Source organism: uncultured Campylobacter sp., from assembly GCF_947255105.1.
GTDB lineage: Bacteria > Campylobacterota > Campylobacteria > Campylobacterales > Campylobacteraceae > Campylobacter_B.
Map to the genome: position 1 here is coordinate 57,672 of NZ_CAMYFP010000001.1, position 57,671 is coordinate 115,342.

59 protein-coding genes and 2 tRNA genes (2 of these 61 cut by a window edge) are annotated in these 57,671 nt (G+C 34.7%); 27 read left to right on the top strand and 34 right to left on the bottom strand.

The window, feature by feature from the left end; translation table 11 throughout:
- From Q0X52_RS00305 to Q0X52_RS00315, 3 genes are all read left to right on the top strand, one after another.
- Positions 1–967, top strand: partial view of a cation-translocating P-type ATPase gene (locus tag Q0X52_RS00305; protein ID WP_297573323.1) — the final stretch only. The gene continues 1,310 nt to the left of window position 1, outside the view; 967 of the gene's 2,277 nt are visible here — the last part of the coding sequence; the start codon falls outside the window, past its left edge; its stop codon occupies positions 965–967.
- A gap of 80 nt (positions 968–1,047) precedes the next feature.
- Entirely contained in the window at positions 1,048–1,611 is a 564-nt protein-coding gene (locus Q0X52_RS00310) for a PAS domain-containing protein (RefSeq protein WP_297573325.1), read from the top strand.
- 302 nt (positions 1,612–1,913) lie between these two features.
- Complete coding sequence (locus tag Q0X52_RS00315) at positions 1,914–2,051, top strand: hypothetical protein (RefSeq protein ID WP_297573327.1); 138 nt, start codon at positions 1,914–1,916, stop codon at positions 2,049–2,051.
- Positions 2,052–2,068: 17 nt separating this feature from the next.
- Here the strand turns inward: Q0X52_RS00315 and Q0X52_RS00320 are convergent, their stop codons facing one another.
- The 3 genes from Q0X52_RS00320 to purB form a co-directional block, all read right to left on the bottom strand.
- Positions 2,069–3,442, bottom strand: a complete 1,374-nt coding sequence (locus Q0X52_RS00320; protein ID WP_297573329.1) for a hypothetical protein — start codon at positions 3,440–3,442, stop codon at positions 2,069–2,071.
- A 40-nt stretch (positions 3,443–3,482) separates the two neighbouring features.
- On the bottom strand, positions 3,483–5,864 hold the full coding sequence (locus tag Q0X52_RS00325) for a ribonucleoside-diphosphate reductase subunit alpha (protein ID WP_297573330.1): 2,382 nt from the start codon (positions 5,862–5,864) through the stop codon (positions 3,483–3,485).
- A gap of 74 nt (positions 5,865–5,938) precedes the next feature.
- Positions 5,939–7,270, bottom strand: coding sequence for an adenylosuccinate lyase (gene purB / locus Q0X52_RS00330; RefSeq protein WP_297573332.1), 1,332 nt, complete (start codon positions 7,268–7,270; stop codon positions 5,939–5,941).
- A gap of 68 nt (positions 7,271–7,338) precedes the next feature.
- On the opposite strand from purB, the gene Q0X52_RS00335 reads away from it, so the two are divergent.
- Positions 7,339–8,244 carry an RluA family pseudouridine synthase gene (locus tag Q0X52_RS00335; protein ID WP_297573334.1) on the top strand — a complete coding sequence of 302 codons (906 nt, stop codon included), beginning with the start codon at positions 7,339–7,341 and terminating at the stop codon, positions 8,242–8,244.
- 211 nt (positions 8,245–8,455) lie between these two features.
- Here the strand turns inward: Q0X52_RS00335 and rlmN are convergent, their stop codons facing one another.
- Genes rlmN through hisF form a run of 3 tightly spaced genes read right to left on the bottom strand, consistent with a single transcriptional unit; the run spans position 8,456 to position 10,801 of the window.
- Positions 8,456–9,523: a 23S rRNA (adenine(2503)-C(2))-methyltransferase RlmN gene (rlmN, locus tag Q0X52_RS00340; RefSeq protein ID WP_297573336.1), complete on the bottom strand. Its 1,068-nt coding sequence runs from the start codon at positions 9,521–9,523 to the stop codon at positions 8,456–8,458.
- Complete coding sequence (locus tag Q0X52_RS00345; protein WP_297573338.1) at positions 9,507–10,046, bottom strand: purine-nucleoside phosphorylase; 540 nt, start codon at positions 10,044–10,046, stop codon at positions 9,507–9,509. Before Q0X52_RS00345 ends, rlmN begins: the two co-directional genes overlap by 17 nt.
- Positions 10,043–10,801 (bottom strand): imidazole glycerol phosphate synthase subunit HisF, encoded by a 759-nt coding sequence (gene hisF / locus Q0X52_RS00350; RefSeq protein ID WP_297573340.1) that lies wholly within the window; start codon positions 10,799–10,801, stop codon positions 10,043–10,045. Before hisF ends, Q0X52_RS00345 begins: the two co-directional genes overlap by 4 nt.
- A gap of 149 nt (positions 10,802–10,950) precedes the next feature.
- Between hisF and rsmA the strand changes: the two genes are divergently transcribed.
- The 5 genes from rsmA to Q0X52_RS00375 all read left to right on the top strand — a co-directional run bounded on the left by rsmA (position 10,951) and on the right by Q0X52_RS00375 (position 16,552).
- Positions 10,951–11,766: a 16S rRNA (adenine(1518)-N(6)/adenine(1519)-N(6))-dimethyltransferase RsmA gene (gene rsmA / locus Q0X52_RS00355; protein ID WP_297573342.1), complete on the top strand. Its 816-nt coding sequence runs from the start codon at positions 10,951–10,953 to the stop codon at positions 11,764–11,766.
- On the top strand, positions 11,763–13,739 hold the full coding sequence (locus tag Q0X52_RS00360; RefSeq protein WP_297573344.1) for a ribonuclease J: 1,977 nt from the start codon (positions 11,763–11,765) through the stop codon (positions 13,737–13,739). The genes rsmA and Q0X52_RS00360 overlap by 4 nt, the downstream gene beginning before the upstream one ends.
- Before the next feature lie 8 nt (positions 13,740–13,747).
- Entirely contained in the window at positions 13,748–14,710 is a 963-nt protein-coding gene (locus tag Q0X52_RS00365; protein ID WP_269498826.1) for a KpsF/GutQ family sugar-phosphate isomerase, read from the top strand.
- A 9-nt stretch (positions 14,711–14,719) separates the two neighbouring features.
- Positions 14,720–15,481 (top strand): pseudouridine synthase, encoded by a 762-nt coding sequence (locus Q0X52_RS00370; RefSeq protein WP_297573984.1) that lies wholly within the window; start codon positions 14,720–14,722, stop codon positions 15,479–15,481.
- A 255-nt stretch (positions 15,482–15,736) separates the two neighbouring features.
- Positions 15,737–16,552, top strand: coding sequence for a transporter substrate-binding domain-containing protein (locus Q0X52_RS00375; protein ID WP_297573347.1), 816 nt, complete (start codon positions 15,737–15,739; stop codon positions 16,550–16,552).
- 38 nt (positions 16,553–16,590) lie between these two features.
- On the opposite strand, the gene Q0X52_RS00380 is transcribed toward Q0X52_RS00375, so the two are convergent.
- The 5 genes from Q0X52_RS00380 to purM all read right to left on the bottom strand — a co-directional run bounded on the left by Q0X52_RS00380 (position 16,591) and on the right by purM (position 19,192).
- Positions 16,591–16,806, bottom strand: coding sequence for a hypothetical protein (locus tag Q0X52_RS00380; protein ID WP_297573350.1), 216 nt, complete (start codon positions 16,804–16,806; stop codon positions 16,591–16,593).
- Positions 16,803–16,961, bottom strand: coding sequence for a hypothetical protein (locus Q0X52_RS00385; RefSeq protein ID WP_297573351.1), 159 nt, complete (start codon positions 16,959–16,961; stop codon positions 16,803–16,805). Before Q0X52_RS00385 ends, Q0X52_RS00380 begins: the two co-directional genes overlap by 4 nt.
- Positions 16,962–17,070: 109 nt before the next feature.
- Positions 17,071–17,607, bottom strand: coding sequence for an alkylphosphonate utilization protein (locus tag Q0X52_RS00390; RefSeq protein ID WP_297573353.1), 537 nt, complete (start codon positions 17,605–17,607; stop codon positions 17,071–17,073).
- 12 nt (positions 17,608–17,619) lie between these two features.
- Entirely contained in the window at positions 17,620–18,165 is a 546-nt protein-coding gene (locus tag Q0X52_RS00395; RefSeq protein WP_297573355.1) for a DUF2179 domain-containing protein, read from the bottom strand.
- A gap of 43 nt (positions 18,166–18,208) precedes the next feature.
- Complete coding sequence (gene purM / locus Q0X52_RS00400) at positions 18,209–19,192, bottom strand: phosphoribosylformylglycinamidine cyclo-ligase (RefSeq protein WP_297573357.1); 984 nt, start codon at positions 19,190–19,192, stop codon at positions 18,209–18,211.
- Between the two features lie 60 nt (positions 19,193–19,252).
- Here purM and coaE point away from each other — a divergent pair, with 60 nt between their 5' ends.
- The gene (coaE, locus tag Q0X52_RS00405) at positions 19,253–19,861 is read left to right on the top strand and encodes a dephospho-CoA kinase (protein ID WP_297573359.1); all 609 of its coding nucleotides are present in this window, start codon (positions 19,253–19,255) and stop codon (positions 19,859–19,861) included.
- A 60-nt stretch (positions 19,862–19,921) separates the two neighbouring features.
- Here coaE and rplT read toward each other — a convergent pair whose 3' ends face one another.
- From rplT to thrS, 4 genes are all read right to left on the bottom strand, one after another.
- Positions 19,922–20,275 (bottom strand): 50S ribosomal protein L20, encoded by a 354-nt coding sequence (gene rplT / locus Q0X52_RS00410; RefSeq protein WP_297573361.1) that lies wholly within the window; start codon positions 20,273–20,275, stop codon positions 19,922–19,924.
- 79 nt (positions 20,276–20,354) lie between these two features.
- A complete protein-coding gene (gene rpmI, locus Q0X52_RS00415; RefSeq protein WP_297573363.1) occupies positions 20,355–20,549 on the bottom strand; it encodes a 50S ribosomal protein L35 in 195 nt (64 codons plus the stop codon).
- Positions 20,550–20,630: 81 nt separating this feature from the next.
- Positions 20,631–21,146 carry a translation initiation factor IF-3 gene (gene infC, locus Q0X52_RS00420; protein ID WP_297573365.1) on the bottom strand — a complete coding sequence of 172 codons (516 nt, stop codon included), beginning with the start codon at positions 21,144–21,146 and terminating at the stop codon, positions 20,631–20,633.
- A complete protein-coding gene (thrS, locus tag Q0X52_RS00425) occupies positions 21,143–22,966 on the bottom strand; it encodes a threonine--tRNA ligase (protein WP_297573367.1) in 1,824 nt (607 codons plus the stop codon). Before thrS ends, infC begins: the two co-directional genes overlap by 4 nt.
- Before the next feature lie 176 nt (positions 22,967–23,142).
- On the opposite strand from thrS, the gene Q0X52_RS00430 reads away from it, so the two are divergent.
- Both Q0X52_RS00430 and Q0X52_RS00435 read left to right on the top strand, forming a co-directional pair.
- On the top strand, positions 23,143–24,123 hold the full coding sequence (locus tag Q0X52_RS00430; protein ID WP_297573369.1) for an iron ABC transporter permease: 981 nt from the start codon (positions 23,143–23,145) through the stop codon (positions 24,121–24,123).
- Positions 24,113–24,871, top strand: coding sequence for an ABC transporter ATP-binding protein (locus Q0X52_RS00435; protein ID WP_297573371.1), 759 nt, complete (start codon positions 24,113–24,115; stop codon positions 24,869–24,871). The genes Q0X52_RS00430 and Q0X52_RS00435 overlap by 11 nt, the downstream gene beginning before the upstream one ends.
- A 5-nt stretch (positions 24,872–24,876) precedes the next feature.
- On the opposite strand, the gene Q0X52_RS00440 is transcribed toward Q0X52_RS00435, so the two are convergent.
- The 5 genes from Q0X52_RS00440 to glmM all read right to left on the bottom strand — a co-directional run bounded on the left by Q0X52_RS00440 (position 24,877) and on the right by glmM (position 28,687).
- Positions 24,877–24,952, bottom strand: a tRNA-Val gene (locus Q0X52_RS00440).
- Positions 24,953–25,010: 58 nt separating this feature from the next.
- Positions 25,011–26,201, bottom strand: a complete 1,191-nt coding sequence (gene nhaA, locus Q0X52_RS00445; RefSeq protein WP_297573373.1) for a Na+/H+ antiporter NhaA — start codon at positions 26,199–26,201, stop codon at positions 25,011–25,013.
- A gap of 88 nt (positions 26,202–26,289) precedes the next feature.
- Positions 26,290–26,757: a CopD family protein gene (locus Q0X52_RS00450; protein WP_297573375.1), complete on the bottom strand. Its 468-nt coding sequence runs from the start codon at positions 26,755–26,757 to the stop codon at positions 26,290–26,292.
- Positions 26,758–26,904: 147 nt separating this feature from the next.
- On the bottom strand, positions 26,905–27,351 hold the full coding sequence (gene lspA, locus Q0X52_RS00455) for a signal peptidase II (RefSeq protein ID WP_297573377.1): 447 nt from the start codon (positions 27,349–27,351) through the stop codon (positions 26,905–26,907).
- On the bottom strand, positions 27,344–28,687 hold the full coding sequence (gene glmM / locus Q0X52_RS00460) for a phosphoglucosamine mutase (protein WP_297573379.1): 1,344 nt from the start codon (positions 28,685–28,687) through the stop codon (positions 27,344–27,346). The genes lspA and glmM overlap by 8 nt, the downstream gene beginning before the upstream one ends.
- A gap of 155 nt (positions 28,688–28,842) precedes the next feature.
- On the opposite strand from glmM, the gene rpsT reads away from it, so the two are divergent.
- The 3 genes from rpsT to Q0X52_RS00475 are packed head-to-tail and all read left to right on the top strand — an operon-like array spanning position 28,843 to position 30,421.
- A complete protein-coding gene (gene rpsT / locus Q0X52_RS00465) occupies positions 28,843–29,109 on the top strand; it encodes a 30S ribosomal protein S20 (protein ID WP_297573381.1) in 267 nt (88 codons plus the stop codon).
- Between the two features lie 3 nt (positions 29,110–29,112).
- Positions 29,113–30,192 carry a peptide chain release factor 1 gene (gene prfA / locus Q0X52_RS00470; protein ID WP_297573383.1) on the top strand — a complete coding sequence of 360 codons (1,080 nt, stop codon included), beginning with the start codon at positions 29,113–29,115 and terminating at the stop codon, positions 30,190–30,192.
- On the top strand, positions 30,179–30,421 hold the full coding sequence (locus Q0X52_RS00475) for a replication/maintenance protein RepL (protein ID WP_297573385.1): 243 nt from the start codon (positions 30,179–30,181) through the stop codon (positions 30,419–30,421). Before prfA ends, Q0X52_RS00475 begins: the two co-directional genes overlap by 14 nt.
- A gap of 6 nt (positions 30,422–30,427) precedes the next feature.
- Here Q0X52_RS00475 and Q0X52_RS00480 read toward each other — a convergent pair whose 3' ends face one another.
- Genes Q0X52_RS00480 through Q0X52_RS00495 form a run of 4 tightly spaced genes read right to left on the bottom strand, consistent with a single transcriptional unit; the run spans position 30,428 to position 34,194 of the window.
- Positions 30,428–31,234, bottom strand: coding sequence for a metal ABC transporter permease (locus Q0X52_RS00480; protein WP_297573392.1), 807 nt, complete (start codon positions 31,232–31,234; stop codon positions 30,428–30,430).
- Entirely contained in the window at positions 31,222–31,950 is a 729-nt protein-coding gene (locus Q0X52_RS00485) for an ABC transporter ATP-binding protein (RefSeq protein WP_297573394.1), read from the bottom strand. The genes Q0X52_RS00480 and Q0X52_RS00485 overlap by 13 nt, the downstream gene beginning before the upstream one ends.
- A 1-nt stretch (position 31,951) precedes the next feature.
- Positions 31,952–33,316, bottom strand: a complete 1,365-nt coding sequence (locus tag Q0X52_RS00490) for a DUF1007 family protein (protein ID WP_297573395.1) — start codon at positions 33,314–33,316, stop codon at positions 31,952–31,954.
- Positions 33,313–34,194 carry a zinc ABC transporter substrate-binding protein gene (locus tag Q0X52_RS00495; RefSeq protein ID WP_297573397.1) on the bottom strand — a complete coding sequence of 294 codons (882 nt, stop codon included), beginning with the start codon at positions 34,192–34,194 and terminating at the stop codon, positions 33,313–33,315. Before Q0X52_RS00495 ends, Q0X52_RS00490 begins: the two co-directional genes overlap by 4 nt.
- 133 nt (positions 34,195–34,327) lie before the next feature.
- On the opposite strand from Q0X52_RS00495, the gene Q0X52_RS00500 reads away from it, so the two are divergent.
- The 4 genes from Q0X52_RS00500 to Q0X52_RS00515 are packed head-to-tail and all read left to right on the top strand — an operon-like array spanning position 34,328 to position 38,589.
- Complete coding sequence (locus Q0X52_RS00500; RefSeq protein WP_297573399.1) at positions 34,328–34,693, top strand: Fur family transcriptional regulator; 366 nt, start codon at positions 34,328–34,330, stop codon at positions 34,691–34,693.
- Positions 34,677–35,396: a class I SAM-dependent methyltransferase gene (locus tag Q0X52_RS00505; protein ID WP_297573400.1), complete on the top strand. Its 720-nt coding sequence runs from the start codon at positions 34,677–34,679 to the stop codon at positions 35,394–35,396. The genes Q0X52_RS00500 and Q0X52_RS00505 overlap by 17 nt, the downstream gene beginning before the upstream one ends.
- Positions 35,397–36,206: a cytochrome-c peroxidase gene (locus Q0X52_RS00510; protein WP_297573402.1), complete on the top strand. Its 810-nt coding sequence runs from the start codon at positions 35,397–35,399 to the stop codon at positions 36,204–36,206.
- Positions 36,196–38,589 carry an EAL domain-containing protein gene (locus Q0X52_RS00515; RefSeq protein WP_297573403.1) on the top strand — a complete coding sequence of 798 codons (2,394 nt, stop codon included), beginning with the start codon at positions 36,196–36,198 and terminating at the stop codon, positions 38,587–38,589. The genes Q0X52_RS00510 and Q0X52_RS00515 overlap by 11 nt, the downstream gene beginning before the upstream one ends.
- 23 nt (positions 38,590–38,612) lie before the next feature.
- Here the strand turns inward: Q0X52_RS00515 and Q0X52_RS00520 are convergent.
- Positions 38,613–38,687 (bottom strand) — tRNA-Glu (locus tag Q0X52_RS00520).
- Positions 38,688–38,744: 57 nt separating this feature from the next.
- Here Q0X52_RS00520 and Q0X52_RS00525 point away from each other — a divergent pair.
- The 3 genes from Q0X52_RS00525 to Q0X52_RS00535 are packed head-to-tail and all read left to right on the top strand — an operon-like array spanning position 38,745 to position 41,786.
- Positions 38,745–39,212: a hypothetical protein gene (locus Q0X52_RS00525; RefSeq protein ID WP_297573405.1), complete on the top strand. Its 468-nt coding sequence runs from the start codon at positions 38,745–38,747 to the stop codon at positions 39,210–39,212.
- Positions 39,209–40,048, top strand: a complete 840-nt coding sequence (nfo, locus tag Q0X52_RS00530) for a deoxyribonuclease IV (protein ID WP_297573407.1) — start codon at positions 39,209–39,211, stop codon at positions 40,046–40,048. The genes Q0X52_RS00525 and nfo overlap by 4 nt, the downstream gene beginning before the upstream one ends.
- A gap of 10 nt (positions 40,049–40,058) precedes the next feature.
- Positions 40,059–41,786: an ATP-binding protein gene (locus Q0X52_RS00535; RefSeq protein WP_297573409.1), complete on the top strand. Its 1,728-nt coding sequence runs from the start codon at positions 40,059–40,061 to the stop codon at positions 41,784–41,786.
- A gap of 7 nt (positions 41,787–41,793) precedes the next feature.
- Here Q0X52_RS00535 and Q0X52_RS00540 read toward each other — a convergent pair whose 3' ends face one another.
- The 5 genes from Q0X52_RS00540 to rpsU all read right to left on the bottom strand — a co-directional run bounded on the left by Q0X52_RS00540 (position 41,794) and on the right by rpsU (position 45,298).
- Entirely contained in the window at positions 41,794–43,122 is a 1,329-nt protein-coding gene (locus Q0X52_RS00540) for a coproporphyrinogen III oxidase family protein (protein ID WP_297573411.1), read from the bottom strand.
- Between the two features lie 88 nt (positions 43,123–43,210).
- On the bottom strand, positions 43,211–44,137 hold the full coding sequence (locus Q0X52_RS00545) for a D-2-hydroxyacid dehydrogenase (protein ID WP_297573985.1): 927 nt from the start codon (positions 44,135–44,137) through the stop codon (positions 43,211–43,213).
- Positions 44,137–44,358, bottom strand: a complete 222-nt coding sequence (locus Q0X52_RS00550) for a hypothetical protein (RefSeq protein WP_297573416.1) — start codon at positions 44,356–44,358, stop codon at positions 44,137–44,139. Before Q0X52_RS00550 ends, Q0X52_RS00545 begins: the two co-directional genes overlap by 1 nt.
- 8 nt (positions 44,359–44,366) lie before the next feature.
- On the bottom strand, positions 44,367–44,987 hold the full coding sequence (locus Q0X52_RS00555) for a hypothetical protein (RefSeq protein ID WP_297573418.1): 621 nt from the start codon (positions 44,985–44,987) through the stop codon (positions 44,367–44,369).
- Between the two features lie 98 nt (positions 44,988–45,085).
- Positions 45,086–45,298 carry a 30S ribosomal protein S21 gene (gene rpsU, locus Q0X52_RS00560; protein ID WP_297573421.1) on the bottom strand — a complete coding sequence of 71 codons (213 nt, stop codon included), beginning with the start codon at positions 45,296–45,298 and terminating at the stop codon, positions 45,086–45,088.
- Between the two features lie 162 nt (positions 45,299–45,460).
- Between rpsU and ccoG the strand changes: the two genes are divergently transcribed.
- From ccoG to Q0X52_RS00585, 5 genes are all read left to right on the top strand, one after another.
- Positions 45,461–46,858, top strand: coding sequence for a cytochrome c oxidase accessory protein CcoG (gene ccoG / locus Q0X52_RS00565; RefSeq protein ID WP_297573423.1), 1,398 nt, complete (start codon positions 45,461–45,463; stop codon positions 46,856–46,858).
- Positions 46,859–47,093: 235 nt separating this feature from the next.
- Positions 47,094–48,188: an efflux RND transporter periplasmic adaptor subunit gene (locus Q0X52_RS00570; protein ID WP_297573426.1), complete on the top strand. Its 1,095-nt coding sequence runs from the start codon at positions 47,094–47,096 to the stop codon at positions 48,186–48,188.
- A 3-nt stretch (positions 48,189–48,191) separates the two neighbouring features.
- Positions 48,192–51,314 (top strand): efflux RND transporter permease subunit, encoded by a 3,123-nt coding sequence (locus Q0X52_RS00575; RefSeq protein WP_297573427.1) that lies wholly within the window; start codon positions 48,192–48,194, stop codon positions 51,312–51,314.
- Positions 51,311–52,756: an efflux transporter outer membrane subunit gene (locus Q0X52_RS00580; RefSeq protein WP_297573430.1), complete on the top strand. Its 1,446-nt coding sequence runs from the start codon at positions 51,311–51,313 to the stop codon at positions 52,754–52,756. Before Q0X52_RS00575 ends, Q0X52_RS00580 begins: the two co-directional genes overlap by 4 nt.
- A gap of 260 nt (positions 52,757–53,016) precedes the next feature.
- Positions 53,017–53,829: a transporter substrate-binding domain-containing protein gene (locus tag Q0X52_RS00585; protein WP_297573433.1), complete on the top strand. Its 813-nt coding sequence runs from the start codon at positions 53,017–53,019 to the stop codon at positions 53,827–53,829.
- Between the two features lie 106 nt (positions 53,830–53,935).
- Here Q0X52_RS00585 and Q0X52_RS00590 read toward each other — a convergent pair whose 3' ends face one another.
- The 4 genes from Q0X52_RS00590 to folE form a co-directional block, all read right to left on the bottom strand.
- Complete coding sequence (locus Q0X52_RS00590; RefSeq protein WP_367173571.1) at positions 53,936–55,144, bottom strand: ankyrin repeat domain-containing protein; 1,209 nt, start codon at positions 55,142–55,144, stop codon at positions 53,936–53,938.
- An 83-nt stretch (positions 55,145–55,227) separates the two neighbouring features.
- Positions 55,228–56,211 carry an iron-sulfur cluster assembly scaffold protein gene (locus tag Q0X52_RS00595; RefSeq protein WP_297573436.1) on the bottom strand — a complete coding sequence of 328 codons (984 nt, stop codon included), beginning with the start codon at positions 56,209–56,211 and terminating at the stop codon, positions 55,228–55,230.
- A gap of 12 nt (positions 56,212–56,223) precedes the next feature.
- A complete protein-coding gene (locus Q0X52_RS00600; RefSeq protein WP_297573438.1) occupies positions 56,224–57,417 on the bottom strand; it encodes a NifS family cysteine desulfurase in 1,194 nt (397 codons plus the stop codon).
- A 75-nt stretch (positions 57,418–57,492) separates the two neighbouring features.
- On the bottom strand, positions 57,493–57,671 hold the 3' end of the coding sequence (folE, locus tag Q0X52_RS00605; protein ID WP_297573441.1) for a GTP cyclohydrolase I FolE. 403 nt of this gene lie beyond the right edge of the window; the window shows 179 of its 582 coding nt (coding positions 404–582); its start codon lies beyond the right edge, outside the window; its stop codon occupies positions 57,493–57,495.

Below are 57,671 nucleotides of genomic sequence, written 5' to 3' on the forward strand. Positions count from 1 at the left end.
AAGTGGAGTTGTGGTTAAAGGCGGTCTTTTTCTTGAGATAGCAAAAAAGATAAAGATAGTGGCGCTAGACAAAACTGGCACCATAACAAAGGCAAAGCCAACTATTGTAAATTCCTATTATTTTGATAAAGACAAAGAGCAGATAAATGCCATTTCTTGCGCTCTTGCCTCTCTTTCGCACCATCCTGTTTCAAAAGCCATTGCAAGTGAGCTAGGCTGCAAGACAAAACTAGAGGTTAGTGAGTTTAAGGAACATCTTGGTATGGGAAGCAGCGCGGTTATAGATGGCAAAAAATATGCTCTTGGAAATATCAAAATGATGAGTAAAATCGGAGTTGCTGATATCTCTAAAATGCAATCCATCGCTGATAGTGGCTCTATCGTGGCTATTGCCAAAGAGAGCGCCATAATGGCAATTTTTGTCATAAGTGACGAGATAAAAGAAAATAGCGCAAACTCCATAGAGAGCTTAAAAAAACTAGGTATTACTCCAGTAATGCTAACAGGCGATAGAAAGGCTGTAGCAGAGCAAATTGCCAAAGAGGTTGGTATAGAAAGGGTAGAGGCAGAACTTTTGCCAGAAGATAAGTTGAGGATGATAGCTAGGCTCAAAGAGGAGGGCGGCATAGTTGCTATGGTGGGGGATGGTATCAACGACACACCAGCTCTTGCAAGGGCGGATATAAGTTTTGCAATGGGAAAACTTGGAAGCGATAGCGCTATTGAGAGTGCTGATGTTACTTTGATGGATGATGATCTTGATAAAATTGTCGGTTTTGTAAAACTTTCACAAAAAACTATCAAAGTGCTATGGCAAAATATCATCTTTGCGCTTGGTGTTAAACTTGTCTTTGTGTTTATCACTCTTGCTGGTTTTGGTGCTATGTGGATGGCAGTAATTGCGGACGTTGGAACAACTCTTATTGTCATTGCAAACAGTGCCAAAATGTTAAAAAGCAAACTTTAATGATGATTTGTATTATAAATTTATGAAAAAACTGATAAAATAAAGCAAATAGTTTCAAATCAACATTAAAAGGACTGACAATGAGAAAAGCTACACCTATAAATGAAGAGATAGAGCTAGATCCAAAGAGATATATAGTCTCAAGAACCAACGAAAAAGGTATCATAACCTTTGCAAATCCATATTTCTGTAAGATTAGTGGATATACTGAAAGCGAGCTTTTGGGACAGCCGCACAACATCGTAAGACATCCCGATATGCCACGCATTATCTTTAAAATAATGTGGGAGAGGATAAAAGAGGGCAAAAACTTCATCGCTGTTGTGAAAAATATGGCTAAAGATGGAAGATATTATTGGATTATGACTGACTTTGAGCCAAAGATAAGCCCACTTACCAACTCCATCACTGGCTATACTGCCTACAGAAAAGCTGCTCCTAGAAAGGCTATCGAAATCATCACTCCTATTTACGATAAACTTCTAAATATCGAAGCTAACGATGGTATGAAAGGTAGCGAAGAGGCACTTTTGGATATTTTGGCAAAAAAGAAAATGAATTATGATGAGTTTGTTGATGATATCACAGAAAACAGAGGCGTTATCAAATCTTTCTTTGCTGCTATGAAAAAGGCTTTTGAGTAGCAAATTATTTACCACTTCTTCCAAGAAGTGGTAAATTTCTTTAATTCTATCGCTTATTGGATAGTGGATAGTTGTGATTTTACGATAGATAAAAGTTCTATTTATCTATTGCTTGGAGTTTTGTCTATATTTATCTTTAAAATGCAAAAGAGCCTATAAAAGTTATGTAAAAGTGCCAAATTTAAGCATCAAATTTAAATACCAAATTTAAGCGCTAAATTTATACAATCCAATAAATTTAAAAATATCTTTTGCAACAGAGTATAAATTTAAAGTCCAATAAAAAGGCTAGGGCGTTAAGGTTGTTATGTGAAAAACAGACTCCAAAATATATGAAAGCATTTGACTTGGCTGTAAGTGCAAGTTTAGAAAGAACAAATATCTATAAATTTGAAATAATCTCTATGAGTGCAAAAGCAAAAATTTTAAAGAAAATTTAAAAAATAGGGCAGTAAATTTAGTCCTTTTTTAATTTTGTATTAAATAAAATTTCGTTTAAATTTTCATCGTTTATTAGATTTGCAAAATTTGTGATTATATTTACAAATCTTTCATTAAAGCTATTTAATTCTCTTTTTTCTAAGATGAGTTTTAAATAAAAAAGTTCTTGTTTTAAAATTTCTTGATATTTTTTGCTTTTTAAAATCTCTTTATCATGGTCGCCAAGTTTTCCAGCTTTTAAAAAATGAACTTCCCCATCTCTATCAAAAGGCGAAGCTAATTTGCGAATAACACTAAAAAGCAAAACATCATCTATATTTGCATCATTTTCTATTAAAAATTTAAAACTTTGTTTTTTATCAAAATCTTTTGCCTGTCTTAAAAGAATAGGTGAGTTTAAATCAATCTTTGGAAGTATATTTTTAAGAATTTCTACTAAAATTTCATCTTTCGTGTAGTAAATTGTAAATTCCATCACATTTATAGTGTCAATTTTTTTGTTAAAATCAAAGCCATTTTTTGCAAGAAGTCCATAATATTTTGGTAAATCACTGTCTTTTATAAGATTGTATTCTTCATTTGTACCAAATAAAGCTAAAAAAATATCTAAATTTTCATTTAAAAACTTTACAAATTCTTCGTTACGAAGTGCTTTTTCAAACAAATTCTCACCTAAGTTTATGCCACTATTTTCGTATAAATCTAAAAGCCTGTTTTGAGCAAGTATCGCATAAGGGATTTGATACGTTTCTTCAAAAGCCGGAAGCAGTAAAACACAAGCTTTAATGCTTCCTTTATCACAAAAAGCAGAAAACATATCTAAAATTCCAGTATCATATTTGCTACAAAAGAAACCAGCTTCATCCTTGCAGACTTTTTCTTTTAAGATTTTAGCTTTTTCTTCATCTTTTTTAACAAAAATTCCATATTTTTGCATTATGCTTAGATATTCACAGCTTTTGTAGCCATTTTGGCAAGAATTTATGATATTTTCAAAATTTTGATTATCTAGCAAGTCTATTAAATGTATATTCTCGCTTTTTAAAGCAAATTCTTTTGCATCATCTAAACTTTTGTCACTATAAAATGCCATTCCAAGTGATAAAAATATACATATACCTTTGTCGCCATTTTCGCAAAGCTTAATAGTATCTTTATTTATAAGAAATTCTGCTATTTTTTGCGGACTTATATTAGCTTCATCTACATCTTCACTATCGTTATTGTTTGTCATTATAGCTATTAAATCACAAATTTCATCATCGCCATTTTTGCATTTTTCTAAATTTGTATTTGTTATTTTTTTAATAGCTTCTTCACCAAACTCTTCAAAGATACTTGAAAAAGCCAAATTTATGGCTAAAATCAAAAATATAAAAATTTTTTTCAAAATAAATTCCTTAAATTTAAGCTTTTAAAAACGCATATTTTTACTGACAACCTTCACACTCTATGCTTCTATCCATCGTATCTGGCTTGGTGTTTAGATATTCGCTTGCAGGACTTTCACTTCGTAGATAGTAGGTGGATTTAAGCCCAAGTTTCCAAGCAAGAGAGTAAATTTCATTTAGATAGCCGCCACTTGCTCTATCTAGGCTCATAAAAATATTTAGGCTCTGCCCTTGATCTATCCATTTTTGGCGAATTGCCGCAGCCTTTACAAGAACTCTTTGGTCTAGCTCATAAGCTGGCGTGTAGTAGTTCCACGTATCTGGGCTTAGATTTGGTACAACAACTGGAATCATTCCGCTTAAGTTTTGTTCAAACCATTTTCTTTTATAGACCGGCTCGATAGTCTGAGTGGTGCCTACCAAAATACTTATACTTGAAGTTGGCGCTATTGCCATAAGATAGCCATTTCTCATGCCATCTTTTTTGACCTTTTCTCTCAAACTCTCCCAGTCGCAAGCATCTTCATCAAAAAGTCCGCCGCGATTTGTAAGCTTCTTTGTCTCATCTTTTGCTAGATCTATTGGAAAAATTCCTTTACTCCACTTTGAACCCTCAAATTTAGGATACTTTCCCTTTTCAACGGCTAAGTTGCTTGATGCATAGATGGCGTTGTAGCTGATGTTTTCCATGATGGCATCTATCTTGTCAAAATGCTCATAACTTCCCCATTTTATGCCATGTTCAGCAAGCATTTGTGACTCGCCCATAACTCCAAGGCCTATGGCTCTAGTTGATAGGTTGGTGTGTTTGACCTTGATGTGCGGATAGAAATTTAGCTCAATTACATTATCAAGCATTCTTATTGCAAGTGGAACTACTCTTTGAATATCTTCTTTGGTGTTTATTTTGCTTAAATTTATACTTGCAAGGTTGCAAACTGCGGTTTTTCCCTCTTTGAGACCCTTTTCAACTATGAGGATTTTTTTATCTTTTATCGTATCTAGAGCGGTAATTTTTTTGGCTTTTTTTCTGTATCCGCCATCTACAACAACATCGTCTTCTTCTTCAAAATAGCTAATCTTTCCATCTTCAAAAACTACCTTTATAGTGTAGTGGTTTGGCTCTGTATTTTGAAAGATCTCAGTGCATAAATTTGAACTTCTGATGATACCGTCATGGTCATTTGGGTTTATGCGGTTGGCATTGTCCTTAAAGCACAAAAATGGCATTCCCGACTCAAAGTAACTTGTCAAAATCTTTTTCCAAAGCTCTTTGGCTTGGACTATATACTTTGGTTTTTTGGGATCGTTTTCATACTCTATATACTTTTTTTCAAACTCATCACCATAAAGATCACAAAGATCTGGCGTATCATAAGGGTCAAAAAGTGTCCATCTCTCATCTTTTGCTATTCGCTTCATAAAAAGATCATTTATCCAAAGTGCAGGAAAAAGCTCATGTGTTCGGCGTCTCTCTTCGCCTGAGTTTTTGCGAAGATCCAAAAAGTCATTTATATCCATATGCCAAGGCTCGATATAAGGGGCAATCGCTCCCTTTCTTGTGCCTAGCTGATCAACTGCAACGGCGATATCATTTGTAACTTTTAAAAATGGTATTATTCCGCCAGCTGCGTTTTTGTGTCCGTCGATACTGCCACCCATAGCTCTTACTTTGCTCCAGTCCCAGCCAATCCCGCCGCCAAATTTAGAAAGTAGCGCCATCTCTTTATAGCTATCAAAAATTCCTTCGATATTGTCAGGTGTTGAGCCAATGTAGCAGCTTGAGAGTTGGTGGCGAGTAGTGCGCGCATTAGACAAAGTAGGAGTTGCAAGCATAACTTCAAATTTGGAGATAAGATCATAAAACTTTTTTGCCCAACTCTGTCTATCTAACTCATGTTGTGCTAAAAACATAGCTATTGCCATAAACATATGTTGTGGAAGTTCGATTGGATTGGCATTTTTATCTTTTAACAGATATCTATCATAAAGTGTTTTTATGCCAAGATAGGTAAATTGTAGGTCGCGTTTTGGATCAATATAGCTATTTAAGTCATCTAAATCATATTTTTCTTTGAGTCCAAGTAAAATTCGCCCAACCTCTTCGCCTCTTTCAAAATATTCACGTAAATGTGGATATCCAGTATATCCTGTAACTTTGTGATAAAGGTCATATAAAAATAGTCTCGCCGCTACAAAAGTCCAATTTGGGCGATCAATATCTATCTTATCAACAGCTGTTTTTATAAGAGTTTGTTGAATTTCTTCTGTTGTTATCATATCTCTAAATTGAATTTTTGCATCAACTTCAAGCTCGCTTAAATTTACATTTTCAAGCCCCTCAACAGACTCTTTTGTATATTTTTTGATTTTGCTTATATCAAGTTCTTCGGTTCTGCCGTTTCTTTTTATTACTTTCATCTGCTCTATTTTACCTTTCGCGTTTTCACTTTTAATTTAACAATTTAATTTTAAATATATTTTAAAAATATTATTTACTCACCAAAGACTCTTTTAAAAATTCTATCTACATTTTTTGTGTAATATGAATAGTCAAAACACTGTTTTATCTCTTCATCGCTTAAATTTGCTTTTAGGTCTTCATCTTTTAATAAGTTTTGTAAAAATAGACTGTGATTGTTTTCATCGATTGCTTTTTTGCCATTTTGCAAGTCAGCCCAAACTTTCATTGCATTTCTTTGAACTATCTTATAAGCATCTTCTCTTGAAATTCCTTTTTTTGGAAGTTCAAGTAAAATTCTTTGTGAAAAGACAAGTCCGCCTGTTAAATTTAGGTTTTTCATCATATTTTCAGGATAAACAACTAAATTTTTAATTAAATTTGTAAGGCGGTTTAGCATAAAATCAGCTGTTATAAAGGCATCTGGAAGTATAAATCTCTCAACTGAACTATGGCTTATATCTCTTTCGTGCCACAAAGCGACATTTTCCATTGCAGGAATTGTATAGCTTCGTAAAACTCTGCAAAGCCCTGTTACATTTTCACTCAAAACAGGGTTTCTTTTATGAGGCATTGCAGAACTTCCTTTTTGCCCAGGACTAAAATATTCCTCGCACTCATAAACCTCTGTTCTTTGGTAGTGGCGAACAGCAACGGCTATTTTTTCACAACTTGAAGCCAGAATAGCAATAGCTGAAATAACTTGTGCGTAGCGATCTCTTTGTATTACTTGGTTGCTAGCTGGCGCTGGACTTAAGCCTAAATGCTCACAAACTAACTCCTCAAGCTCAAGTGGGGCGTGAGCAAAGTTTCCCATAGCGCCACTTATTTTTCCAACGCTAATTACTTTTTTAGCGTGATTTAAAAGCTCTAAGCTTCTATTTATCTCATCATACCAAATCGCCAAAACAAGTCCAAAAGTTATTGGCTCGCCATGAATTCCATGACTTCTGCCAACCATTAGTGTATTTTTATGCTCAAATGCACGGGTTTTTATAGCTTCTTTTAAGTTTTTAACATCTTCTATGATTAGTTCTAAACTTTCTTTTATCTGAAGTGCAACAGCTGTATCTATGCAGTCACTTGAAGTCATGCCATAGTGTAAAAATCTACTCTCACTTCCTAAATTTTCACTAACGCTTGTTAAAAATGCTATAACATCATGCTTTGTGACTTTTTCTATTTCATTTATTCTATCTATGTCAAATTTTGCATTTTCGCAAATCTTTTTGCATGACTCATCATCTATAAGCCCAAGTTTGTTCCAAGCCTTCACAGCTGCTAACTCAACCTTTAACCAAGCATCGTATTTTGCTTTTATCGTCCATTTGTCGCTCATCTGTTTTCTAGCATATCTTTCTACCATTTTGCCATCCTTTTATGATATAATTAAGCTTTTTAAAAACTATGATTTTATCCAAAAATGAGTAAAAGTTGCCTTATATAAAGAGATTTTTAAAAACTGCCAACAATGAAAAAGCCGCTATTTTCTTGCAAAATTTAGGTATGAGCTCTGCCAAAGCACAAAGAGCTATTGATAAGATGAGAATTTATGAAGAGGATAGCGTTGTTAGGCAAAAAAATCAGCTCTTAAATGGCAAAATTTATATGGTTGATTATGAGTGTCATCCAAAGGGGTTAAGACCACTTTTTGAAGATGAAAATATTGCTATATTTGACAAACCAAGTGGAGTTTTGGCTCATCCAAATGGACGTGATTGTCTTTATAGTCTGTATGATGAAATTTGGCATCTTTATGGAAAAGAGGCTGCTGTTGCTCATAGGCTAGATAGAGAAACTAGCGGTTTGATAGCTGTTGCTAAAAATAAAAAATATCAAAATATCTTAAAGAGTCTATTTGAGAGTAGGGCGGTTTGTAAATCTTATCTAGCTCTTGTTTTTGGCAGAGTTAAAGAGGACTTTGTTATAAATTGTCCTATAACAAAGGGTGATCAAAATAGTTTCATATCGATAAAGATGTCGGTTTCTAGTGATGGCAAAGAGGCGATAACCAAAATAGAACCTATTGGCTACTTTAACAACAACGATATGACGCTTATTAGAGCTACCCCACTAACTGGAAGACAGCACCAAATAAGAGTCCATTTGTTTCACGTGAAACATCCAATAGTTGGAGATCCGCTTTATGGAGTGAGTGACGAGCTGGCAGATAGATATCTACTTGGTAGTTTGGATATGGATGAGAGGTTAAAAGCAACTGGTGCAACTAGACTCTGTCTTCATGCTAACTGGCTTAAATTTGAATGCAACAATAAAATATATGAGATTGAAAGTAAGATTGACGCAAGTGATGAGTTCATAAGAGCTTTGCCTATCTAAAGCTCTGTAAATAGCTTCATTGCACTCAATTTTGCTAAAGCCAGAAACAGTAGCACAACTAGCTCAAATGTAGACTGAATTTAGTTTTAAAGTAGGGCGAAAAACTACCTAAATTTAGAGATCTTTGTTTTTTCTATCTTCTAAAATAACATAGATAAAAAGACCGATAGTCAAAAAAAAGACAATTGCAATGATGATATATTCTATCAGGTCAAGTGTTTGCATTTTTGCTCCTTTCTCGTAGTTGTCCACAAGCTGCACTTATGTCAATTCCTTTCGATTCTCTTATAGTACAAGTTACACTTTTACTTTGTAAAAAATCACGGAATTTTTCCATATTTTCTTTTAACGGACGTTTATAAATGCTGCCTTCGTGCGGGTTAAAATAGATTAAATTTACCTTTGCCTTTATACCATGAAGCAGTTTTACTAAAGTTTTTGCATCTTTTAGGCTATCATTTACGCCGTGCATCATTAGATATTCAAACATTACTCTTTTTCTCATGTCAATAGGAAACTCTCTCACGGCATCCATTATAGAAGCTATATTATAAGCTTTGTTTATTGGCATAAGTTCTTGTCTTAACTCATCATTTACTGCATGAAGTGATATTGCCAATAAAACTCCCAAATTCATCTCTCCAAGCTTTTTTATTTGTGAGCTAAGTCCACTTGTGCTTACTGTCTGTCTTCTTGGTGAAATGGCAAGTCCGTCATTGTCGGTAAAAATTTTAATAGCTTTTGCAACATTTTCAAGATTATTAAGAGGTTCGCCCATTCCCATATAGACAACATTTACTCGTCTTTCATATGGAATGTTATTTATCTTTTTAAGAAGCCAAACTTGCGCAATAATTTCTCCAGCGCTTAAATTTCTAACAAACCCACCTTTGGCTGTTAGGCAAAAACTACAACCCATTTTACATCCGACTTGTGAGCTAACACAGACAGTGTATCTAGCATGACTTACAATTTTGCCATCATCAGCTCTTTTCTCATCTTTCATTGGAAGCAAAACGCTTTCTATAGTTTTTCCATCTTTCAGTGCAAAAAGATATTTAATACTTCCATCTCTGCTCTCTTCGCTTTTTACTATCTTTAGAGGATCTAGATAAAAATTTTCAGCGAGATTTGCACGTAACTCTTTTGGCAGATTGTTCATAGAGTTAAAATCATCTAAATGCTTTTTATAAACCCACTCATAAAGCTGCTTAGCTCTAAATTTAGGCTCTATAAATTGCTCTAACTCTAACTTTGTATAATTAAAGAAATTTTTCATCATACAACCTCTCTTTAACATAGAGCTCAATCTTTTCTTTAGCTGCTTTGTGATTTTTTATAAATGTTTTATGAGCCTCTTTGTTGCAAAAGTTGGTAGCACAAAATAGTCCAAATGCTGGTATAGAAAATGAGTTTGCTACTTTCAATACAGAATAAAACTCCATATTTTCCATAAAGTAGCCTAAATTTGAGAATTTGTTGGCTGCTCTTTCATCTGTTGTGATGTAGTTTGATGAATTTACTTTCATTGTTTCACGTGAAACAATAGAGCTCTCAACCATTGAAATAGGGCTGTAAGAGAGCCCCAAAATTTCTGATATTTCATGATTGTAGGCTTTGGAGCTTTCATAAATTTCTAAAATCTCTCCATCTTTATAAAGTCCAGCAGTTCCTACAAAAAGTAGATTTTCTACTCTTTTAGTCAACAAAAGCTTAGTTAAATTCATCGCACTTTCAACAAGTCCGACACCGATTGGAGTTGCAAAGCTAAAAAACTCATTTCTACCAGCACAAACTATCAAAGCATAACCTTAATTCCATTTTCTTTTAGATATTTTTTGAGCTCTGGTATCTTTATCTCACCAAAGTGAAAGACAGAAGCACCAAGTGCAGCACTCGCGCCAAGTTCTAAGGCGGCTCTCATATCTTCCATGGTTCCAGCGCCACCACTTGCAATAACAGGGATTTTTACACTATCCAAAACTAATTTAAGGCTCTCCAAATCATATCCCTCTTTGGTTCCGTCCCTATCCAAAGATGTCAAAAGTATAGAGCCAGCACCTCTTTTTTCCACCTCTTTAGCCCAAGCGCTAAGCTCAACTTTGCTATCAGTTTTGCCACCATTTATAAGAACGTGAAATTTATCGCCGACCTTTGTAATGTCTATTGCGACAACTACTCGCTCTTTGCCCAAATTTGATGAGAGCTCATCTATAAGAGATGGATTTTTTACAGCTGCTGAGTTTATACTAACCTTTGCAACTCCGGCATTTATGAGTTTTTTTGCATCTTGAAGAGTTGCAATTCCGCCGCCAACAGTAAGAGGTATATTTACCGCTTTTGCTACTTTTGCGGCAAGCTCTAGCATGGTTTTTCTACCCTCAGTTGTCGCTGCGATATCCAAAAAGCAGAGCTCATCGGCTCCGTTTTTTTCATAAGCCTTTGCTATCTCTACAGGATCGCCCGCATCTTTTAAATCTGTAAATTTGATTCCCTTTACAACTCTTGCATTAAACATATCCAAACAAGGAATTATTTTTTTGTAATTGTTCTTCATTTTCAAACCTTTTTTGTAAGATAGATATAATTTTATATCAGTTTTTTGAAAAATAGGTAAATTTCATATAAATTTATCAAAGCTTCTTAAATTTCATGTTATCAATGGCTAAAAGCCAACTATAAGTAAAATTAAGATAAAATCCAAAAATGATAGTTGCAAAAAAAGAGTTCGGACAAAATTTTTTAAAAGATGAGGTTGTATTAAATAAGATCATCCAAGCGATTCCCAAAGATGACAAAGCTATAGTTGAGATTGGGGCTGGCTTAGGTGATTTGACGCAAAAATTACTCGACTTTTCTAAAAATAGGGTCATAAGCTATGAGATAGATAGCGACCTTATACCAAATTTGGAATCCAAATTTAAAAAGTATCAAATGTCGGGTAAATTTGAGCTCATAAATTGTGATGTAGCAAAAGTTTGGCAAAATAGCTCGCTTTATAGCCAGGATTACTATTTAGTTGCCAATCTTCCCTACTACATAGCGACAAATTTGATTTTAAAAGCTATAGATGACCCAAATTGCAGGGTTATTATCGTGATGGTTCAAAAGGAAGTTGCCAAAAAGTTTGTAGCCAAAAGCAGAGATAAAGAGTTTGGATCGCTCTCCATACTTGCAAACATAGCAGCCAAAAGTAGCTTGCTTTTTGATGTACCCAAAGAGTCATTTGTGCCAGAGCCAAAGGTAACTTCATCGGTCATAAAGATAGTAAAGAGCAGCGATTATAGAGGTGCTATTGATCTTTTTAAAGATGATAGAGAGTATCTTGATTTTAAGAATTTTTTGGCTCTTGCATTTGTTGCACCAAGAAAGAGAGTTTTAAAAAACTTAGCTACTAGATTTGATAAAAAGTTGCTAGAAGAGCTGTTTGTGGAGCTAAATTTAAAAGATAATTTACGAGCTCATGAGTTAGAAATCACCTCGTTTTTAGAAATTTATAGAAGAATAAAGGTGAAGAGATGAGTAAAGAAAACAACATAGATGAAAAAAAGATAAATGAAGAAGAAAAAGTTGCTCCAAGAGCAAAAAAGTTAAATAGACATAAAGCTAGAAGAAGCAATCTTAAAAAACAGTCATCTATCGGCACTGATAGCTCAAAAGATGACGCTGTTAATGCCACTCAAAACCAAACTAAAGCCAAAAAAAGACGAAAACGAAACAATATGCCAAAAGATTTAGTTGGTAATGAGCCGTGGCAAAAGGCGATGACAGCCGTCATTGAGGCAAATAAACTTATGCACGAAAAAAGACTAAATCCACTTAAATTTCAAAAACAAAGCAGCGGTAAGATCCGCATAACCCCACTTGGTGGTCTTGGTGAAATAGGTGGAAATATAACTGTTTTTGAGACAAATACAAGTGCGATTATAGTTGATGTCGGTATGAGTTTTCCAAATGAAAGCATGCTTGGAGTTGATATTTTAATACCTGATTTTGACTACATAAGAAAGATAAAAGACAAAATTAAGGCTGTAATTATAACTCACGCACATGAGGATCATATCGGTGCGATGCCATATTTTTATAAAGAGTTTGATTATCCAATTTATGCTACGCCACTTTGTCTTGGAATGATATCAAATAAATTTGAAGAGCATGGCTTAAAGGCAAAAAGAGCACTTTTCAGACCAGTAGAAAAAAGAAAAGTCTATAAAATAGGTGATTTTGATGTCGAATGGATACATATAACTCACTCCATAATTGATGCTTCAGCCCTTGCTATAAAAACAGAAGCTGGCACAATTATTCACACGGGTGATTTTAAGATAGATCACACGCCAATAGATGGCTATCCGACTGATTTAGGACGCTTAGCAGAATATGGAGAAAAAGGGGTGCTCCTTTTAATGAGCGATAGCACAAATTCTCATAGAGAAGGCATTACAAAAAGTGAAAAAACGGTTGGAAAGACCTTTGATGAAATATTTTCCAAATCAAAAGGAAGAGTTATTATGAGTACATTTAGCTCAAATGTTCATAGAATTTATCAAGCTATTGAACATGGATTAAAACACAATAGAAAAATTTGTGTTATCGGAAGATCAATGGAGAGAAATTTATTTACTGCTATGGAGCTTGGATATATTGATCTTTCAAAGGAAATTTTTATAGATGCTAACGAGGTTGGAAAATACCCTGATAACGAAGTTTTGATAGTAACAACAGGAAGTCAGGGTGAGACAATGAGTGCACTATATAGAATGGCAACGGATGAGCATAAATATATCAAGATAAAGCCAAGCGATCAAATTATTATCTCAGCTAAAGCAATCCCTGGAAATGAGGCGAGTGTTTCAAATATCTTAAACTATCTTTTAAAAAGTGGTGCAAGTGTTGCGTATCAAGACTTTAGTGAGATTCATGTCTCTGGTCACGCTGCACAAGAAGAGCAAAAGCTCATGCTTCGTCTTACAAAACCTAAGTTTTTCTTGCCTGTTCATGGGGAGTATAACCATATAGAAAAGCACTCTAAAACAGCCATTGATTGTGGTGTCGATCCAAGAAATATCTATTTGATGAGTGATGGTGATCAAGTTGAAGTTACAAGTGGATATATAAAAAGAGTAAAAACTGTAAAAACTGGCAAAATCTTTGTCGATAATCAGATAAACAAAGAAATCTCAGATGATATGGTAAAACATCGTCAAAATTTAGCGGATGCTGGTGTTGTAATGGTTATTGCTCAAGTTGATCAGGCAAATAAAAAACTTGTAAAAACAAGAGTTATAACTTATGGAGTTGTTAATGCAAAAGAGCAAAGAGCCTTTGCAAAAGATATGGAGCTTGTTTTAACACAGTTTCTAAGTAATTTAAAAAATGAGCTTTTAGGAGATCAAAGGGCTTTAGAAAATCAAATAAGACAAGCCATAAGAAAGCATATCTTTAGACGTCTTAAAAAGTATCCTACAATTGTTCCTGTAATTTACCTAGTGTGAGGCATAAAATGAGTGAAATTTTAGAAATTGGAAAAAGAGTTTTAGAGCTTGAGGGAAATGAGCTTTTAAGACACTCAAATTTACTTGATGATAAATTTGAAAATGCTTTAAATTTGCTCTATTCTTGTAAAGGAAAAGTTATCGTAACAGGAGTTGGAAAAAGTGGCCATATAGGCGCAAAAATAGCAGCTACAATGGCTAGTACTGGCACTCCTAGTTTTTTTTTACATCCAACTGAAGCTTTGCACGGAGATCTTGGAATGGTGCAAAAAAGCGATGTGATACTAGCTATAAGTTTTAGTGGCGAAAGTGATGAGCTTATAAAAATAATGCCTCACCTTAAAAGATTTGGTGTTCAAATTATATCAATGACTGCTAAATTCAGCAGTTCCTTAGCTAAATTTAGCGATGAAATAATAAGTCTTGATATAATAAAAGAGGCTTGTCCATTAGGTGCTGCGCCAACAGTTTCTACTACGTTAACTTTAGCTTTGGGCGATGCCTTGGCAATTTGTCTTATGAAGATGAGAAATTTCAAAGTTGAAGATTTTGCAAATTTTCATCCAGGTGGCAGTCTTGGAAAAAGACTGTTTTTAAAAGTAAAAGACGTTATGAAAACTAATGAATTGCCAGTTGTTAGTTATGATGTTAGTCTTAAAGTCGCTATAGATACGATGACCCATGGAAAACTTGGAGCCGTTTTACTAACAGATAAAAATGGTAAGTTAGTGGCCATCTTAAGTGATGGGGATTTAAGAAGAGCACTACAAAGAGACGATTTTGATATAAATGATAAAGCCTTAAACTATGCAACAAAAGAGCCAAAAATTATAGATGATGATGAAATTTTAGCATCAACTGCCCTCAAAATAATAGAAAAATATAAAATTCAATTGCTTGTAATTGTCAATGATAAAAAAATTCCAATTGGAATTTTACACATTCATGATTTGACAAATTTAGGATTGTAAATGGAAAAAATGAGAATTAATAAATTTATTTCACATAACACTAACTATTCACGTCGTGAAGCAGATGAACTTATAAAAAGTGGAAAAGTTAGTGTAAATGGAAGAGTTGTTAGCGATTTTGTAGAAGTTAGTTATGATGATAAAATCAAGATAAATGGGCGTTTAGTTAAGAAAAAAACTGAGTTTTCAGTTATTGTTTATAACAAACAAAAAGGTGAGTTAGTTACAAAGCGTGATGATAGGGGTAGAAAAACAATATTCGATACCTTGCCGAAAGGTTTTAGTAAGTTTATAAGTGTTGGAAGACTTGATTTTGCTAGTGAAGGACTTTTACTGCTTACTGATGCACCTGCTATAGCTGAGGCTTTAATGAGAAGCGATATTGAAAGAATGTATTATTTAAAGGTAAAAGGTGAGATAACTGATGATGTTATAGCAGCGATGAGAGAAGGATTTTTCGCTAAAGACGCCACAAAGGGAGCACATGAAAAAACGCAGATTAAATCCATGGAATTTAAGCCTTTCTTAGCCTATTCAGTACTTGGATCAAGTGGTGGTTATACAAAACTTAAAGTTATCATAAATGAGGGCCAAAATAGAGAGCTAAGACGCTTTTTTGGGTGCTTTGATCTAGAAGTTATGGAACTAAAAAGAGTTAGTTTTGGAAGGGTTGATTTGGGAATGTTAAAGCCTGGGAAATGGAGATATCTAACAAGTTCAGAATATGATGATTTAAGAGATTTTCTAAAACAAAATGGTGTTAGATATTGAGCTTAAATTTAAGATTTTTTATATAAATTTATAAAAAATCATATAGCTATTAAGAGCAAAATTTATAAATCTTTGATAGTTATTTTATGATAATGTGTAACTTTAATATTTCTAGTTGGCAAATTTTAATATTGTAAATTTCTTATAAAATGAGTATAATTCCGCCAAAACAGGTTCATGTTAGTTTTAGTTGGATTAGTAAATAATCTATTTATAATTAGTGTCTATTTAATATTGACATAAGGAAGAGAAGTTATGAGAAAGCTGGTATTTTTATTTTTGGTTATGGCGGTGTCTATTTTTGCTAATAGTTTGAGTGAAATTAATAAAAACGGTGAGATAAAAATTGGTGTTTGGACCAATCAGCCGCCTTATTCAAGTCTAGATAATGGCGAGTTTGAGGGCTTTGAGGTCGATATGGCAAAGGCTATTGGTTCGCACATTGTTGGAAATAGCGGAAAGGTTACTTTAGTTGGTATTGAGAGCGGTAGTCAAAGAATTGAGTTTTTACAAAACAATCAAGTTGATGTCATCATAGCAAGTTTTACAGAGACTGATGAGAGAAGAAAAAAGGTTGATTTTTCGCTTCCATATTTTGCTGTTGCAATGGGAGCGATAAGTAGTAAAGAAAAGCCTTTAAATTTTGAAAAAGATTTGGATTATAAAACCATCGTCATTCAAGAGGGAACTACAATGGAGGACTATGTTAAGACAATTCCAGGTGCAAAAGTGATAAAAACAAAGGGTTCCATTGAGGCATTTAGGGCGTTAAAAGAGAAAAAAGCGGATGTTTATATAGATGATAATTTGGTTGTTATGGCCTATGGTATAGTTGATAGAAGTTATATTGTCCCAAAAAATATGAGAAATTTAGGATTTAATAGCTTTTTGGGTGTTGGTGTTAAAAAGGGCAATCAAGCTCTTTTAAATGCAATTAACGAAGAGATGGTACAGCTTAGCAAACAGGGCTTTTTTAGAAAGGTATTTAACGATACTTTTGTGCCATTTTACAAAAATGAGGTTCAAGCGAAGTACTTTCTACTAGAGGATATTTATAGAGTTTTTGGATAGATTTAGTTGCCACCATTAAAGGCGAAGAAATTTCGCCTTTAGCTTCCAGCGACGATAGAGTAAAGTCCTATGCAAAATATTATAATGCCAATCGCACCTAAAATTCTTTCGCCACCATTTTTAGCAAGAGCTTCATCACTTTCTTTATCAAGTGTTTTTGCAAATTTTAAGATGATATTGTGTTTTATAGCACTTGCAAGATATAAATTTATAAATGTAACAAATGAGGCCAATATCCCAGCAGTTGCAGTCATATAGCACTTTCTATATGCATAAAATATAGGTCAAATCCAGCCCAAGACCAAGTAAGGCAAAATTTAATATCCTCTCCATCAAAAAACTTCTTAGCAGCTTTTGCATATATTTCTATACTATCATCACTAACATCATCGCAATTAAGAAAAATCACAAGTTTTTCTCTAAACTTGGTTGGGTTTGAATATCTCTTTAGAATACTGTGTCATTTAATAAAATAAGTGATATTTTTATCCCTCATAAAAATTGGCTTAAATTTAAAGCTATATCTTTTTTAGAAATTTACTAACTAACACAATCCTAACACCATTAACTCTGCCCTCAATCTGTGTATTATCAGAATTTAGTGTTATGTTTTTTACAACTGTTCCTCTTTTGGCAGTAAAGCCAGCGCCCTTTACTTCAAGATCTTTGATGATAGTTACGCTATCGCCATATTTAAGCTCTGTTAGGTTGCTATCAAGTGTTGGCTCTTTTTTTATCGGCGACTTTTTGGCGTAGGACTTTAATTCATCTTCAATATACAAAATCTCAAGCAGCTCTTTTGCAAAACTCTCATTTTTAAGTGCAGTTAGAATTTGATATGAGAGTATCTTTATTGCTGGAATTTCACTCCACATTGCAGTTTCTAGGCAGTGAAAATGGCTAGAATCTTCTATCTTAAATGAAGCGCCATCACGGCAAACTTTACATAAATTTGCTCCCATTTTGGAGTTTTCTATAAAGTAGGGCTTGACATCATCGCTACTGCCACACATTTCACATAGATTATTTGATCTTTTTGCTATCTCTTCTATCATTTTGACTCCTTTTTATCTTCTGATTGGAATGTTTTCCATTGAGTAATTTACATATCTAATATCTTCTATAGAGTAGAGTGCCCATGGATTGTGCTTTTTGATAATTGGGATTATCTTTGAGGCTTCATCTCTTTTTATAGCAGTAAAGACTACATTCACAGGACCGTTATTACCAGTCGCATCGATAATGGTCACGCTATATCCAAGCTCTTTTAACTCATTTGCTAGTTTATGAGCATCGATTTTTGTAATGATACGAACAATTACATTGCCTAGAGCCAATTTATCTTCGATATAGATACCGATATAATTGCCAATGGCAAAACCAAGCGCATAAGCTATGTAGTTTTGCCAATGATCTAGATGTTGCATGATTTGAGTTATTGCAACAAGCCAGACCATTATCTCTACAAAGCCAAGAATTGGAGCGATAAGGCGCTGTCCTTTGGCAACAAAGATGATTCTAATAGTTCCAATTGTAACATCCAAAACTCTTGCTAGGCAGATTAGCAAAGGAATTCCAAAGGTCGCAAAAAAAGAACTCTCAACTATTGCCAATATCATCTCCTTTTTAAATTTGAGGTTAGCAGTTTGTTAGTTACTAAACTAGCAAAACACCAGCTCTATTCGTAACTTCACCTATAACATAACCACCTGTTAGCTCCATAACTTTGTTAGCATTTTCTTTACTAGCAACAGCTATCATTCCAACGCCGCAGTTAAAGGTCCTATCCATCTCAGCTACTGAGACTTTTTTGGCGATGATATCAAAAATAACGGCTCTTTTTATAGCAGCTCTTTCTATCTTCGCACCAAGTCCATTTGGAAAGACTCTAGGCAAGTTTTCTACGATACCGCCACCTGTTATGTGAGATAGGGCATTGATGTAGTTTTTTGCTCTCAAAAACTCATCTACATAAATTTTTGTAGGCTCTAAAAGAAGCTCTATGATTTTTTTGCCATCTATTTTTTCATCTAAATTTATATTTAGCTCTTTTATAACAGCTCTAGCCAAAGAGTAGCCATTGCTATGCAGACCGCTACTTTGTAGTCCGATAAGAATATCACCCTTTTTTACAAATTTAGTCCTATCAATCTCCTCTTCTTCTGCAATACCTACAGCAAAGCCAGCAAGGTCAAAATCTCCCTTTTCATACATGCTTGGCATCTCAGCAGTTTCACCACCAATAAGTGCGCATTTTGCCATTTTGCAGCCATTTGCTATGCTACGAACCACCTCTTTTGCAACGCTAAGTTCAAGTTTGGCAGTAGCGTAATAGTCCAGAAAAAAGAGCGGTTTTGCAAAGTTGCATATAAGGTCGTTAACGCACATAGCAACCAAATCCTGTCCTATGCCATCATACATTTTGTGATCGATTGCAAGTCTAAGTTTGGTTCCAACTCCGTCAGTTGATGCCAAAAGCACAGGGTGATTGTAGCCTGTGGGAAGTTTGAAAGCACCACTAAAAGAGCCAATACCACCTAAGACATTTGGTGTTTTGGTAGATTTTACAAAAGGCTTTATAGCCTCTACAAACTCATTGCCCGCATCGATATCAACTCCAGCATCTTTATAACTAATCAAATTTATATCCTTAATTGAAATTTATTTGATTTTAGCAAAGTTTGGATAAAATCGCATTAAATGGAAGAGATAAAAACAAAATTTAAAAATGCAGTTGTGCTTACCGGCTCTATTGCTACAGGCAAAAGTAGTGTGGCAAAGATAGTAAAGTCGCTTGGATATGAGATTGTAGATGCTGATATGATATCACACGGCGTGCTAGATGGAAAAATTAGAGCGATAATAGATCTTTTTGGAGAAAGGTTCGTAAAAGAGAATAAAGTGGATAGAAAGGCGCTTGGAGAGCTTGTATTTAATGACAAAGATAAGTTGTCGCTTTTAGAAGAGCTTTTACATCCAGCCATAAAAGAGCAAATTTATAAAAAAGCAGAAGAGTTAGACAAAAAGGGAGAGCTTTTTTTTGTAGAGATACCACTATTTTTTGAAAGTGGGGATTATTTTGATTTGGGCATGGTTGCTGTAGTTTATGTGTCAGAAGAGATTCAACTACAAAGGCTTATGAAGCGCAATAATTTAGACTTAGAAACAGCAAAAAAAAGAGCAAATTTACAACTTAGTATAGAGAAAAAAAAGTCTCTTGCAGACTACATCATTGACAATAGTGGCAGTTTAGAGGCCCTAAAAGATGAGGTTTTGGGTTTGATAGAGAGGTTAAATTTCAAATGCTAAATTTACGAGTTGTTTTTGTTGTAGTTAGGTGAATTTATGGCCCAAATTTGAGCCATAAGTTTATAAAGCTTTTTTTGCCAAATTTACTATATCAGCAAATGCTTTTGCATCATTCATAGCCATATCGGCAAGTATTTTTCTATCAAGTTTAATTCCAGCTTTGTCAAGTCCGTGAATAAATCTTGAGTAGCTTATGTCATTTAGTCTGCAAGCTGCGTTGATTCTTATAATCCAAAGTTTTCTAAACTCTCTTTTCTTAGCTCTTCTATCTCTATATGCATAACATAAACTTCTTTCAACTTGCTCTTTTGCTTTTCTAAAGTGCTTTCTTCTACCGCTATAAAAGCCTTTAGCTAAATTTAAAATCTTTTTGTGTCGTCTTCTTCTTACAACACCTGTTTTTACTCTTGCCATGTTTATTTCCTTTCACAAAATGGCGCCCAAAGGGTCTTGCCCACGCAAGTGGGGAGTTTAAATGACTTTTGTCAAAAACTTATCTTATGCAAAGCATTTTTCTAACAGATTTTACATCTGACTCGTGGATAAAATGCTCTTGTCTAGCGTTTCTTTTTCTTTTGCTAGATTTTTTAGTAAGAATGTGGCTTCTAAAAGCAGAACCTCTTTTTATCTTACTTTTACCAGCTTTAAAACGCTTAGCAGCACCACGAATACTCTTCATTTTTGGCATACTAATCCTTTTAAATTGAGTTAAATAAGCTATCATTTTAGCTTATTAAAACTTTATGCAATATTAAACAAGGTCTCTTTTTTATTTTTTTGGAGTTACTAGCATATTAACATAGCGACCTTCAAAGTTAGGAGTCTTCTCTCTTTCGCAAATATCTTGCATTTCTTCCCAAATTCTCTCCAATAGTTCGACGCCAACTTCAGGATTGTTCATCTCGCGACCTCTTAAAAAGACTCTAAATCTAACATGCTTTCCATCTTCAATAAAAGCTCTAGCCTGTCTTAGTTTAAATTTAATATCATTTGGAGCGATTTTAGCAGAAAATTTAACCTCTTTTATGTCTATTACTTTCTGCTTTTTTCTAGCCTCTTTTTGTCTTCTTTCTTGTTGATAGCGATATTTACCATAATCCATAACCTTGCAAACTGGTGGTTTTGCATCTGGTGCAATTAATACAAGATCAACTCCTTGGCTTTGCGCTATTTTTAAAGCCTCATCTCTTGAGATGATACCATATACTTCGCCATCATCTCCAACGCATCGAACCTCTTTTGCTTTGATATCTTCGTTTAGATAAACATCTTTTTCTTTATTCAAAAAAATACCTCATTTAGTTTTTCCTTTAAAAAAGTCAAATACTCATCCAAAGTCATTTGGGACTGAGCTCTAGCTCTTCTATCTCTAAGAGCAACATTTTTGTTACTTACCTCTTCATCTCCGACTACTAAAATCATTGGTACATGAGCTTTTTCAGCTACTCTTATGCGCTTGTTTAAAGTTTCTGTTGGTTTTAAAATCTCCACATCAACTTCAAGCTCTTTTATTTTAGACTCAATCTCTTTGGCATATTCCATATGCTCGTCTCTAATAGGGATAATACTAACACCAACAGGAGCGATAAATAGTGGCAATTCGCCTGCAGTATGCTCTATAAGTATTCCTATAAATCTCTCAAAGCTTCCAAGAATTGCTCTATGTAGCATAACAGGTCGTTGTTTTTGGTTGTGTTCATCAATGTAGCTAAGATCAAATCTCTCAGGCAAGTTAAAATCAACTTGCACAGTTCCGCACTGCCATTTTCTACCTATTGCATCGGTTATTTTTATATCTATCTTTGGTCCATAAAAAGCTCCGCCACCTTCATCTATGCCATATTTTAGGTGATTTTCATCAAGAGCTTCTTTTAGAGCAGCTGTAGCAGTCTGCCAAATAGCGTCATCACCCATTGCTTTTTTTGGTTTAGTTGAAATCTCTAGCTCATACTTGAAGTCAAACATATTCATAAGCTCTTTTACAAAATCAAGTATCTCTATGATATTTTCTTTAATTTGTGATGGCATGCAAAATAGATGAGCATCATCTTGAGTAAATTCGCGCACTCTAAAAAGTCCATGCATAACACCGCTTTTTTCATGCCTATGAACTACTCCATACTCAAAAAATTTAAGCGGTAAATCGCGGTAGCTACGAACATCACTTTGATAGACTTTGATATGTCCAATACAGTTCATAGGCTTTATACCATACTCTTGCTCATCAATATGTGTAAAATACATATTTTCTTTGTAGTTTGCATAGTGGCCACTTTTTTTCCAAGTATCTGACTTGAGAATCTCTGGCCCTCTAACTGGCTCATAGCCTCTTTTTCTATGTATTTTAAACAAAACTTTTTCAAGCTTGCTTCTAAGTCTTGCGCCATTTGGAAGCCATATAGGAAGTCCAGCGCCTAGCTCATCATCAAAGGTAAAAAGCTTCATCTCATTGCCAAGTTTTCTATGATCTCTTTTTTTTGCCTCTTCTATCATTCTAACGTAGCTATCTAAGCTCTTTTTATCTGCAAAAACAACACCATAGATACGTGTTAGCATCTCTTTTGTCTCATCTCCACCAAGATATGCACCAGCAACTCTAATGAGTTTAAAGTATTTTAAAAAGCTAGTATCAGGAAGATGAGGTCCGCGACAAATATCTTCAAAATCATCTTGTGAATAGGTTGAGATGGTATTGTCTTCTATGTGACTTAAAACCTCTTGTTTTAGGTCATCATCTTTGTAAATTTGAGCTATTTTTGCTTTGTCAAAGTAGCTTTTTACTAGTGAGATTTTTTTGGCAGCAATCTCTTTCATCCTATCTTCTATTTTGATAAGATCTTCATCATTTAGCTTTGTTCCATCTTCTTTAGTAACTCTAAAATCATAGTAAAAGCCATCTTCGATAGCAGGTCCTACAAAAAATTTAGCTTTGGGATAGAGCTGTTTTATAGCGTGAGCCATTAGGTGGGCACAGGAGTGTCTAAGAATGAAAAGCGCCTCTTTTGAGTTGCTAAAATAAATTGGAGAAGCTTCATTTTTCCTATCACCAATACTTTGTGTATCGATGATCTCATCATTAAATTTATATGCGATAATATCGCTCATTTTTTCTCTGTTTTCCTTACTTTATTAAAGATATATTTACAAGAATGTAACTCAATATTTTATCTTCTTAAACTTTAATATAAACTTAATACCAAATTTAGGAGTTTGGACTATAAATTTAAAGAAAGTTATTAATTTATAATCTATATTTAATATAATAGACAAAAAGGTAGTAGGTGGGCGATTTTAAACTTTCAATAATTTTTCTTTGCTGGTTGCTATTTGCCATATTTTCTCTAGGTGCTGGACAGTATCATCTAAATATAGTTGGTGTTTTAGAGGTAATGATGGGTGGCGGAGACAATGTGGCGCGAGATATTGTCTATAGGATACGACTTCCAAGAGTCTTAATGTCAAGTTTATGTGGCGGTATTTTGGCACTTTGCGGAGTTAGCTTGCAAGGACTTTTTAAAAACCCACTTGTTGATTCTAAGATAATTGGAGTAAGCACAGGAGCCTCTTTTGGCGGGGCTTTGGCGATACTTCTTGGCTTTGGTGGTTTCCATTTGGTTGGTTTTGCCTTTATTTTTGGCGTAGTTGCGCTTTTGTTTTTATACTACATAGCTAGCTTCGTAAAGGGTTTTAGTATCTTTACGCTTATACTTTCTGGTATCGTTGTAAATGGTTTTTTTGCGGCACTTATTAGCCTTATTCAATATATCGCTGACTCTGAAGAGGTACTTCCGACCATTGTTTTTTGGCTACTTGGAAGTTTTGTAAACGCAAACTATCATAAATTAATGCTTTTAGCTCTGGTTGCTCTTCCTTGTATAGTGGCGCTTTTTTTGATGAGGTGGCGATTTGATCTTTTGAGTCTTGATGATGTTGATGCTAGAATTTTAGGGCTAAATTTATTTTATTTAAGAATTTTTATACTTGGAGTTTCTACACTTTTGATAGCCACTCAAGTAAGTATTAGTGGAAGTATTGGTTGGATTGGTCTTATAGTTCCTCACATTGCAAGAGCGATATGCGGCAACTCTCACATCAAAAGCCTGCCTTATAGTTTTGCCATCGGAATGATTTTTATGCTTCTTATAGACAATCTTTCTCGCACATTGACTGTGGCTGAAATCCCACTTGGAGTGCTTTGTGCCCTTGTTGGAACGCCTATTTTTGCCTATCTTTTGAAAAAGAGCAGTAAAAATGTTGCTTAGTGCGAAAAATTTAAGCTTTTGGTATAACAAAGAGAGCTGTTGCTTTAAAAATGTTAGTTTTGACTTAAAAGATAGAGAGAGTATTGCAATACTTGGGCTAAATGGACAGGGAAAAAGCACACTTTTATACTGTCTTATGGGTATTTTAGAGCCAAAAGAGGGAAGTGTGATAGTAAATGAAGAGTTTGCATATCTTCCTCAGCTTTTTGTATTGCCATTTAGTTATAACGTTCTTGAGGTTATTTTGATGGGGCGAGCCTCTAAGATTGGCACCTTTAAAAGACCATCGAAAAAAGATATAGATATCGCCAAAAATGCAGCTTCTTTGCTTAAGTGTGAAGCCCTTTTAGATAGAGATTTTAACAGCTTATCAGGCGGACAAAAACAGCTTGTGCTTTTTGCAAGAGCACTTTGTAAAGAGAGTAAGGTTTTGATACTTGATGAGCCAGCAAGTGCGCTAGATTTAAAAAATCAAGATAGAGTTTTGCTACTTATTGATAGGCTTAAAAAGGAGTTTGGGCTTAGCATAATCTTTACAACTCATCAACCAAACCACGCTTTGGCAGTAGCAGATAGGGCTTTGATTTTGCACAGTGATCTTAGCTTTAAATTTGGCGCAACTAGAGAGATTGTTACTGAAAAAGAGCAAGAGAAACTTTATGATATAAAGATAAAAAATATCCCACTTGAGTTAGAAAAAAAGCAGATAATAACAAGTGTTCCCATTTATACTGTAGAGCTTAAGTAGTAAAATGGTGGCTCCGATTGGACTTGAACCAACGACCCCCACCATGTCAAGGTGGTGCTCTACCAGCTGAGCTACGGAACCTAAAGTTCGGATTATATCTTAAATAAAATGAAAAATAGATTAAATCAAAGGTCTAGAGTTAGACCTTTGAAATTTTAAGCTCATCGTCTTTTTTTCTACTTGCAAATTTAGCGACAAAGTAACCAACAAAACCTGATATAAGTGAACCAATCAATATGGCAAGTTTGTCTGTGTGATGGAAAACATCACTGTTATTGTAGGCTAGTGCATTTACAAAAAGACTCATAGTAAAGCCGATACCGCAAATTATAGCCACAGCATAGAGTTGAAGCCATGTTGCTTTTTCTGGCATATAGGCAAACTTAAATTTAATGGCAATGTAACTAAACAAAAATATACCTATCTGTTTTCCAAAAAATAGTGCACAGATAATTCCTAGCGGAACTGGTCCAAAAAGATACTCTAAGTTCATTCCTTTAAGGCTAACTCCTGCGTTTACAAAGGCAAAAAGTGGCAATATGATATAACTTACAAAGTTGCCAAGTAAGTTTTCAAATTCCCTTGTCATAGAGCCACCACTTTTTGTGTGAAGTGGAATGGTAAAGGCAGTTGCAACTCCTGCGATACTTGCATGGATGCCAGAGTGTAGCACAAATATCCAGACTAATATTATGATGATGACAAAAAAGAGCTTCTTTTCAACTCCAAATTTATTCATCATAGATAGCACAAATAGCCCCAAAGCAGCAAGCCCTAAAAAGACAAAATTAAGTGTTGTTGAGTAGAAAAGTGCAATTATAACTATTGCTGCTAAATCATCCATAATGGCAAGAGTTAGGATAAAGAGCTTCAAGCTTATAGGTATTCTTCTTCCAAGTAGTGCCAATACTCCAACAGCAAAAGCGATATCTGTAGCAGTAGGGATAGCCCAGCCTCTAATTGCAAATGGGTCGTTATGGTTAAATAGATAAAAAATAATAGCCGGTAGCACTACTCCACCCAAAGCAGCAAATGTTGGAAGCAAAACTTGAGAGATATGCCTTAGTTGTCCTTCAATCATCTCTCTTTTTAGCTCCAAGCCAACGCTAAAGAAAAATATAGCCATCAAAGCATCATTTACCCAAAAGTGAAGCGGCTCATCAAGTTTTAGACTACCAACGCCTATTGTTATCTGTAGATGAATAAAATTATCATATAGATGAGTTAAAAAACCTAAATTTTCAAAAATAAGTGCAAGCAAGGCAGCTAACAAAAGAAGTATTCCAGAGCCACTCTCTCCACTAAATAGCATTTTAAATTTTCTTAACAAAATTCCTCCTTTTTTAGCAAGTCGTTTATTTTATTGAAATATTGTATAAAATTCAATAAAACCACGAAGCCAACTAGCAATAAATCCATTAAGCAAATGGCATGATAAGCATAGCATAGAGTATAATAAACATCAGTATTGTAGGCACTTCGTTAAGCGCTCTGAAATATTTGCCAGACCTAAAACAGGAATTTTTCTCAAATTTGATGAGATAGTACCAAAGCCAAAAATGATATGCCACCATCAATGCCCCTGCAAGAAGCTTTAGATGAAAATAGCCTAAACGCATTAAGTCGGGCTTGCTACCGATGATTATGACAACAGCACTTAAAATAGTAAGAACCATAGCTATCCAGCCAATTGCATGAAATAACATTTTTTCCATATATTTTAGTTGCTCTGAGATAACTTTGTTATCTCTGTTTTCAGCATGATAGACATAGAGTCGTGGTAGATAAAACAAAACTGCCATCCAAGAGATAAAGGCTGCAAAGTGTAAAAACTTCATCCATAGATAGGCGTTGTGGCTTATTTGCGGGAGGTTAGAAAAATCCATGTAAAGACTCCTTAAATTTAAATAGAGTTATTCTACATTAAATTTATTAATTGATACTAAAAAATTTAAGATTACATTTAGCTTATTTTTTAAAGTATAACCGCAAGTTAAACTAGGAAAATGTAGTTATGGGCGGTTCGGATATGGTTAAGATGATTTTTTAAAAAATAGCTCATTTAAAATAATAAGTGCCACTCCGATATTTATAATTACATCAGCTAGGTTAAAGATAGGGAAGCTAAACCACCTATGCCAATAGAGATAATCAACCACTCCACCATGCACAAATCTATCAAGCAAGTTTGAAATACCTGCTCCAAATATCAATCCAAGTGCTATAAAGTGGTGCTGCAAAAATTTTTTCTCATATGCCAAATAGAGAGCTATTAAGATTATTAGTCCAAGTTGTATAAACTTGAGCGTCCAGCCAAGCTTTGCAAAAAGGGAGAAGGCAACTCCATCGTTATAGGCCAAAACCAAAGAAAAGTAGTCGCCTCTCCATCTAAAACCATCTATAAAAAGTTGTTTAACGAGTTGATCTGCTATCAGCACAGCAACTAAAATAAGTCCAAATTTAACTAAAATTCTAGCCATTTAACGCTTTTTGAAAAAAGCTCTCCACTTCATCCATTGCACCTTCTATCTTGTTGCTATCTTTGCCCTCTAAAAGTAGTCTAATGACATTTTCTGTGCCTGAATATCTAAAAAGAGAGCGATAACCTTGCAAATTTAACTTCTCTTCAAGCTCTTTAAAACCTGCTAACTCTTCGATAGGTGGCTTATTTTTTATCTTTATGTTGCGTAGCAGCTGAGGATAGGGCTTAAATACCTGGCCAAGCTCGCTTGAAGTTTTTTTGCTTTTTAGTATGCAGGCACTAAACTGCAATGCACTTGCTATACCATCGCCTGTTTTTGCATAGTCACTAAAGATAAGGTGACCGCTCTGCTCGCCACCAAAGCTAAGATCATGCTCTCTTAAAAGCTCCAAAACAAACTTATCTCCAACATTGCCTCTTAGGGTTTTTATACCGAATTTGTTTAAAAAATCATCTAGTGCTTTGTTACTCATGATGGTAGTTGCAATTTTGTTGTTTTTGAGCTTTCCTTCGTTTTTTAGGAAGAGTGCAAGGACACCCATAAGCACATCGCCATCTATCACATCGCCAAAATTATCAACAACTACAAGTCTATCGGCATCTCCATCAAATGCAAAACCAACATCAGCTCTTAAATTTCTAACCTCTTGCCCAAGCGCTTGAGGATGAAGAGCACCACAATTATCGTTGATATTTTTTCCATTTGGTTCGTTGTTTAAGATAAAAACTTCAGCACCAAGCTCACTAAATATAGTAGGTGCCACTTTGTAACTAGCGCCATTTGCAACATCAAGCACAACTCTTAATCCGTGAAGTGTCATTGATTTGGGAAATGAATTTTTTATATGAACTATATATCTTCCTATGACATCATCAACTCTTTTTGCTGCACCTATCTCCATATTTATGCACTTTGCGCTATTTATCAACTCATCGTTGTAAAAAATCTTCTCTATCTTTTCCTCTTCGCTCTCATCAAGCTTAAAGCCAAATTTATCAAAAAATTTAACTCCATTATCATAATATGGATTGTGTGAAGCGCTTATCATAATGCCTCCATCGCACCGCATATCTTCAGTCAAAAATGCAATAGCAGGAGTTGGCATAGGACCAATCTGTCTTACATTAAAGCCAATAGAAGTAAGACCTGATACAATCGCTGTTTCTATCATATAGCCACTTCTTCTTGTATCTTTTCCAACCAAGATGAGGTTGGTAACTGAGCTTTTTCTAAAGTAAATCCCAGCAGCCATGGCAAGTCTCATAGTAAGTTCTGCGCTAAGCAGCTCCCCAGCCTTGCCTCTAACTCCATCTGTTCCAAAGAGTTTTTTCATGACCTTTCCTTAAAGTGATTTTTGTGATTTTATCTAAATTTGATAAATACGAAGCTATTTGATACTCTCTTTTAAAGAGTGCTTAAATTAAGCAATAATTAAAAATTACTTTTGTATAATCAATCCCTTAATATTATATTTTTAAAAGGTGAAAAATGGCAAATCACAAATCTGCTGAAAAGAGAGCAAGACAGACCATAAAAAGGACTGAGAGAAATAGATTTTATAGAACTAGACTTAAAAATCTAACTAAAGGTGTAAGAGAGGCTGTAGAGGCAAATGAGCTTGAAAAAGCACAAGATGCACTTAAGAAAGCTAACAAAGAGATTCATAGTTTTGTTAGTAAAAATTTCTTAAAAAAACAGACCGCAGCAAGAAAAGTTGGCCGCTTGGCAAAACTTGTAAATACAATCACAAAATAACAGATGTTAGCTTCAAAACTTCAACCTTTTTTGGATCGCTATGAGGAGCTAACAAAAGAACTTAGCGATCCAACCATTGCAAATGATATTGCCTATATGACAAAGCTAACAAAGGAGCAAAGTTCGCTCTTGCCGATAAAAGAGAAAGCAACTCTCTATCTAAAGACCTTAGAACAAATAGACGAAAACAAAGAGTTGCTTCTTGATGATGAGTTTGGCGAGCTTGCAAAAGAGGAGCTAAAGGAGCTTGAAGCAAAAGAGCTTAAGCTTGAAGAGGAAATTAAAATTCTTCTTCTTCCAAAAGATCCAAATGATGAGCGAAATATCTTTTTGGAGCTTAGAGCTGGCACTGGCGGCGATGAAGCGGCACTTTTTGTTGGTGATCTTTTTAATGCCTATGTAAGATATGCAGAGTTAAGAGGCTATAAGGTTGAGATAGTCTCACAAAGTATAGGTGCAGTTGGTGGATTTAAAGAGATAATTCTTCTTGTTAAAGGAGCTGGAGCCTATTCAAGGCTCAAATTTGAGGGCGGGACTCATAGGGTTCAAAGGGTGCCTGAAACAGAATCCCAAGGAAGAGTGCATACAAGTGCTATAACAGTTGCTGTTATGCCTGAGGTTGAAGATGAGGATATAGAGCTAAATCCAAACGATCTAAAGATAGATGTTATGAGAAGCTCTGGACATGGCGGACAGTCGGTAAATACTACAGATAGCGCTGTAAGAGTTACTCATATACCAACAGGAATAGTTGTAACCAATCAAGATGGAAAAAGTCAGCACAAAAACAAAGAGGCAGCTTTGAAAGTCCTAAAAGCAAGACTTTATGAGATGAAAGAAAAAGAGCGTCTTGAAAAAGAGAGAGCAACAAGACAAGATCAAGTTGGCACAGGCGATAGAAGTGGGCGTATAAGAACATACAACTTTCCTCAAAATCGCATAAGTGACCATAGGATAAATTTAACTCTCTACAGACTTGATGCCATACTTGAGGGTGGGCTTTTTGATGAGATAATTGACCCACTAATAACACACTACCAATCTGTTGCAATGAGCAATGCAGGGCTTAATGAAGATCAATAAAGAGCTTGAAGATAGAGTATTAGAAAAGATAATTGGTCACAAAAAACTTCAAATCATCTACCACCTTTGTAGCGTGGCAAACAAAGATGGATTTATCTTTATAACTATAGATCAAATTTGTGAGATGTTGGATGTTAGTAAGCCAACTGTTATAAAAACTCTCTCCCTTCTTTCAAAAAGAGGTGCGATAAAGCGCGTCAAAAACGGGCTTTATCAAATATCTCTTTAATTTATACTATCGCTTTTGAAATTTAAATGGTAGCATTGTTGCAAAAAAGACAAATGATGCAACAAGTATAATGCTAGCGCCACTGGTTAGATTTAGATAATAGCTAAGAATTAGCCCGCTAAAACAAAAAAAGATAGAAAGTATCACTGAGCAAATCATCATAGAAAAGAGTGAGTTTGTAAATCTCTGCGCTATAAATGGCGGTATGGTGATAAGTGCGATTACTAACAAAAGTCCAACTACCTGTATAGTTGCAACTACACAAAATGCCATCATCATGATGATAAGATAGTAAAAAAAGGTTGTATTTACGCCCTTGATTTTTGCAAACTCCATATCAAAACTAACAGCGCAAATTTTATAGTAAAAAAGGGCAACTATGCCTATAAAAAGCAGATCGCTAACGGCGATAAACCAAAGAGTTTGGCTACTTATAGTAAGGATTGATCCAAAAAGATAGCTCATAAGATCGCCCCTATATCCTGGCGTTAGATCTATAAGTACTATTCCAACTGCCATTCCAAAGGCCCAAATAGCGCCTATTATCGCATCAAAGCCCTCTTTGTCTTTTAGTGTGATGTAGCCTATGAGAAGTGCTAAAAATACCGAAAACAGAGTAACTCCGACAAGCGGTGCAAATCCAAAAAATAGTGCCACCCCAATACCGCCATATGCACCATGTGCCACGCCACCTGCTATAAAACTCATGCGATTGATGACGATTAGGGTTCCAACGATACCACAAGCAATGCTTACAAAAAAGGCGCCTAAAAAGGCATTTTGCATAAAAGATAGTGCCATTATTTCTTGCATGAGCAGCTCCTTAAGGCGAGTTCAACATCGCAAAAATGCCCTTTGTGAGTGGCAAGATGATCTAAAAAATCATCTCTCTTTTCTATGCTGATGTTGTGCATTGTGATTGTTTTGTTGATGTAGGCTATCTTTGTGGCATAACTTAGGGCTATGTTTATGTCGTGGCTTATGATGATAACGCCCATACCTTTGAAATTTAACTCCTTTAAAAGTGAGTAAATTTCATTTTGACCTCTTAAGTCTATACTTGAAGTTGGCTCATCAAGTAGCAATATATCGGGCTTTCCAAGCAAAGCTCTTGCTATATAGACTCTCTGTCTCTGTCCGCCACTTAACTCTGAAATCTTTTTTTTGGCAAAATCTTTCATCCCAACTATTTCTAAAAGCTCTAAAGCCCTTTGTCTTATCTCTTTGTCGTATCTTAAAAAAGAGCTCTTTGTTAAAGCGCCCATCAAGACAACATCTTTTACACTTATTGGGAAATTTTTATTAATAGGGATAAATTGTGGAACATAGCTTAAATTTAGCCCCTTTTCTACTTCTATTTTGCCATTTGTGGGTAGGAGTAGTCCTAATATTAGTTTTAACAAAGTGCTTTTTCCACCGCCATTTGGGCCGACAATTGCCAAAAAATCTTCTCTTTTGTAGGTTAAATTTATCCCACTTAGAACAGGGCTGCCATCATAATCAAAGCAGAGATTTTCTATCTTTATCACTCTACAAAACTCCAATCCTATCTGATATGAGATATAAAAAGAAGCCTATGGCAAACATAAGTGTTGCACCAAAAAGCTCAACATATATTTTATAATTTTGAAGCCACTTTAGTCCATTTATCTTTGAGCCAAACAGAGCGCTAACAAAGATAACCACGCTCATTCCAAGGCTCATAAAAAGAGCACTAACAATAGCTATAACATAGTTAGTCATACCAAAAGCAAAGACAAAGACCAATATTGTGCCAGGGCATGGGATGATAGCCGAACTAACTGCCACTAACCAGTCACTTTTGTTATGGTTAGCTTCACAACAGTGGCAGCTGCAGCTATCTTCTTTTTTAAGCCCACTAAGCTTTTTAAATATGATAAAAAGAGCTATAAAGATGATAGTAAGACTTGAGATTTTTGTTATTAAAACAGCTCTATCCATCTTAAGTGATTCTGAGATTGAGGCTAGGGCAAAATAACTAACACTAACCATAAAAAAGGCTGCAATTGTATGTATAAAACCAACTTTAAGTGCGAAAAATAGAGCTTTTTTATATCCTGCTGCGTTAGTTAGAAAGTAAGAACTTGTTAGTACTTTGGCATGTCCTGGTCCTGCTGCGTGGAAAAAGCCATAACCAAATGAAACAGCGATGACTAAAATGATATTTAGAAAAGTTGGTGAGTTATCGCTATCAAGTAGTGTTGATTTTAGCTTTTCAACCCAGATAAAAGTATCAAAAAGTGACTCTTTTTCATTTGTGATCTGATCTAGCTGCTCACTTATTGGCTTTACAATTTTGTTATGTGGGGCTTTGTTAAATGAAATAAAATTTGTGCTTAAATTTGGATTTTGTATAATAAATAGTCCATCTTTTATCTTTTTATCTAGGCTACTAAGATAGAAAAAATTAAAAAACTCTCCAGGGTCATAAGAGGAGCTAACAATAACTAACGACTCATCAACTTTTAGCTCTTTTTCTAACACTTTTTTGAAGCTAAATACCAGCCTATCATCCACTATATAACTTTTAAAATCGCTATATTTGCCAACTAACTTCTTTTCGTTTTCTATGTTGTTAGTATAGAAGTAGTCAAAACTCATAAGCATATCCAAGCTAGTAGCATACTCTTCTATCGCTAAAGTAACCTCTTCTAGCTCCTCTTTGCTAAATTTGCCATCAGCATTAATATCATAGCTACTAAGAACGGTGTTGGTAAATTTAGTTGAAAAATACCACTCAATATCAATCTCTTTTAACTGTTCATCTTTTATGTCAAAGTTAAGATTGATGTGTGCAGTTGGCACCATAAGGGCGCACAACGCACAACTATAGACTAAATTTAGACTAAATAATAGTGTAAGAAATATTCTCATAAATTTGATTTAAGGATATCTACGCTTTTTTTCATCTCATCCATCCACGAAAGTGGAAGTTGATCTACCTCTACAACCTTAGCACCACTCTGTTTTCCAATCTCAATAGCTGCTTTTTTAGAAAACTGAGGTGCGACAAAGATGATTTTTATATCATGCTCTTTTGCCTCTTCGATAAGCTCTTTTAGCTCCTTTGGTTTTGGCTCTTTACCCTCTAACTCTATAGGAATTTGAACTAAATTATATCTTTTTGCAAAATATCCCCATGATGGATGATAGACTATAAAAGCTCTATTTTTAACATCTTTTAAACTCTCTTTTATCCAACTATCAAGAGTATCTAGCTCTTTTATAAAATTTTGGTAATTTTTTTCATAAAGCTCTTTGTTTTGTGGAAATTGACTAGTTAGAGCCTCTTTTATAGTTGTAGCTTGAGTTTTTACTAAGATTGGATCTAGCCAGATGTGAGGGTCATTTCCTTCGTGATGATGATGGTGATGATGCTCTTCATCGTGGCATTCATGCTCCTCATCTTCATCATCATGATGATGAGCTACCATAGCTATCTTTTTAATACCTTCGTCTGTTTTTATAACTTTTAAGTTAGGTTGTTGCTTTGTAATCCTATCTAGCCAAACATCATCAAATTCTATACCTACAGAAAAGTAGAGTTGGCTTTTTTCTAACTCTTTCATTTGAGCAGGACGCGGCTCATATGTGTGAGGATCGGCACCTTTTCCAACCATAACATTTACCTCTAAACTATCACCCGCAATTTGCTCTATAAAATATTTAGTAGGCAAAATAGTTGCAGTGACTACTGGTTTTGCAAATAAAAATGTAGTTAAAGCTAAAAAGACTAAACTCATTTTTTTCATCTTGACTCCTTGAAAATAAATCCTAGGATTGTAACCAAAGAAATCTTATATGCAACTTAGTTGCATTCAAATTTAAATTTTTATCTTCTAATATAGTAAAATTTGCTATCATTAGACAAAAAGGACGGGCATTATGAGGTCAGATATGGACGAAAAAGCTTTGCTAACTAAATACGGTGTTGCTCCAACGCCTTTGAGAATTTCCATCATTAGACTTTTAAACAACTCATCTGTGCCACTTAGTTATGAGGATTTGATAAAAGAGCTTGATGTTCATAAAACTACAATCTATAGAAATTTAACTACTCTAGAAGAGTCAGATATCATCATCAAGACAGAAAACGACAAAAGAGCCTACTGGGCACTTCATGAAGAAGCAAAGGCCTATTTTGTCTGTGAGAGGTGCCATAAGATAGAAGAAGTTAGTATGCCAAAACTAGACTTCAAAGATGTAAAAAGTATCACTATAAAAGGGATTTGTGATGAGTGCAAGAAGTAATCTTTGGGATATCAAGTCAAAAACTTATCCCAAATTTAGTGGAAAACTAAGCCCTTTTCAAGAGAATTTCTTTAAAGTTTTAGAAGAGTTTCATATCGATTTTTCTTCAAAAACTCTCATAGATATAGGTTGTGGAACGGGATTTTATACTCTTTATTTAGCAAGATTTTGCAAAGAGATATTGGCGATTGATAGTTCAAAAGGTATGCTTGATGAGTTAAATGCAAAGGCAAAAGAGTTTAGCAACATAAAAACTCTAAATTGCAGTTTTGATGAGCTAAATTTCAATGATAAATTTGACATTGCCTTTCTTACAATGAGTCCTGCCATCAAAACAGAGCTAGACTTTAAGAAATTTATAGCTATTGCAAAAACCAAAATCTATCTAAACTGGTCAAAGCCAAGATATTCAACTCTTATAGAGCCATTTTTTAAAGAACATAATGTAAAAAAAGAGATTATTATCGATGAGCTTGCTAAATTTCTAAAGCAAAACAAAATCGAGTATAAAAGCAGAGATTTTTTAGAAAAAAGAGAGATAACAAAAACGCTTGATGAGGCGGTTGATTCTGTTTTGTGGCACTTGGAGATGAGCGGAGTAAAGTTGGCGGCTAGTGATGTAAGAGTAGTTTTGCAAGATAGAGTAAAAGATGGCTTTATAACAGATCATATAGAGTCAAATATGAGACTTTTGGTATTTTAAGTGAGAAAATTAGCTCTTTTTTTACTACTTTTTTCAGCTCTTTTTGCAAAGGGTTTTATCGATGAGATTCCCTACGATAAAGAGAAGGCTCTGCTTGGCAAGGAGCTATTTTTTGATGTTAGGCTAAGTGGGGATATGTCCAAGTCTTGCCAAAGTTGCCACGATCTTATCTTTAGAAAAGATGGCATTAGCAATAGTAGTTTCATAAAGTCAAAAAGCGTCTTAAACGTCGGGCATAAGGCGCTTTTTTACTATGATGGAGATGAATATTTGATAAGAGATCAAGTTGCTAGATCTCTGTTTAGTTACAACGAAAGCGGCGCAGTTAGGAGTGAGTTGCTAACTTTGATTGAAAAAAGTAGCTTTTATAGTGAGAAATTTAAACAGCTCTACAAAGATGGCGCAACTATAGACAATCTCATAGACGCACTTGTAAATTTTGAAAAAAGCATACTTTTGGTGGATTCTAAATTTGATAAGTTTATAAAAAATGAAGCCAAGCTTTCAAAAGATGAGTTAGATGGAATGGAGCTTTTTTATACTATTGGCTGCGATATCTGTCACAATGGTCTGCTTTTTGGGGAAAATCTCATTCAAAATTCCATAAAAGATCGCCCAACAAAGGTACCAACTCTTAGAGGAATCTCAAAAAAAAGAGAGTATTTTATAGATGAGGGTGTTGGTAGTTTGGAGCAGGCTTTGTCGGTTATGGCGCAAAAACAGCTAAAAAAGAGTTTGAAAAAAGATGAGATAAAAAAGCTCAAAGCCTTTATAGAGAGTCTTGATGGGGAGGTTGTCTATGTTAAATAATAAATTTCTGTTTGGCACAATCGCACTTGTTTTCGTTCTGTTTTTTTACAACCTTTTTGAGCTTTTTGAGATCTATAAACAAAGAGAGTTTATAAAAAAGGTTGATAACAACATCGCTCAAATTATAAAAAGCGAAGATGAGCTAAACAAAGAGATAGATTATAGGCTGCTTTTTGCAGGATATGATAGAGTGCTTTTAGAGATAAAACAATACAAAGAGCAGATAGAAAAGCTATCAAAACTACTAAATGGCGACAAAAAACTTAGCAACTCTTTGCTTGAGCTTGAAAATAAATTTAAAAAAAAGGTAAATTTGATTGAGCGATATAACAGGGAGAGATCTAGCTTGATTTTGGAGCTTCATAGTCTAAATAATAGCTCTTTTTCAGATGAACCTATGATATATAAATTTGAAAATGAACTTTTTTATAAAGGTTTTTATGACAATGGGGCAAGGGAAGTTATAAAATCGCAGATAGAAAACTCGCCAAATTTAAGCGATGAGATCAAAGATAAATTTAAAAACTCCTTTTATATGCTTAAAAGTGCCAGGGAGCTTAGTATTGAGGCTAGAAGTGCCACAAATAGCGCTTTGTCGCTTTTGCAAGAGTCTTGGAGAGAAACTGTAGAAAAGCTAAACTCACAAAGCAAAAATAGAGCTATAACTATGGCTCTATTTATCTTTGTTGTGCTTATCTCCTCTTTGTATGCATTTTTTAACTACATCAAAATTCAAACACTTTTAAAGGTTTTCAAAGAGAGTTTAGATAGGGATTTTTCTACCATTATCATAACTAACAGCAAATTTAAAGCTATCTTTGCCAACAAAAAGCCCTATCAAAAAGGCGGCAAAACAGCGCAAAGAAAACATCTTTTTGAACTTTTAAATTTCAAAGATGGTAAGCAATTTTTAGAAACTGTCATTAACAGTCTCTCCAAAAATAGGGAACTCTCTTTGAGTGCACTCTCCATCATAGAAGAAAACAAAGAGAGCTATGTTGATTTGTATGCATTCCCGATTGCTGTTGGAGCTATTAGATTTTATGGCTTTATCCTTGTTGATAGAACAGATAAAAAAGAGATTGAAGATAGACTTGTTACAAAAGAAGATGAGCTTTACAATATCGCTTTTATAGACTCTTTAACAGGTGTTAAAAATAGATCGGCACTTGTAAATTTGATGAAAAAAGAGCCAAGTGGTGCGATGATAGTTTTGATCTATTTAGAGAGTTTTTCCAACCTTCGCTTTTTTTATAAGAGAGATTTTGTCAATGAAAACTTTACTCAAATTTGTGGCACCATAAAACTTGCTATAAAAACTCACAATATAGATGCAGAGCTTTTTGTCTTGAGTATAGATGAGTTTGGGCTTTGGTATAAAGGAAGTGATATTTTGAGAGATATCGAGCTAATCAACCGATATTTTGAGGCAAGACCAAAAAACCTTTTGTATCAAGGATATTATCAAGCTATTGCGCAAACTACGCTTATTTATGGCATTAGCTCAAAGAGTGATGGCAAGATAGATAGACTAAATCAAGCAGATATTGCTAAATTTGAAGCACTCAAATATAAGAAAAAAATCTCTCTGTATAGAGATAACAACGATGTTGAACAGCTCTTTTACAAAAACCAGCAGATCATCGACTTTTTACAAAATGCCATTGCCAAAAAGAGAGTCTTTTTTGAATATCAAGCTATCTTTGATCTAAATGATATCGATGAAAATCTCAAATTTAGACCCTACTCTTATGAGGTGCTTTTAAGAGCTATTGATGAAAATGGCAAGATTGTCTACCCAAACAGCTTTCTTGATGTTGCCAAAAGGACATTTTTATACAACTATTTAACAAGAGATATGATAGATACTGTTTTTAAGATTATGACTAGATTTAAAAATATGAAATTTAACATCAACATCTCAAGTCAAGACTTGCTAAATCTAGAGATTAGAGAGCTGCTACTTGATAAGGTTTCAAACTCAAAAGAGGCTAGAAATTTAACCATTGAGATATTAGAATCAGACAAAATAGACGACTATGACTTTATAACTCCATTTTTACAACAGCTTAAAGGCTATGGCTGCAAAATAGCCATCGATGACTTTGGAAGTGGATATTCTAACTACTACCGCATGCTAACACTTGATATTGATATGATAAAGATAGATGGGGATATTATTAAAAACATTACCAAAGATTCCGCCGCAAAAGAGCTTGTCCAAACTATAGTATATTTTGCCAAAAGACAGGGATATGGCGTAGTTGCTGAGTATGTCTCAACGCCTGAAATACTTCAAGAGGTTAGACAAATGGGGATAAATTATGCTCAAGGATTTTTATTACAACGACCAGTTTCTTTAAATTATATAGAGACTTATTGATATTTTTGTTGTATGATGAGTGATGGTGACCCCTACGAGAATCGAACTCGTGTTACCGCCGTGAAAGGGCGATGTCCTAACCGCTAGACGAAGGGGCCAAAAATAAAAGAGAGATTATACTATATAGAGTATTAAATTTGACTTAAAGGAATATTATGAAAAAGAGCTTTGCCCTCTTAACAGCGATGACTTTTCTATTTATCGGCTGTGCGAGTAGGACGCCAGTAACTTCAAAGGCTTTAAATTTCAAAATTATCTCGCCTTTGGTAAAGATAAGCGATGCAGGGTTTATCTACCGATATCCAAACAGGACAAATTTGCAAATTTATAGCAGCGGCGTGGCTATTTTGAGTCTAAATATAAAAGATGAGAAGGTCTGTATGAATGGAGCTTGTGATGACGAGCTAAGTTTTAATAGCAGATTTTTCAAAAAAGAGCATTATAAGGGCTTTTTAAATGCCATTTTGTTAAAAAAACCTCTTTATAATGGAAGCAATTTAGTTAAAAATGAGTGCGGCTTTACTCAAGAGATTGAGACTATTAGCTACAGTGTTTGCAACAACGAGGTCTCTTTTAGCGATAGGGCTAGCAGAGTTAAAATAGATTATAAGGAGTTAGATTGAGAAGTATTGGGGCGCATGTAAGTGCAGCTGGCGGCGTGCAAAATGCAGTTATAAATGCCAACGAGATTGGAGCGAATGCATTTGCACTTTTTGTTAAAAACCAAAGGCAGTGGAGTGCAAAACCGCTAGAGCAAAGCGAGATTGATGAGTTTAAAAGAAATTTAGATAAATTTAAGATAGATCCAGCTCATGTTTTGCCACATAGTAGCTATCTCATAAATTTGGGTCATCCGCAAGAAGAGCAGAGAATTAAGAGTAAAAATGCATTGATAGATGAGATAGAGCGAGTAGATGCACTTGGACTAGAGCTTATTAACTTTCATCCGGGCTCTCATCTAAGAGAAATTAGTGAAGAGGAGTGTTTGGAGCGTATAGCACTTTCTATAAATGAGATTTTAGAAGAGAGTAAAAATGTCAAACTTGTCATAGAAAACACAGCGGGGCAAGGTTCAAATATGGGATACAAATTTGAACATCTTGCCTATCTTATAAAAAACTGCAAAGACAAAAGTCGTGTTGGAGTCTGCATAGATACCTGTCATCTTTTTGCTGGTGGTTATGATATAAGAACCAAAGAGAGCTATGACAAAACTATGAGTGAGTTTGATAGGATTGTAGGTTATCGCTATCTTTTGGGAATGCATATAAATGATTCTAAAAACGAACTTGGAGTTAAGAAGGATAGGCATGAGAGTTTGGGCAAGGGAACTATTGGCTGGGAGGCCTTTAAGTTTATTATGAGAGATAAAAATATAGGCGATATTCCATTTATACTTGAGACAGTAGATCCTACTATTTGGGCAGATGAGATAAAGAACTTAAGAGAATTCTCATAAGAGGGCAGTGTTGAAAAGACTTATAGATTATCTTAACAAAACTATCACAGATGAGAAGTTTTTTGAACCGCTTGAGTGTAGCGATGATGAGATAGCGATACTTCGTTTTTTGATAGAGAGTTTTATCTCATCTAAAAATCCAATAAGTGTAAATTTACTGCTTGAGTCTATTTTTGGTGGCAATGGATATGGCTATCTTGCTCACTTAAAAGAGATTAGAAATTTACATGAACTTGGTTATATAGAGCTAAGTTATGGCGCTATTATAGAGAGATTGCCACAAAATGGCACTATGTCAAATTTGGAGTTTTTGCATGCAAATATTGACCTTAGTCAGCAGTTTTTATATTTTATAGAGAGCAATTTTGTAAAAAAAGATTTTCCAACAATAAAAGAGTATAAAGATCATTTTGACTATCTAAAAGATAGTTTTGAGCTGCTTTTTTACTATCAAAGACGCTCTTTTGTGAGTGATTGTAAGAAGGCTAAATTTGACCAAACAATAGCAAAATTAGAAGAGATCATCGAAAAAAAGATCTCACTTACCAAAGTTTTGCTTCCGCTAGAGGCGCTTTTTAAAGAGTATAAACTAAATAAAAATGAGAAAATCATCTTCCTTGCGCTTTTAAAAGAGGAGTATTCCGAGCAAGATCAAAGTTTTAGAGAGCAAAATTCGCTACTTAGTCTAATAAGCAAAGATGAGCTTGAGCGCATAGAAAATAGGGCACTTTTAAGAGATGATGGCAACCTCATCTCAAGCGGACTTATTGACTATGATGAGTTTTTTAGCGGCATTGGCAATATCAAAAAGAGCTTTTTTATCAATGAAGAGATTGTAGATAGCCTAACTACTCATCCCAAAAAAGGCACCAAGCAAAACAAAAAGATTCTTTTGGAAAATAGCGTAAAAGAGAGCGAGATTTTTGAGCTTCTTACTCCTACTACAACTATTGATGATGTTGTGCTTCCAAATGAGATAAAAGAGCTTTTAAAAAATGTCTTAAAACAGCTTGATAAAGATGTCATTAAAAAGCTAAATAGCTGGGGTATAAAGGCAAGAAGAGGGATTGATGCAAAGATATTGTTTTATGGACCAGCAGGTACTGGCAAGACAATGAGCGCTCTTTCTTTGGCAAAAAGTCTAAAAAAACCAGTTTTAAGCTTTGATTGTTCAAGAATTCTCTCAAAATATGTAGGAGAGAGTGAGCAAAATGTTAGAAAGATTTTTGATGACTATAAGATGATTTGTCAAAAAACAGCGACCGAACCACTACTTTTGTTAAATGAGGCAGATCAGTTTCTCTCAGCTCGTCTTGAAATGGGAAGTTCAAGCAGCGATAAGATGCACAATCAGATGCAAAATATATTCCTAGAGCAGATAGAAAACTTCAGTGGTGTTTTGGTTGCAACTACAAATTTATTAAAAAGCTTGGATAGTGCCTTTTCTAGGAGATTTGACTACAAGATAGAGTTTAAAAAGCCAGATTTTAAAGAGCGTCTTGCAATATGGCAAAATATGATAAATGAAAATATGAGCTTTGAAGAGGATTTTAATCTAGAAGAGCTTGCCAGATTTGAATTAACGGGCGCGCAAATTGCACTTTGTCTTAAAAATACAGCTATAAATGTAGCTATTAGAGGAGACGATGTATTTAGGTTAAGCGACTTTAAAGCAGAGATAAAAAGAGAGCTAAGAAGCTCTTTTGAAGATGAAGAGAAGAAAGTTGGGCTACTTTAAGGCGCTACTATTTTGCCAAAGATGGCGCTTTTTCCTCTTCTTGCATAATTTTTAAGATTTTACTACTTTTAACCTTGGCATCATTTCTAAATACCGCTCTTACCCTATCCATACCAGCATAAAAATCTTTCATAAGCAGAGCGCAAAGATAGTTTCCAAAAGAGGTTGGAGTTATAAATCCACTCTCTTCTTTGATAGCATTTGAAAATTTTAAAAGCGAAAGCTCAACAAAAAGAGCTTTTTTTAGATTGACATTGTGTCTTTGATTAAATTTGGCAATGTCGATTTTGCCATCAAAAAGTTCAGTTAAAAATTTGTATTTTATCTTTTCAGACTCTGTAAAATCGCAAGTTGCAATTACAGGACTTTTTTTATTGTCAATTGCTTGCATATAGTCATTTAGGTTAAAGGCATTGACAAGCAATCGTCCCTCCAAAAAGCTAAATGCGCCACTTCCTGCACCAACATATTCGTGGTTGGAACCAACATATTCATCTCTTAAACCCTCTTTTTCTTTTGAAAATGCCCAAGCGTTGTTTTGATGATAGTCGCTAAATTGCTCTTTGATGATATTGTAAAACTCTTTTTCATTGTCTTTGTTGCTAATGCCTAGTGTCTTTGCGATTGCCTCTTTTGTGACCTCTGATTTCATCAATGGATAGAAAGTTATCTGCTGTGGATTTAGCTCTTTTGCTATCTTGATATCGGCTAGTAGCGCCTCTTTTGTTTGGAATGGAAAGTTAAAAATGAGATCTAGGCTCAAAGTTGGAAGTATGCCGATAGCATTCTTAATCTTTTCTTTAAGCACTTCACCAGAGCCAAATTTATAGTATCTTGCAACTTTTTTTAGTATCTCATCATCAAAGCTTTGAACTCCAACGCTAAGTCTATCTACCAAGCCTTTAAATTTCACCAGTTCTTTTGGATCTAGATGATTTGGATCTGTTTCACAAGAGATAAGCTCAATAGAGAAAAGCTTTTTTGCAAGCTCCAATGTCTTTAAAAGCTCATCTTCATCTATAAGCGTAGTTCCACCGCCAACATACATAGAGCTAAAGTCATAGCCAACCTCTTTTAGATGTGTTAGCTCCTTTCTTAGTCTTATGAAGTATTCTTTGCAAATTTTATCATCATATGCATATTTATGAAATGAGCAGTAGGGGCAAAACGTATGGCAAAATGGAATGTGAGCATAGAGCATATACTCTTTATTGCTATTTGGAACTTTTAATATCTCTTTGTCTGTAATGTCCATATTTAGGCTTCTATAGAGAGATTGCTGCATAGTTTTGTGTGCATATGAGGCAGCAAATTTTTCTATCAATTCTTTAAACATCTATATAATTGCCTTTCTTTGAATAATTCTTAAAGTTGTTAGTCTAGCATAAATTTAATAAACAATTATCAATAAAAAAGAGATAAATTTAAGCCCCAAAACTCTCTTTTATGTTTTTTGCAACAATCTCTATAAGCCGCTTTCTAGCCTCAATACTAGCCCAAGCAACATGTGGAGTTATTAGTAAATTTTGTCTATTTTTGACCTTTAAAAATGGGTGATCGGCTCTCATTGGCTCACTTTCTAAAACATCGGTTATAAATTTAAGGTCACTACTATCTATCTGTTTTGCAACCTCTTTTTCATCAACTATACCGCCACGACCAAAATTCATCAAAATAGCACCCTTTTTTAGCTTTACAAGTTCATTTTTTGATATTAAATTTTTAGTATTTTCATTTAAAGGGGCATGAATTGAGATGATATCGCAACTTCTCAAAAGTTCATCAAGCTCCACTTTTTTGTAGTTTTTATTGCTATTTTTACCACTTGTTGAATAGTAAATCACTTCACAACCAAAAGATTTAGCTACATTTGCAACACTTTTTCCTATATCGCCAAGCCCAATAATGCCAAAGGTCTTGCCATTTAACTCAAAAAATGGTTTTTCTAAGTGAGTAAAGGTCTTGCTTTTTGTCCATTTGCCATCCAAGCAGTAGCTGTTATAGTAACAAACTTTGTTAGTTAGAGTTAGTAGGCTTGCAAAGGTTTGTTGAGTAACACTGTTAGTTGAATATCCAGCGACATTCTTAACTTCAATTACTCGCTCCTTTGCGGCTTTTAAGTCTATGTTATTAACTCCCGTTGCACTAACGCAAATCAGTTTTAGGTTAGTGTTAGCTATAATATCTTCTGTTATTAAAACTTTGTTTGTTATAACAACATCCACATCTTTCAACCTCTCAATTGTCTGCTCTGGCGCTGTTAGCTTATACTCTTTAAAGTCACCAAGTTTATTAAATATAGATAAATCCACATCGCCAAGTGTGGCACTATCAAGCATTGCTATCTTTATCATTTGTTGTCACTATCTAGTTGGTCTAACAATATTCCGCCATGTATGGAATCTATCTTTTCGTTATATTTTTTCTCCATCTTCTCTTTGTAAGTTGGGGTTTCATCGCTTTGCTCGTGATTGTCATTAAGAAAGATTAGTAGGGCAACGCTCCCTAAAATAAGCGCCACGATAACAAAAGTCGATAAGATCTCTAAGAGATGTTTTTTGATATTTTCCATAAATCTTCCTATTTTGCCACCAGCTCTAAATTTGAGTTTTGATCTACATAGAACTTGCCATCTTCTATCTTAATCTCTTTGAGCGAGTGGATATTTTCCAAAATGTAGCTTTTAATCTGCTTTCTTCGTTTTTTATCGCTGTTAAACTTATCCAAAAATTCCGATAACTCGACCCAAAAAGGTTCATTTGTGTCTTCAATGGTATATGCAGTTTCAATACTTTTATCTTCTATAGCCCCATTTAGTGGCTTACCTAAAAGCTCTATAAAATATTGAAGTTTTTTATCTCTTTGTAGATAAAGCTCTTTTATCTCTTTTTTGCCTTCTAAGAGTATCTGTTCTTTTTCTTCATATAACCGCTCTTTGTCATTTTGTAAGAGTCGATTTTTCTCTTTTAGCTCTGCAATCTCTTTTTTTAGATACTCTATAAACTCACTACTATCTTTGGCTTTGTTAGTTGCAGGTTTGGGCGTAATAGCTACATTTTTGTCTATCTCATCACTAACAATAACATAACGAACACCTTTTTCAATAACACTATCTATGGTGTTACGCCTTATTCTATTGTAAATAGCCTCTTTTGAAACATCAAAAAATTTCGCTGCATCAGCCACTGTTAGCTTTTGCATAAAAACCTCCAAGTTTGTTTGTTAGTGATATATTAGCATAAATTTCAAAGATGAGAGTTTAAAGGCTAACTAACAAGTTGTTAGCTAGCCATATGGTTTTAGAGTCTTGACTCATATCGTCGAAGCATATAGAGTCTTTTAAGCATTTTTTTGCGAGCGGAAATCTTTTGTTTCTTTCTCTTTTCAGTGTTAGGCTCAAAAAATCTTCTAGCTCTAGCCTCAGTTACGATGAGGTTTCTATCGGTTTGCTTTTTAAATTTTCTATAGGCTTCATCGAAAGACTCATTTGGATATACCCTTATTCCTGGCACTATCCTCACCACCTTTCAATAAAAATAGAGTGGTATTGTATCCAAAAATATCATAAAACACAAATTTAACTTATTAATAATAAATTAATTTTCTTGATGATACAATGACCTTAAGCTATTATTTAGTTTTATCTTAAATTTGAGCTAAAACAAGGAGATCCCATGGAAAAGGCTAGTCCATCCTGTAGCAAAAAACCGGTGGTTTATAGCAAAAGAAGATATATAATCTTTGGGCTTATAACGCTACTTGCTCTTATTGCGCCATTCATAACTTCAAGTAGTGGAAATCACATTTTTTTACTTAGTTTTGACAAAAAGGTAGTTCATATACTTTTTAACTCTTTTTCAACTCAAGAGCTTTATCTACTTCCTTTTATGTTGATATCATTTTTCCTATTTATATTTTTTATAACTACGTTAGGTGGTAGAGTTTGGTGCGGTTGGAGCTGTCCTCAAACTATCTTTAGGGTTTTTTATAGAGATTTTTTAGAAACTAAAGTATTTGGACTAAGAAGAAGCATTGCCAATAAACAAAAAGAGCCAAAAAAAGGTGATATTTTAAAAAAGATAGCTGCAAGACTTATATGGTTAGCTCTTGCTTTTTTGATTGCTTCTAACTTTATTTGGTTTTTTATACCGCCTGAGGACTACATAGTATATATACAAAATCCAGCTGAACATAAACTATTTATTGGTATTGTTGTTGGAGTTGCGCTATTTTTGTTTTTTGATGTAACTGCTTTAAGAGAGAATTTTTGTATCTATATCTGCCCTTATGCAAGGGTGCAATCTGTTATGTTTGACAATGACACTGTTCAAGTTATTTATGATGAAAAAAGAGGTGGTGTTATCTACGATAAAAACGGTGTTAAGATAGCCAACAAGCCAACTGGCGAGGGTGATCTTTGTATCGGTTGTAATGCATGTGTAAATGTCTGTCCAACTCACATCGACATAAGAAAGGGAATGCAACTTGAGTGTATAAACTGTTTGGAATGTGCCGATGCCTGTGAGAAAGTTATGCATAAATTTAATGAAAAATCACTCATAGAGTGGACAAGCCAAAATGCTATAGATACAAGTTCAAAGATAAATTTCTTTAGATTTAGAACTATTGGTTATCTTGTTGTGATTGCAGTTGCACTCTCTGTTTTGTTCTATATGGGTAGCAAAAAAGAAAATATGCTCCTAAACATAAATAGGAGTAGCGAGCTGTATACCATAGATAGAGATCGCACTAATGGTGATATAGTTATCTCAAATGACTATATTTTTATGATTGAAAATACCGACAACAGCCCGCATGAGTATTATTTTGAGATTTTAAATGATGGTATTGAAATTGCTAGACCTACAGAAGCTATAAAAGTTAGTCCAAAACAAAAACGTAGAGTGATAGTTATATTAAATGCTAAAAATACTTTGGGCGACAACAGCAGTGCCGATGTAATGATGCCAATAACTATAAAAGCCTTTGCAGTTGATAAAAAAGAGATTGTTGTTGAGAGAAAGAGTGTCTTTGTCTATCCAAAGCAAAGTAGCATAGATAGCACAAAATAATTAAATTTAGAGATAAAAGGGGCTAGTTAGTCCCTTTTATCATATAAATTCAATGAAATTTAAACCCCACATAAATAGCTAAAAAATCCTAAAAGTAAATGAGTTTTTATAAATTTCTCTAATAAGTCCCAATATAGCGATATTTAAATTGGATAAACATATTAAAAAAAGAGTGCTAAAATCTCTTCTTAGTATGTTTAATCAAGGTTAAATTTATACCTAAAAAGGGAATTGTATGAAAAGATTAGTTATTTTTATTTTACCAGCGATGCTATTTTTAATTGCCTGCGATAAGGAGAAAAAGGGCACTATGCCGCATTTTCCAACGCCAAATGTTGAGGTTATTGTGGCAAATCCAGAGCTTGTTCCAATAGACTTAGAGTTTGGTGGTAGGTTTGAAAGTAGCCAAGATGTTGTTTTGGTGGCTGAAGTGGCAGGCACACTAAAGGAGCGCTTTTTCAAAGAGGGGCAAAGTGTCAAAGAGGGTGAGAAGCTTTTTTTGATAGATCAAAGAAAGTATCAAGCAGCTTATGATATCGCCAAAGCAAATGTTGATATAGCCAATGCCGCTTTGTATAAGTCTGAGCTTGACTATCAAAGGGCTGAAAATCTTAAAAATTCAAACTCAATTAGCAAACGAGAGTATGACTCATTTTTGCTTGCTTATAAAACTGCTACGGCAAATGCAAGTAGTGCAAAAGCGCTTTTATCAAATGCCAAGATAGATCTAGACAATACAGTTGTCAAAGCGCCATTTTCTGGTGTAGTTGGAAGTGCTCTTAAAGATGTTGGCACATATATTACTCCTGCAAATCCTACTCTTGTAAGGCTTACAAAACTTGATGATATAGAGGTTAGCTTCTCTATAGCAGATAGAGAATTTTTAAATATAGCAGGTAGGATAAATGACAGTAGTTGGGTTAAAAATAACTTAGTTGCATCGGTAGTTATAGATGGAAAAGAGCATAAAGGTAAAATTTCATTTATAGATAAGACTATCGATAGTAAAACAGGAGCCATTAGAGCAAAGGCACTTTTTAAAAATGACGGAACAATGGTGCCAGGCGCTTTTACTAGGATTAAAGTTAGCGGGTTGGAGCAAAAAGATGGTTACGCTCTTCCTGCAAAGGTCTTGCAACAAGGAGTTGATGGAAGTTATCTCTATCTACTAGATACCAACTCAACTGTTGTAAAGCAAAAGGTAGAAGTTGGTTATGAAAAGCCTAATTATGTAGTGATTTCGCGTGGTCTAAAGCCCGGCGACCAAGTTATAGCTGACAATTTTTTAAAGATAAGAGTTGGTGGTAAGGCACAAAAGGTGGAGAGATAAGAGATGTTTTCAAGATTTTTTATACATAGACCTGTCTTTGCTACAGTAATTTCTATCATCATAGTTATTGCAGGCTCTATCTGTCTTTATCTATCGCCAGTTGAAGAGTATCCACAGCTCTCACCTCCCCAAGTTGTAGTAACTGCGACCTATCAAGGAGCGGATGCACAAACTGTAGCAAATAGCGTTGCAACTGTGCTTGAAGATGCTATAAATGGCGTTGAAGATATGATCTATATGCAATCAACTTCAAGTTCATCGGGCATGATGTTTTTGAGTGTCTATTTTGATGTTGGAACAGATCCACAAACTGCTATGGTAAATGTTAGCAACAGAGTAAAAGCAGTTGAGGCGCTATTGCCTATAGAGGTTCAAAGACTTGGCGTAAATGTTTCTCAAAGAAGCTCTACCATACTTGAAGTTCTTGCTTTTTATGATCCAACGGGCAATATGGATCCTTTGGAGTTAAGCAACTATGTTGGTATAAATGTAGTTGATGAGCTTCAAAGAGTGCCAGGTGTTGGCTCAGCGATGGCAATAGGTCAGAAAGAGTACTCTATGAGAATTTGGCTAAAACCAGATCTTCTTAACCACTATGGCATAACTTCTGCTGAGGTTATTGGCGCTATTAGAGAGCAAAACTCACAATACTCTGCTGGAAAGCTTGGCGAAGAGCCTACAAAAAGTGAAAATGCCTTTGTTTTAACGCTTCGTCCAGAGGGGCGACTTACATCGGCAAAAGAGTTTCAACAAATCATCTTAAGATCTCTGCCTGATGGTTCATCGCTTAGACTAAAAGATGTAGCAGATGTAGAGCTTGGATCGGCAATTGACTCATTTAAAGGAAAGATTGATGGCTATGAGATGACTCCTGTTTTGATATTTTTACAAAACAATGCCAATGCTCTTTCAACTGCAAGAGCGGTTTCAAGTAAGCTAGAAGAGCTTTCAAAGAGCTTTCCAGATGGGCTAGCTTATAGTGTTCCATACAATACAACTGACTTTGTGAAGATAGCGGTAAAAGAGGTTGTAAAGACTCTTATAGAGGCGATTTTATTAGTTTTGTTGGTTATGTATCTATTTTTGGGCAACATAAGAGCTACAACCATTCCGATGCTTGCAGTTCCAGTCTCATTGATAGGCTCTTTTATAGGACTTCATCTACTTGGCTTTTCTATCAATCTCATTACGCTTTTTGCGATGATTTTGGCTATTGGTATAGTTGTTGATGATGCCATTATTGTTATAGAAAATGTTGAGAGAATCTTAGAAGAAGATAGCAAAATCTCTGTTAAAGAGGCCACTATCAAAGCTATGAGTGAGATATTTTCACCAATTATCTCTATAGTTTTGGTTTTAAGTGCTGTTTTTATACCGGTCTCTTTTATGGAGGGCTTTGTTGGGACCATTCAAAGACAATTTGCACTTACTTTAGTTGTAGCAGTTTCAATCTCTGGTTTTGTTGCACTCACTTTAACACCTGCACTTTGTGCAACTATATTAAAAAGGGAGCGAAAAGAGAATTGGCTTATAGTTCGCAAATTTAATGAATTTTTTGACTTTAGCACAAAAGTTTTTACAGCAGGAGTGGCCAATGTAATAAGGCATACTTTTATCTCTCTTGGGGTAGTTGCACTGCTACTTCTTTTGACATTTTTATTTTTTACAAGAGTTCCTGGCGGTTTGGTGCCACCTGAAGATAAAGGCTCACTTATAGCAATAACAACTCTTCCCTCTTCAGCAACTCTAAACCGAACAGAGGAGAATATCGACAAGATTGCAGCTATTGTAAAAAGTGACAAAAATATACAAAATGTCTCATCGATGATTGGCTTTGATATGTTTTCAAACTCTCTTAAAGAAAATGCAGTAATTAGCTTTATCAAGACTACACCATGGGATGAGAGAGTGACAAAAGAGAGTTCAAGTTTTGCACTTGCCAACAAATTTAACGCTATCTTATATGGAGATAGAGATTCTCAAAGTTTTGTGATGAATCCACCGCCTATAATGGGTCTTTCTTTGACAGGTGGTTTTGAGTTATTTGCCCAATCTTTAACCGGTAAAAGCTATGAAGAGATGCAGGCCGATATGGCACGTATTGCTATGGTTGCCAACCAACGAAAAGAGCTTACCATGGTAAGAACTACTCTAAATACTACCTTTCCGCAATATGATATGAAAGTAGATAGGCAAAAGGCTAAGGCGCTTGGTGTTAGAGTTGATGATATCTACACAACTATTGGAACCAACGTAGGAACTGTCTATGTTAATGACTTCAATATGATTGGCAAGACTTTTAAAGTCTATGTTAGAGCAAAAGATGGCTATAGAAACAGCCCTGATAATCTTAAGAATATCTATGTAAGAAGCAGAAGTGGAGAGCTTATTTCTATAGATAGCTTTGTAACGCTTACTAGAGATATTGGACCTGATAGCGTGGATAGATTTAACGGCTTTAGGGCGGCAAAAATTATGGGAGAGCCACGCCCTGGCTATACATCCGCAGAGGCAATCGCTGCAATTAGTGACGTTATAAAAAGTGAGTTTAAAGATGAGTATGGCATAGGTTGGCTAGGTTCTGCTTATCAAGAGGTCCATTCTCAAGGAACTGGAACGATAGCCTTTATATTTGGGTTGGTGTTTGCATACTTGATATTGGCAGCACAATATGAACGCTGGCTTATGCCTTTGGTTATCTTGACGGCGGTGCCATTTTCAGTTCTTGGCGCGATATTTTTTGTTTGGGCGAGAGGGCTTAACAACGATATCTATTTTCAAATAGGTCTTATACTTCTTATAGGACTTGCAGCCAAAAACGCTATACTTATAGTTGAGTTTGCAATGAACGAAAAGGCAAAAGGTGAATCTCCTGCAAGAGCGGCACTAAAGGCTTCAAAACTTAGATTTAGACCTATAGTTATGACCTCATTGGCTTTTGCACTTGGAGTTTTGCCGATGGTTTTAAGCACGGGAGCGGGTGCTGCTAGTAGGCATGCATTAGGAACTGGAGTGGTTGGTGGAATGATTTTTGCTTCAACTATCGCTATATTTTTCATACCGCTCTTTTACTTCCTTATGGAAAATTTTAATACTTGGTTAGATAAAAAAAGGAGAAAGGTATGATAAGAACCTTTATTGTTGCGATATCTACTCTTTTGCTATTTAGCGGTTGCTCGTTTAAGCCAAATATGGCAAAAATAGATACCAAATTTAAAAGTAGCGAACAAAATGCAACTATCAAAGATAGATGGTGGCAAGACTTTAACGATGTAAGACTCAATGCCTTTGTAAATGATGTTTTAAAAAACAACTCAGACCTAAAGATAGCTCTTAATAGAGTAGATATAGCAAGAGCAGCTCTTGGGCTAAGCTCGCTTGAAGAGTTGCCAACTATTGGCTACAAAGTAGATGCCACTAGAAAAAACAACTTTCCTATAGCACCAAATTCTCACTCAAGTGCTATTTATAGTGCAAGTTTTGTATTTAACTATGAGTTAGATTTTTGGGGAAGAGTTGCAAATAGCACAGACGCAGCAGTTGCAAGGCTAAATCAAAGCATATATGGCTATGAAAGTGCTAGACTAACTCTTGTAAGTAGCGCTATTTCGCTCTATTTTCAGTTGCAAAATCTCTATGAAAAAGAGGAGATCTTAAAAGATACTATTAAAAACTACGAAGCAAATTTAGCTCTTAGACAAAAGCAACATAACGCCGGCATTGTTGATAGTATGGTTATCTATCAGTTGAGCGCTCAAGTAGATGGTGCAAAAGCAAAGCTCGTATCACTTATGGAGGCAAAAGCCAAGGTCAATTCAGCCATAATTGCTATGAGTTCCAAAAACTATGATGAGCTACTTTATGGCTCTTTTGAAACTTTGGATATTGTAAAAAATATACCATCAATTCCAAGTGGCATTCCATCAGATCTTTTACTAAGAAGACCCGATGTTGCAGTCGCACTAGAAAAGCTAAAAGAGAGCAACTTCAATGTTGGCGCTGCCAAAGCAGAGTATTTTCCAAAGCTCTCTTTAACAGGAATTTTAGGCTTTGCTAGCACAGACTTGGACAATCTCTTTAGGGAAAATAGCAGTTCGTGGAGTGTTGCTGGCTCGCTTGCTGGTCCGCTTTTTAGCTTTGGCAGAGTAAGCAAGGGTGTAGAGATAGCAAACCTAAAACAAAGAGAGGCATTTTTAAACTATGATAAAAGCCTAAAAGAGGCATTTAGCGATGTAAGGTATGCACTTGCATCAAGAGAGGCGGCAAATGCACAGATGCAAAGCCTTGCTAATTTAACTGCTTCATTACAAAAAGTAGTTGAGATGGCAGATAGGCGATATAAAGAGGGTTATAGTGACTATTCAGAGCTTTTGGATGCAGAAAAAAACCTGCTTAATGCAAAGCTAAACTTATCAAGCGCAAAACTCTCTGTCTTAAACAGCACTGTGGGTCTTTACAAATCTTTGGGTGGCGGCTTTAAGTTAGAAGATGAAGAGATGATTAAAGAACTCTCTTCAACAAAAAATAAAGAGCCAAGTAGTTCCAAAAATCCATTTAGCAAAAATTAAAAGCGATATTTTTGCTAAATTTCAACAATTAGTGACAGCCTAAATTTAAGATATATTTTTGTTTTAAATTTAAGTAAAAGTATTTAAATTTAGGTTTTGTCACTTTTTAATAACTCCAAATTTAGAAAGTTTTATTTGCAACAGTCTATTTTAAGGGTATTAAAATTTAAAGCTATAGCTTTTCTTCAAATTTAAAAATTAATGCTTCAATTTATCTATTATATGTATAATTTAACTGATTTTTTTGTAAAGGAACTAAGATGAAAAAGATATTATTGGTTTTAACGATTGTGTCATCTTTTTTGTGTGGCGCCACTTTGGAGCAGATATTGGCTAAAAAAACTATTAGGATAGCAGTTGATCCTGATATGCCTCCATTTAGCAGCTGTAGTGCAACTGGTTGTGAGGGTTTTGAGGCTGATTTTGCTAAAAAGCTTGGCAAAGGGATTGTTGGAAGTGATGGAAAAGTTGAGATTCATCACTATAAAATGGCAGATGTTTTTAATGCTTTGCAAAGTGATAAGATAGATGTCATTATCCAAACTGTAAGTAAGACAAAAGAGAGGGAGAAGATAGTTGATTTTGCGATGCCATACTTCTCTATTGCAGGCGGTCTTTTGGTGAAGAAAAACTCACCTATCAAAGATCCTGCAGATCTCAAAGATATAACAATAGCCGTTGAGAAAGGCACCACTGAAGAAGAATACTTTAAACTCAAAGGCAATGTAAAGCTTGTCTATGCAACAAGTTCAAGCGATGCCTATAAAATGGTAAAAAATGGCGAAGTTGATGGTTATGCAAGTGATAACTTGATAGTTTTGGCCTATCCGATATTTGATGATAGTGTTGAAGTGCCAAAGGGCTTGAGAAATATAGGTGCAGTTGAATATCTAGCTCCAGTTGTCTCAAAAGGCAACAATGAGCTTAAAGATGCGGTAAATAAGGTGATGATTAAGTTTAGTAAAGAGAAGCTCTTTAGACATATGTATGAAGACAATATTGGAATTTTTTATAGAAACACCTTAAATCCAAATCAATTCCTACTTGAAGAACTCTATAGGATGTATGGCTAAATTTAAAAGTCTGTAGGTTAAAAGCCTACAGACAAATTTATTTATATAGGTAAAACTCTTATCTTTATAAATTTTGTCCTATCAAAAGTGTTCATTTTTTATCCTTTTAATAGTTAAAATTAAATAGAGCTATTATGTCAACTATTGCTGATTTACCGTTGCTTGAGTTTTTATCTATATAGATAACTTTTGTATCATCATTCCTATACTTTGTTAAAAATTTATCAATAGCCCAATTCTTATTACTTGTATTTTTCCAAACAATATAAGTCTTTATTGTGAAAGTAGAATTTTTAACATTACAATTTTTAGAATAATACTCTAAAGTTCTTTTTAAATCTGAAATTTCATAATCTTTTAACTGCAATTCTCCTTTGTTATAGTCTGATTGTGTATTTAAAAAAATTCTATACTCATCATAACACTCCCCATACTCACTTTTTAAAAACTCATCATCAATAGGCATTGATATATTGTTATCTAAAAGGATGTTTAGGGGTTTTTTATAGTCTGGTGCAGTTGTAAGATAGTAGTAATAACTACATCTAAACTTATCTCTAAATGATTTGGCACAATTTTTATCTATGGGAGACTTTATCTTGTAGCCACTATCAAATAGAGTTTGTAAAATCTCAACCAACCTTAAATCAACCATATAAGTAATAGCAGACGCTGGGTCAGATCCTTTGCCTTGTTTAGTGCCATACTCACTTCTATACTCTACCTTAATATCATCACCATCAATTATAATCTTTTTAATCCATATATAACTTGGTCCATTTAAATAGTTTTGCACTATCATATCTTCATCAAATATAGCACCATTATCAAGTAAAAGTTTAAATGTTTTAGTAGAGTTATTTTCTATGGCATAAGCTAATGGACTTAGGCTATAGCTATCTTTTAAATTTGGGTTAGCACCTAAGTTTAAAAGTTCTTCCATAGTTTTTTCATCATCATAAAAACTAGCATACATTAAAGGTGTAAGATTATACATCATTCTTGTATCAACGCTTAGGTTATTATCTTTGATGAAATTTAAAAGACTATTTGTATCCTTAGCTTTTAGATAACTTCTAAGAGTTTTTTGAGTAATGTTTTCATCTATATTGTCATTAGAATACTTAGCATCTTCATCTATATCCCAATATCTTAGTGCAAAGCTATCAACTTCTTCTTGAGTTACATACTTTGAAATTTCAGAACCTGGTTTTATAACAGTATCAGCTGTGACTGTGAAGTGAGAATTTTGAGAGAGTTTAAATTTATCATAAACTACAAAAGTAACTAAAAAATTATAAATGAATTTAAAAATTTGTTTTCAAATAATTAAATCTCAGCCCAAATTTAAAATTAAGAAGGCTGAGAATTTTAAAATTTGACTTAAATTATTTAAATTTATATCGGCATAACCCTTATCTTTGGGCTAAGTTCTTTTTGCAAAACTGACTCTATAGCCATAAGAGTGCCAGCGCTTCCAGCAGAACAGCCACTGCAAGCTCCAAGATATCTTATGTAGATATCTATACTATCTTGCGTTGTTTTGATATCCAAAATCTCCATATCGCCACCGTCCATTATAAGCATCGGACGAATATCTTTATCGATAAGCTCTTCAACAGCTTTAAACTGACCAATGACATTTAGCTCTTCAAATTTAGTCTCACCACTTTCTATCTTTTGTTTTGACATGTTTTCAAGCTTCTCTCTCTCCATCTGCTCTCTAGTATCTCTTAAAATATCCTCTAAATAATACTCTCTTTTTTCATGTCCACCAGGTCTTATACAGCTTTTACAAAATGCACCTGCTTTAGTGTATTGAGTTATCTCTTCAACGGTTTTTAAGTCATTTAGCCTAATAACTTCTTTTATTGTTCCAAGGCTTACTCTTGCACACTCGCATACTATTATCTCATCTTCGAAATGCTCAGGATCTATTCCTTTATACTGCGCTGCAGCGGCTTTTATAACATCGTATGCCATAACTGAGCAGTGCATTTTTTGAGGTGGAACGGCTGGAGTATTTGGATCATCACGCATCGCTTTTTCTACATCTATGTTTGTTATTTTTACAGCTTCATCAACTGTTTTGCCAACACAAAGCTCAGCCATAGTATCACTACTCGCAATTGCTGTTCCGCAGCCAAAACTCTTAAATTTAGCCTCTTTTATAATATTTGTCTTCTCATCTACAAGCCAATAAAGTCTAACCGCATCACCACAGCTCTCAGCTCCAAAATCAGCAACTATAAGTTTATAGCCCTTTTTCTTTGCCTCATCTTCTGTTATTTCACCCATAAATTTAGGATTATTCATCCTATCTTGGACTTTTTGAGAATACTCATCCCAAATTGAACCACCTATTAAATTCTCTTTTGCCATCTTTTATCCTTTTTATAATCCACTTTTATGATTTGTTGGTGCATATGCAAAACTACTTGAGATAGCTCTTAATCTAACTACTGCTTTGTTTATCTGCTCTATTGCATAGTCTATCTCTTCTTCGGTGTTAAATCTACTAAGAGATAGTCTAAGTGCTGTGTGGGCAAGCTCTTTATCGGCTCCAATTGCTTCCATTATTGGATTACTTTCAAGTGTTTCACTTGCACATGCAGATCCAGTTGAAGCTGCAATGCCTGCTTTATTTAAATCCCAAAGCATCGCCTCGCCTTCAACTCCCTTGATACTTGCAAGGATAGTATTTGGAACTCTAAACTCTCTTTTTCCAACAACGCTAACATCATCTATCTTTAAAATCGCATCTTCAAGTTTGTCTCTAAGTTTCTTTACATGCCAATCTTCCATAAATAGATATTTGTTTGCAAGCTCCATTGCTTTACCCATTCCAACAATTCCTGCTACATTTAGCGTTCCACTTCTTCGTCCGCCCATATGTTCGCCGCCGTGAAAAAGTGGAGTTAGTTTTCTTGAGTCTTTTATATAAAGCCCGCCAACTCCTTTTGGAGCGTGAAATTTATGACCTGAGAAATTTAAAAAGTCTGCATTGACATCTCTAACATCAACTTTTACTTTACCAACTGCTTGAACTGCGTCTGTATGAAAAAGCGCACCATGTTCATGAGCGATTTCGCAAAGCTCTTTTACTGGAAAAATAGCACCTGTTTCGTTATTTGCCCACATAGTGCTAACAAGAGCAGTTTTATCATCTATCTTCTCTCTTAGCTCATCAACACAAACTTGTCCATTGCTATCTACGCCAAGATACTCTATCTTTGCACCTAAAGTTGCCAAAAACTCACAGGTAGCCCTAACAGCTGGATGTTCAACTTTGGTAGTTATGATTTTATCTCTTTCGCCATTTCTGATAATATCAACATAGACGCCTTTAAGCACCCAATTGATACTCTCTGTAGCGCATGATGTAACTACCAAATCATCGCTATCTTTGGCATTGATTCCTGCATAGAGTTGATCCATTGCCTCTCTAAGTGCTGGATGAGTTTGGCTTCCAAAGTAGTGAAGTGAGTTTGGATTGCCATATTTTTCTTTTAAAAAAGGCAACATTACTTCAAGAACTTCAGGATCTACCATCGTCGTTGCATTGTTGTCTAAATAAACTCTTTTCATTTGATTCCTTTTATTATCTTTTAATTAGGATAATTTTTATCTTCTTTAATCATAATACAATACAGTAAATTTAAATTAAAAATTTGCCTGTTTTGGTGAGTTGATAAGTGAGAAAAACTCTTTTCTAGTATTTGGATCAGTTAAAAAAGTCCCTCTAAGTGCCGAAGTTGTCGTGGTTGAGTTGATTTTTTTAACGCCTCTCATCTCAAGGCACATATGTCTTGCCTCCAAAACTACTCCAACGCCCAAAGGCC

Bases quoted from the DNA above. Each gene is read 5' to 3' on its own strand.
- Q0X52_RS00475 (WP_297573385.1), top strand. From the start codon at position 30,179: ATGAAGATCAATAAAGAGCTTGAAGATAGAGTATTAGAAAAGATAATT.
- Q0X52_RS00435 (WP_297573371.1), top strand. From the start codon at position 24,113: ATGTTGCTTAGTGCGAAAAATTTAAGCTTTTGGTATAACAAAGAGAGC.
- hisF (WP_297573340.1), bottom strand. From the start codon at position 10,801: ATGAAGAACAATTACAAAAAAATAATTCCTTGTTTGGATATGTTTAAT.
- thrS (WP_297573367.1), bottom strand. From the start codon at position 22,966: ATGAGCGATATTATCGCATATAAATTTAATGATGAGATCATCGATACA.
- Q0X52_RS00570 (WP_297573426.1), top strand. From the start codon at position 47,094: ATGAAAAGATTAGTTATTTTTATTTTACCAGCGATGCTATTTTTAATT.
- Q0X52_RS00585 (WP_297573433.1), top strand. From the start codon at position 53,017: ATGAAAAAGATATTATTGGTTTTAACGATTGTGTCATCTTTTTTGTGT.
- Q0X52_RS00365 (WP_269498826.1), top strand. From the start codon at position 13,748: ATGAGTGAAATTTTAGAAATTGGAAAAAGAGTTTTAGAGCTTGAGGGA.
- rpmI (WP_297573363.1), bottom strand. From the start codon at position 20,549: ATGCCAAAAATGAAGAGTATTCGTGGTGCTGCTAAGCGTTTTAAAGCT.
- Q0X52_RS00450 (WP_297573375.1), bottom strand. From the start codon at position 26,757: ATGGATTTTTCTAACCTCCCGCAAATAAGCCACAACGCCTATCTATGG.
- ccoG (WP_297573423.1), top strand. From the start codon at position 45,461: ATGGAAAAGGCTAGTCCATCCTGTAGCAAAAAACCGGTGGTTTATAGC.
- Q0X52_RS00480 (WP_297573392.1), bottom strand. From the start codon at position 31,234: ATGCAAGAAATAATGGCACTATCTTTTATGCAAAATGCCTTTTTAGGC.
- rlmN (WP_297573336.1), bottom strand. From the start codon at position 9,523: ATGAAAAATTTCTTTAATTATACAAAGTTAGAGTTAGAGCAATTTATA.
- Q0X52_RS00515 (WP_297573403.1), top strand. From the start codon at position 36,196: ATGTTAAATAATAAATTTCTGTTTGGCACAATCGCACTTGTTTTCGTT.
- Q0X52_RS00310 (WP_297573325.1), top strand. From the start codon at position 1,048: ATGAGAAAAGCTACACCTATAAATGAAGAGATAGAGCTAGATCCAAAG.
- rpsT (WP_297573381.1), top strand. From the start codon at position 28,843: ATGGCAAATCACAAATCTGCTGAAAAGAGAGCAAGACAGACCATAAAA.
- purB (WP_297573332.1), bottom strand. From the start codon at position 7,270: ATGGTAGAAAGATATGCTAGAAAACAGATGAGCGACAAATGGACGATA.
- rplT (WP_297573361.1), bottom strand. From the start codon at position 20,275: ATGGCAAGAGTAAAAACAGGTGTTGTAAGAAGAAGACGACACAAAAAG.
- Q0X52_RS00525 (WP_297573405.1), top strand. From the start codon at position 38,745: ATGAAAAAGAGCTTTGCCCTCTTAACAGCGATGACTTTTCTATTTATC.
- Q0X52_RS00490 (WP_297573395.1), bottom strand. From the start codon at position 33,316: ATGAGAATATTTCTTACACTATTATTTAGTCTAAATTTAGTCTATAGT.
- coaE (WP_297573359.1), top strand. From the start codon at position 19,253: ATGGAAGAGATAAAAACAAAATTTAAAAATGCAGTTGTGCTTACCGGC.
- Q0X52_RS00375 (WP_297573347.1), top strand. From the start codon at position 15,737: ATGAGAAAGCTGGTATTTTTATTTTTGGTTATGGCGGTGTCTATTTTT.
- Q0X52_RS00495 (WP_297573397.1), bottom strand. From the start codon at position 34,194: ATGAAAAAAATGAGTTTAGTCTTTTTAGCTTTAACTACATTTTTATTT.
- Q0X52_RS00555 (WP_297573418.1), bottom strand. From the start codon at position 44,987: ATGCAAAAGCTAACAGTGGCTGATGCAGCGAAATTTTTTGATGTTTCA.
- Q0X52_RS00600 (WP_297573438.1), bottom strand. From the start codon at position 57,417: ATGAAAAGAGTTTATTTAGACAACAATGCAACGACGATGGTAGATCCT.
- Q0X52_RS00595 (WP_297573436.1), bottom strand. From the start codon at position 56,211: ATGGCAAAAGAGAATTTAATAGGTGGTTCAATTTGGGATGAGTATTCT.
- Q0X52_RS00325 (WP_297573330.1), bottom strand. From the start codon at position 5,864: ATGAAAGTAATAAAAAGAAACGGCAGAACCGAAGAACTTGATATAAGC.
- Q0X52_RS00505 (WP_297573400.1), top strand. From the start codon at position 34,677: ATGAGTGCAAGAAGTAATCTTTGGGATATCAAGTCAAAAACTTATCCC.
- Q0X52_RS00370 (WP_297573984.1), top strand. From the start codon at position 14,720: ATGAGAATTAATAAATTTATTTCACATAACACTAACTATTCACGTCGT.
- Q0X52_RS00575 (WP_297573427.1), top strand. From the start codon at position 48,192: ATGTTTTCAAGATTTTTTATACATAGACCTGTCTTTGCTACAGTAATT.
- Q0X52_RS00390 (WP_297573353.1), bottom strand. From the start codon at position 17,607: ATGATAGAAGAGATAGCAAAAAGATCAAATAATCTATGTGAAATGTGT.
- Q0X52_RS00360 (WP_297573344.1), top strand. From the start codon at position 11,763: ATGAGTAAAGAAAACAACATAGATGAAAAAAAGATAAATGAAGAAGAA.
- Q0X52_RS00540 (WP_297573411.1), bottom strand. From the start codon at position 43,122: ATGTTTAAAGAATTGATAGAAAAATTTGCTGCCTCATATGCACACAAA.
- Q0X52_RS00580 (WP_297573430.1), top strand. From the start codon at position 51,311: ATGATAAGAACCTTTATTGTTGCGATATCTACTCTTTTGCTATTTAGC.
- prfA (WP_297573383.1), top strand. From the start codon at position 29,113: ATGTTAGCTTCAAAACTTCAACCTTTTTTGGATCGCTATGAGGAGCTA.
- rsmA (WP_297573342.1), top strand. From the start codon at position 10,951: ATGATAGTTGCAAAAAAAGAGTTCGGACAAAATTTTTTAAAAGATGAG.
- Q0X52_RS00500 (WP_297573399.1), top strand. From the start codon at position 34,328: ATGAGGTCAGATATGGACGAAAAAGCTTTGCTAACTAAATACGGTGTT.
- Q0X52_RS00380 (WP_297573350.1), bottom strand. From the start codon at position 16,806: ATGACTGCAACTGCTGGGATATTGGCCTCATTTGTTACATTTATAAAT.
- lspA (WP_297573377.1), bottom strand. From the start codon at position 27,351: ATGGCTAGAATTTTAGTTAAATTTGGACTTATTTTAGTTGCTGTGCTG.
- glmM (WP_297573379.1), bottom strand. From the start codon at position 28,687: ATGAAAAAACTCTTTGGAACAGATGGAGTTAGAGGCAAGGCTGGGGAG.
- Q0X52_RS00550 (WP_297573416.1), bottom strand. From the start codon at position 44,358: ATGGAAAATATCAAAAAACATCTCTTAGAGATCTTATCGACTTTTGTT.